This window comes from Cytobacillus sp. NCCP-133 (assembly GCF_026011715.1).
Classification (GTDB): domain Bacteria; phylum Bacillota; class Bacilli; order Bacillales; family Cytobacillaceae; genus Cytobacillus.
The window spans coordinates 1-55,726 of sequence record NZ_BRVM01000019.1; the positions used below are offsets into that span (position 1 = coordinate 1).

Consider the following 55,726-nt stretch of genomic DNA (forward strand, 5'->3'; position numbering starts at 1 on the left):
CAAACTCTCCATATAAGAGTTGATTAAGCTCGGTTTGTCTTTTCAAAAAAGACTAAAGAATTAACGTTGACGTTTTTGTTCGTTCAGTTTTCAAAGATCAATCTGCCGCTTAAGCGACTTTATTAATATATCACTTATAGACTTAAACGTCAACAACTTTTTTGAGTTGTTTTTGTTTGTCGTCATCAGCGACGTTTACTAATATACCAAGATACCATTTATAAGTCAACAGTTATTTATAACTTTATTAAGTGAAATGAGCATATCAACCTTTTTGTTCTCGTTGATTGCGCGGACGCATGTATTTTAAACAATCTGATGGTGTTGCCACACGCTGGAATAATGAAAATAAAATTTGATATCTTTCTTCCATAGCTCTTTTTACAATATGGTCGATTCGATCGTCCATTAAATCGAATGAGATTTCATCCATCTCACGCTTAATAAGATACTCCATTTCTTTTACTTCTTTTTGGTTTATAAGCATACCTTTCATATCCATTGCCCCCTGATTATTTAATATGCTTTATTAGCTTGTCCTCCGCTCTTACTACAAGCACTCAGACAATCCCTAAGCGTTTGCTTGATCTTACTTTGCCAAACACTGTGCGCAGACATTTAGCCAGCACCTGCAAATAAAATCCGCCAAAAGAAAAGTGAATGGTTTTCAAGGATCTTGTTCGATCCCAAAAACCATCATATTGCAAAAGTCTATATTAAGCTTTAACAATATTTTACGTTTTATGTTCCTGTAGTATTTTTCCATTTATGTTTTTTTATGAATTAAAATTTTACTCATGTATAAGACAAGTTGAGCATAGGTATAAGACAAGGAATGTATCGGACGAGGTGAATGAGATTATGAACTTTTTTTATGTGCTAAATGGGAAATCGTTAAAGCAAATATCGTTAGTCGTAATTGCAGCATTTTTTACTGCTTGGTTCCTCTACATGGAGAACATTGTCCATATGCCTGCATTTTCAGCAAAAGACGGCCCAAAGGCAGTTTACAAAGGTGAAAAAGATTTAGCCATCACCTTTAATATTGGATGGGGGGATGTCAAAGCAGAACCAATTCTTGAAATTCTCAAAAAAAAAGGCGTAAAGTCTGCGACATTTTTCCTTGCTGGTTCCTGGGCGGAGCGCCATCCGGATTTAGTGGCCAGAATTGTGAAAGAGGGATACGAAATTGGAATATTGGGCTACGGTTATGAGGATTATACTGAGCTTGAAGAGGATAAAATCAGGCGTGACCTTGCAAAGGCACAAGAAGCTTTTAGAAAGCTAAATATTAAAGATATTAAGCTGGTTCGTGCCCCAACCGGACATTTTGATCAAAAAACCTTAAAGGCTGCCGAAAGAATGGGGTATACGGTTGTTCATTGGAGTGTTGATTCAAAAGATTGGACCAACCCAGGGGTTCAGACAATAGTTAAAAATGTTGCTAGGGCTAAAAATGGAGATATTATTTTGCTTCATGCATCAGATTCGGCCAAACAAACAGCAAAAGCCCTTCCGCTCATTTTAGATGATGTAAAAGCTAAAGGCCTAAAGCTTGTGTCCGTTTCGGAAATGATTGCCAATGCTGACACTAAGACAAATGAAATTAAGTGAAACATTATCAAAAGGGTAGCTCTCCCGCCCTGCTGATGGTTAGCCGAAACAAGCAAGTTTTACAATCTGTTGATTTCCTCTTTAATATGGGATTGCTGCTGCCGTTAACCCAGGATAAAGCAAACAAAAGCCACCCATTATTTGGATGGCTTTTTAGCTATTGCGCTTCTCTGTTTTTGAGAGTCTTTATTTAGTTTATGAAGAATAAGCAGCTGATAGGTGTTGCAAGCTAATAACGGGATCAACATTAAGTAAAGCCAGCTTTTTTCATTGACTCTTAAGACCGGCACCCACTCAATGGCTGTAACTGCAACCATAAAAAAGACAGCCGGAATAAACGCATGCTGATTCGTTTGCTTTACCTTAATTGCTGCAACTACAAGTCCGACTATAAGAAGAAAAAACGCAATGCTAAAGTACGGGAAGAGACTGTCTCCCTCATTAGCGAAAGCTTTATACCGAAAATAAACTAAATCAAACAGTGCAAATAATATAAGCACAATCTGGATTGGGTTCCACAAGCCTTTAAAAATCCCCAAACCAAAACGGTGTACAGTTAAATAAGCAAAAAATCCCATTTGGCTTACAATACTAAAAATTAAGCCGACACCTACAAGCCAGAATAACACTGACAGAATTTCAAGAATATCAAAGTCAGCAAAGATAGGTGCAAATTCATCCCAACGAACAATAAATCCTACAACTCCAGTCGTAAAACCTCCAACCAAGAGAGTGGATATAAAAAGCTTTACCCAATTGCGGCTAGTCAATTTATTTTTCCCCCATAATAAAAAAATTCATACCTTATGATTGTACCAACCAAAGTTTGAAAAATCTAGGCATTGTATTTCCACCGCATAATATTTGCTGATTTTCTTCATTCTAAAGGTAAGGATATCTCTGAAAGGAGCCTCACTATGCTAAAAAAATTCCGTTTGCTCCTGCCATTTGCAATTGTGCTTTTCATTTCAGGCTGCGGACAAGGTGAATCCGGCGGCCAAATGGATTATGAGCAGACTAAAAAAATGGTTGTAGATATATTAAAAACAGACGATGGAAAAAAGGCAATTGAAGAGTTGATGGCAGATGATAAAATGAAAGAAAAACTTGTCATGGACCAAAAAGTTGTAGCTGAGACAATTGAGAAAACACTAACTTCTGAAAAAGGAACTGAGTTTTGGAAAAAGTCTTTTGAAGATCCAAAATTCGCCGAAAGCATGGCAAAAAGCATGCAAAAAGAAAATGAACAGCTTTTGAAAGACTTGATGAAAGATCCTGAATATCGGGGTATGATGATCGAAGTCCTAAAAGATCCAGAACTTGAAAAAGAAGTAACCAATGTCCTTAAAAGCAAGGAATATCGTGAACACCTAAAGAAAGTAATGACTGAAACCTTCGAAAGCCCACTTTTTAAAGCGAAAATTCAAGACATCCTTCTTAAAGCTGCAGAAGATGTTAAAAGCGGCGAACAGCAAGGAGGAGGAGAAGGCGGCGATGACAGCGGTGGCGGCGGCCAAGGTCAAGACCAAGGCGGTGACGGCGGTGGCGGTGGCGGTGGCGCTTAATATTAAATGAAAATGAAAACCTCTTCCAGTTCGGAAGAGGTTTCTTTATTACTTGCTTTCAACAGCTTGTATTACTTTACGTGCAATATCCGTATATATTTGTCCAAGTTTATGCTCTTCCTCATAAATAGATGGTGCAAAATCTTCTTCATTCCAATCAGGCTGCTGAAGCGGCAGCTGTCCTAGCACTTCTGTTCTTAGTTCATCAGCCAGCTTTTCACCGCCGCCTTGGCCAAAGACATGCTCTCTCTCGCCTGTTAGTTTGCTTTCAAAATATGCCATGTTTTCAATAACACCTAAAATTTCATGTTCTGTACGAAGTGCCATTGCTCCTGCACGAGCGGCAACAAATGCTGCAGTCGGATGTGGAGTTGTGACCACGATCTCTTTAGAGGAAGGCAGCATTGTATGTACATCCAACGCAACATCGCCAGTTCCTGGAGGCAAATCAAGAAGCAAATAATCCAATTCGCCCCACTCCACTTCATTAAAGAAGCTGTTCAGCATTTTGCCTAGCATAGGTCCTCTCCAGATAATAGGTGCATTATCTTCAACAAAAAACCCCATCGAAATGACTTTGACACCAAAGCGTTCTACTGGCAGGATTCTTTCTCCCCTGACAACAGGACGCTTTGTAATCCCCATCATATCCGGAACACTGAATCCATAGATATCAGCATCAATTAAGCCAACCTTTTTGCCTAGCCTTGCAAGCGATACAGCAAGGTTTACAGAAACAGTAGATTTCCCAACTCCGCCTTTTCCACTTGCAATCGCAATAAACTCAGTTTTATTCCCAGGAGAAAGGAGACCTTTATCTTCTCCCACAGATGCCTCTTTGTATTGTGAAAGCACTTCTTCAGGAAGCTCACTGAAGCGAATGCCGACTGTTTCTGCTCCAGCTTCTTTTAAAAGGTTCACAATTTGAGTCTGTAGCTGAAGCTGTTCAGCTGTCCCTGTTTTAGCAACTTGAATCTTTACGCTGACATGGTTCTTTTCTTCTTTAATTTTAATTTCTTCAATGGCATTTAGTTCGCCCAAAGTTTTATATAAAAATGGTTCCTGTAATCCGCTTAAAACTTCACTAACTCTCTGTTCCGTTAACATCTTTGCACCCGCCTTTTGTATTCATTTCCATTTCAGTATAACATATTGAATATTCTTTACTGTTAATTCTATCACATCCCATTTTTTATCACTTTTCCCCCGTTTCTCAACCTTATATCAGAGTGTTAAATTCATCTGAAGCTTCCGCAAAAAAGATGCCTTGTCAGCATCTTTTTACTCCCATGTCTCTGTTAGTTCTTTCTCATTCGTATAATAGCGCAAGATTCCGTTATAAATGGACGCAGCAATTTTATCCTGATATTCATCATTTTTCAGGTTGGCTCTTTCTCCCGGATTCGACAAAAATCCAACTTCCACTAAAACGCCTGGTTTCTTGGCATATTTTAAAATAAACACATTGTTTAATGGTTTCGAATTACGCTTGGTATTTTCAAGGTTGCGGCGCAGCTCGTCCTGTATAAATTTAGCAGCCCTTGCATTCTCCTTGATACCCGGGGCATAGAAGGTCTGGGCACCCCTCCAGCGTGGAGAAGGAATAGAATTCAAATGAATACTTACATAAAATTCAGCGTCGGAAGTATTGATCATTTCCAGCCGCTTTTTAAGATCCTCCACTTTTCTTCTGCTATAGCCTCTGGTGCCCTCAGATGCAAGATCCCTGTCATTCTCTCTTGTCATAATGACAAGAGCCCCCTGCTCCTGAAGATAATCCCTTACCTTTAAAGAGACATCAAGGGCGATATCTTTCTCAAGAGTACCTTGATCACCAGCACCCCCATCCGGTCCTCCATGACCCGGATCAAGCAAGATAATCTTACCTGTTAAAGGCAGGTTCCACGATTCCCAGGAATCATCATTAGAAAAATCATACTGCAAAATGAGAAAAAGGACGATAAGCCCGATCGCAAAACCGCCTATTTTAAATTTTTTCTTCATTTGTCCCATTCAGTCCCTCCTGCTTATCCTCATTTCAATATATGGGACAAGAAGGGATTCTAGAACTTAGAAATAAGGACAGCTCAGCCTTACGCAGGTTTAACAGAAGGGATCAATGGAGACGGAGTTTCCGTCTTCTTTCCCCTTTATTAAACCCCTCTGACCACCAGCTGTTTACATATTGCTCACACCTATAATAAAGGGATTCACTCATGATGGCCTCCGAACCATGGCCCCAGTATAAAAAAAAGTTATATAATGTATCGACCAAATGCTTATGTTCCTTTTCGCATCTTGGTTTGACTTGTTCCATGGATTCGCCATAGTATCCAAAACGGCTAAAGGTAGCGCCAAGCAAATACGCTTCTATCGCTACATCATAACAGGCCTCTTCAATTCCGGAATTCATCATGAGCCCTGTAACAAACCTGGATGACCCAAAGAATTGCTGAACTCTTTCTTTTAGAACTTTTATTGAAATTTCCCGAAGGACTGATTTTTCATATTTAATTTGCTTTTCTCTTTTTTTCTCTTTGAACGTCGTTATGACAGTCACTTCTTTTTCACCCCTTGAAGATAGTCTTTATCTGCCGCAGGGTAGAAATACAAAAAGCATTCACGATTCGGCTGCCAATTTTTTATGTAAAAAGAAGCCCTAGCCTTAAGCTAGAGCTACTCTTTTCCTTATCGGATTTGTCCCTCTCCGGACATAAGATATTTACGGGTAGTAAGCGCTGGAAGCCCCATTGGTCCTCTCGCATGAAGCTTTTGAGTTGAAATTCCAATTTCAGCGCCAAAGCCTAACGCTCCTCCATCTGTAAACCTTGTCGATGCATTATGGTAAAGTGCTGCAGCGTCCACTAACTTCATAAACTTCTTTGCAGTCTCTGTGTTTTCAGTGATAATTGTTTCAGAATGCTTTGTGCCATATTCATCAATATGATCAATCGCATCTTCAATGCTGCCGACCGTTTTAACAGCCAAATCTAAGCTAAGATATTCATTCGCCCAATCATTTTCATCCGCTGGCTGTACATCAGGAAGGGCAGCCGCTGCTGACTCATCGCCATGGACAGCAACGCCATGCTTTTTAAGGGCTTCTGCTAGCAGCTCCTTATGCTCGTTAAGCCAAGCTTCGTGTACAATTAGCGTTTCTGCAGCATTGCAGACAGCAGGACGGTCTGTTTTTGCATTGATAAGGATATTGATTGCCTTCTCTGTGTCTGCTTCCTTATCAACGTAAATATGGCAATTTCCCACGCCCGTTTCCAGCACAGGAACTGTTGCATTTTCAACGACCGCCTTAATTAAAGACGCTCCTCCCCGAGGGATCAATACATCGATATGCTCTTTCATGGTGAATAGCTGCTGTGTAGCTTCTCTGTCTACCGTATCGATGAATTGAACTGCATCCTTTGGTATCTTTGTTTTTTCCAGTGCTTTATGAATAATCTCCACAATTGCTTTATTTGAATATAGAGCAGAAGATCCGCCTTTCAGCACAATAGCATTTCCTGATTTTAAGGCAAGGCCGGCTGCATCCGCAGTTACATTCGGGCGCGCTTCGTAAATCATGCCTATAACGCCCAGCGGTACTCTTACCTCTTCTACTTTCAAACCATTATCTAGCGTCCACCCGGACATAACATCCCCAATTGGGTCTTGAAGTTCTGCAACATTGCGAAGTCCTTCTGCAAAATCAAATATCCGATCTTTATTTAGAGCAAGACGATCCATAAAGGCCGGCTCAAACCCTTTTTCTTCTCCATTTTTCAAATCATTTAGATTTGCTGCAATAATCGATTCGTATCCCGCTTCCAAAGCATCCGCTATAGTGTGGAGTGCTTCATTCTTCTCTTCTGTAGTCAATATACTTAATGTTTTGGCAGCCTTTTTTGCCTTTTTTGCCTGTTCTTCTACTATATTTGTCTTTACTGCTGCTGCAGTAGTCATTGAATCCCTCCTATTGTATCTACATTAAACAAGTGCCGGCAGCTTAAAATCCCGTGAACAAACAATCGTTTCTTGTGCAATGGCCGGTTCAAGTTCGTTTTCATCTGCTACAGCTTCATTTAACTGTTCATCGGAGTAATTGATCCTGCCGAGCCCAATTTCTATTCCATTTTCATCAAAGATGCGGACAACCGCACCGTCCTTAAATCGACCTTTAACATCCTGTATATCAGAACGATATACATTTTCATTTTTATCAATAATGGCAGTTTTGGCATTAGAGTTAATTGTCACTTTGCCTTCTGGACCTGAATGGAAAGCGATCCACTGCCTTTGATTATCGAGGTTGAATGCATCAGGCTCCTGTTCAAAATAAGTTCCTTTTGCCGTACCTTCTACAGCATCCATTAAGATATTCTCGGTTCCCGCCTTTCCTAAAAAAGAATCAATTCCTGCTGCCATCGCAATTTTCACAGCCTGGATTTTGGATTTCATGCCGCCTGTTCCAACAGCACTTCCTGATCCTCCAGCAGCCGCCTCTATTTCCGGTGTAATGGAATGAACGTTTTCCAAAAGCATTGCATTTGGATTATCATTCGGATTGCTGTCATAAAGGCCATCAATATCCGATAAAATGATAAGGAAATCGGCATCAATCAAGCCCGCAACTTTGGCAGCAAGTGTATCATTGTCCCCAAATCTTAACCGGTCGACTGTTACCGTATCATTTTCATTGATAATTGGAATGATTCCGCGCTCCAATAATACATTCATCGTGTTATGCATATTTCCATAACGTTTTTCATCAGAGAAGTCACTTCTTGTAATTAAAATCTGTGAAGCCACGTATCCGTGAGACAAAAAGAGTTCTGAATAAGATTCCATTAATAGTCCCTGGCCAATTGAAGCTGCAGCCTGTTTTTCTGAAAGGGATGATGGCCGGTCAATGCACCCGAGTTTGCGATAGCCCGCTGCAACTGCTCCTGATGAAACGACAGCTGTTTCATACCCAGCATCCTTCAATGCCACAATTTGATCCGCAAGATTTTCAAGCTTCCTGCGGCTGATCTCGCCATGCATGCTTGTTAATGAGCTGCTTCCAATCTTAATAACAACTCTTTTTATCTGTTTTTCTTTTCTAAACATCTAATACCTCCTGTGATTTTTTGCTGCCTTTTATCGTTAGGAAGTGACAAGAGCACCTTCCAATTCCTCGCTTATTTCCTTCGAACGTTTCGCCGCATGCTCGACTGCCTGCGAAATGGCTTCTCCACCCTTGTATTTTCTAAGCGCCTCCAGCCCAGATGCCGTAGTGCCGTTTGGTGAAGTTACTTTCTCCCTTAGTGAAGTCGGTGCCTCTTCCTTTTCCAGTACCATCTTGGCCGCGCCAAAAATAGTTTGGGCAACGATCTTTCGAACCGTTTCTTGATCCATGCCTTTTTCTACTCCCACCCGCTCCATGTTTTCCATCAAATAATAGAAGTAGGCAGGGCCGCTCCCCGCTAATCCAGTAAATACATCCATCTGGTCTTCATCGATGATATATACCTCACCCATGCATTCAAGCAGTTCCTTAACCAATTCAACATTGGCCATGCTCGTATTCTTGCCAGCCACGACAGCCGTAGCCGACTCCTGAATCATGCTCGAAGTGTTTGGCATAACGCGGACAACCTGCTGTCCTGTATTCAAATGCTCTTCCATAAACTCGGTTGTTATGCCTGCTAAAACAGAAAGGATCACCTGGTTGGGCTTCATTTTGTCTTTAATAGAACGCAGAGCCTCTTCTGCTCCCTTTGGCTTCATGGCTAAAATGAATAAATCGATTTTTTCAAATGGCAGCTCGCTCTGCGGCATCGTATTCACATCGTATTTAGCTCGAATTTCATCAAGTCTGAAAGCATTGCTCTTGTTAGTGACATAAACCTGATCTGCGGGCATTCTTTCAGCTGTAATCACCCCTGAGATCATTGACTCTGCCATTGAACCGGCCCCTAAAAAAGCAATCATTTTATTTTCTAACATACACATCCTCCTTCGATGATTAATCTGTTCGTAAAACCGTTCATTCTTTCAACGTTATTTATCGTAACATGCCGAGATTCATATTCAAGGATATATCGGCAAGTCAGCAGGATAAGGCCGAGATAGTTAATGAAAACGCTAACATTAATATCTAAGCATCCTCTTAGACTCTCTCAGGCTGAATAATCCTTTCTGAAGCCGATATTTGCAGAAATATAATTTTCCATTTTATGCATAGGGGCTTTACCCGACAAGAACCAACAGGAAGCATATGATAAATCACTGAACAAATACCCAGCAGCTTCCTTTCATGTGTCTCCCCCAATTTCACTCTTCACTGCCTGTAAAGAAGGTGGCTCCATAAAAAGCTCCCCGTTTAACATTAAATGACGAACTCTAATGGATTTATCAGCCGGCTGAAAGGTTGTTCTTTAACCTTTTGGACAAATTGAAAGAAATAGTGAGGCGACTCCCCAGAGACAACAAGCATAAGTCGATCCCTGTAAGAAGGTGTTTATTCCTTCTGGAAGGGAACGGCCTAGACCGAGAGTCACAAGAAACCGAAACTAGACACGCTCATGACCCGAAAACGGGTTGCGCCTGGAGCTAGACAGTTATCTAAGTTCAAAAGGATATAAATTCTGATATTATAAAAAAAGGCTATTTTCGCAAAGGTGTTGCTCACAAATTAATTTTACTAACTGAGTTGATTGGGGCGGAAGGCACTTGATCCTCGAAAATGCTGACGCATTTCCTTCGTGCGTGTTCATTCGAGGAAGCTTATTCAATGTCCTGCGGGAAGAGAGGGGGCGGGAGACCCCACAGGCGTGAAACGCCGAGGAGGCTTCCGTTCCTCCCCGCGGAAAGCAAGTGACTGGAGCGGAAATCAACGGGCAAGCTTTATAGTCCAAAAACAACAATCTATACGAAAAGAGCCTAAAAAAAAGACCCCCAACCAATAGTTGAGAGTCTTTGAAACGCTGATAATTAACGCTTTGAGAACTGAGGTGCACGACGAGCACCTTTAAGACCGTATTTCTTACGTTCTTTCATACGTGCGTCACGAGTTAATAGTCCTGCGCGCTTAAGTGTTGGACGGAATTCTGGATCAGCTTGAAGCAGTGCACGAGCGATACCGTGGCGGATTGCGCCAGCTTGACCAGTGTATCCACCGCCGTTTACATTTACAAGAATGTCGTAGCTGTTAAGTGTTTCAGTAGCTACAAGCGGCTGTTTTACAACTTCACGCAAAGCTGCAAAAGGAATGTAATCTGTGATTTCACGACCATTGATGATGATTTTACCGTCGCCTGGAACTAAACGAACACGTGCAACGGAGCTCTTACGACGACCAGTACCAATATATTGAACCTGTGCCAAGTTAATAACCTCCCTAAAAATTATCCACGAAGTTCGTAAACTTCAGGTTGTTGTGCTTGGTGCTTATGTTCGCTACCAGCATATACGTGTAATTTTTTGAACATTTGACGACCAAGAGAGTTCTTTGGAAGCATGCCTTTGATTGCAAGCTCAAGCATTCTCTCAGGGTAGTTTGTACGCATTTCAAGAGCAGTTCTTGTCTTTAGACCACCTGGGTGCATGCTATGACGGTAGTAGATCTTGTCAGTAAGCTTTTTCCCAGTAAGTTCGATTTTTGAAGCGTTAATAAGAATTACATGATCACCAGTATCAACATGTGGTGTATAAGTTGGTTTATGTTTACCACGTAGGATTGATGCTACTTCACTAGCAAGACGACCAAGAGTTTTGCCTTCAGCATCAATCACGTACCATTTACGTTCGATATTGTTTGAATTCGCCATAAACGTTGTACGCATCAGTTTCCCTCCTAATAAATCCATCATAATCATTTTGGTTTAATATATTCGACACAATAAGTTCCGGGGCTTATCGTGGTTTTAATAATAATACCATATGCTATATTATAACTTTGACAGTCCAATGTCAAGGGAATGTTACACCTGGTTTAGTTGTTTTAAGATCTTTTTTATAAAGAATCTGGCTTTACAACGCGTCCCGGTGGTTCCTCGCTGTTTTTTTACCAAAATTTTAATAAAAAACTTTCCACAAATATAAGCCTTGCGGAGGTGCTGTTTTCCCTGCTGCGGATCTATTTTTCTCCTTAATTACAAAGGGCATGGAATAAGGGTCTCTTTCTCCGATGCCAACTTCAAGGAGTGTACCGGCTAGAATCCGGACCATGTTGTATAAAAATCCAGTTCCTTTAAAACAGAAGATGAGCATATCTTCTTCTTCAAGAACATTTATCCCCTGAATTTCTCTTACCTTATCTTCGACTTCTGTTTTTGCTGAACAAAAACTGGTGAAATCATGTGTCCCTATTAAATCTGCTGTTGCTCTTTTTATAGACTCTAAATTTACGGAAAAGGGATATTGATAAGCATAATGCCGCTTAAACGGATCTCTCCTGGGCGATAAATGGACAAAATATCGATATTCCTTCCCTTTGGCATCAAAGCGAACATGGAAGTCACTTGCAGCTCTTTCTGTGCCTATGATTGCCACATCACCCGGCAGCATGGAATTTAAGGCAAGCTCCCATTTTTCAAGAGGAATATTGAGAGGCGAATCGAAATGAATCGCCTGACCCCTTGCATGGACACCCGCATCCGTTCTGCCGGAAGCTATAACCTTTATGTCTTCTCCTTTGTGAAGCTTCTTTAAAGCCCGCTCCAGCTCTCCTTGAACAGTCCGCTTATAGGGCTGGATCTGATAGCCGGCAAAATGGGTGCCATCATACGTAACAGTACATTTAAACCTTTGCATCACTCAGCTCCATCATATCCTCAGCAAAACTAATACCAGTGTCAATGCGGCAAGGACGGCAATCATTCCAGTATCCTTTAGGCCCCAGCTTAGCTGCCTGTATTTCGTTCTTCCTTCTCCACCCCGGTAACCGCGTGCTTCCATCGCTACAGCAAGTTCCTCAGCCCGTTTAAAAGAACTGACAAACAAAGGGATGAGCAGCGGGATAATCGCTTTAACCCGCTCTTTAATTGGCCCGCTTGTAAAATCGACTCCCCTTGCCGTCTGCGCTTTCATGATCTTATCTGTTTCCTGCATCAGAGTAGGGATAAACCTGAGAGAAATAGACATCATCAGAGCCAGCTCATGAACTGGGAATTTAACTTTATTCAAGGGGGCAAGCAAGCTTTCAAGTCCATCTGTTATTTCAATCGGAGTTGTTGTCAATGTCAAAATGGAAGTCATCAGGATGAGCAGGAAGAAGCGCAAAGAAATAAAAACCCCTTGTCTAAAGCCTTCCTCATAAATGGTTAACCAGCCAAATTGAAAAATGACTTCTCCTTCTTTCGTCAAGAACAAGTGCAGAAATAAAGTAAAAACAACAAGGAGAAGGACAGGCTTCAACCCTGTATATATAAATCTAAATGGTACTTTTGACAAGCCAATCATAAAAAGAGTATAAATCGTTAACAAGCCATAACTTAGCATATTATTTGCAAGGAATACGATGCAAACAAATAAAAAGATAAGAATTAGCTTTGAGCGGGGATCCATCCGGTGAATGACAGAGTCAGCAGGAACATAGCGTCCAAAAATCATCTTGTCCATCATTTCACAGCACCCCTTTTCACTATAGAAGCAACCTCTTCAGCCAGCTCCTCCATTGTTAAGCATGTTTTAGAGAAACGGGTATTGAATGATCTTTCTATTTTCTGCTGAAAACGAACAACCTCCGGAACATCTAAGCCAAGCTTGAGCAGTCCCTCTGGTGAAGAAAAGATTTCTTTAGGGGTTCCCTTCTCATACACTTCTCCATTATGCATAATGACGATCTGGTCAGCAAAACGGGAGGCATCCTCCATGCTATGCGTTACCAGCACAGTTGAAAGTCCCCTCGTTTGATGCAAAGCATAGAACATATCCATAATCTCTTTTCTGCCGCGGGGATCAAGGCCTGCAGTCGGCTCGTCCAAAACAATAACATCTGGTTCCATAGCAAGCACGCCAGCAATCGCAACACGCCTCATTTGACCGCCTGATAAATCAAACGGTGATTTGTTCAAGATTTCTTCTGGAAGTCCCACTTGCTGGATTACAGTTTTTGCTCTTTTTTTGGCTTCCTCCTCAGAGATCCCAAAATTCATCGGTCCGAAACATATATCCTTCTCTACCGTTTCCTCAAACAGCTGATGCTCCGGAAACTGGAATACGATTCCTACCTTTTGCCGGACTTCCTTCAGCTTTTTCTGCTTTTTCTCTGAGGTAATAACCCGTTCCCCAATAACCACCATACCCTCAGTGGGCTTCAGCAGTGCATTCAAATGCTGGAGCACGGTAGACTTTCCTGATCCTGTATGGCCAATAATCGCCAGAAAGGTACCGGATGGTATATCGATGGACACATCTTTAATGGCGAGGCGTTCAAATGGTGTTTTAACTTGGTAACGGTATTCTACATTTTGGAGTGAGATGTCCATAATTCTTCCACCAACTCTTCTTCAGATAAATAATGACGGGATAGGGACAATCCTTTTTCTCTTAACATTTTGCTGAGCTTAACAGGAAAAGGGATATCTAAACCAAGCTTAACTAGCTCTTCATCCATTTGAAAGATTTTTTTTGGTATTCCCTCACGGTAAAGCTGTCCTTTGTTCATGACAAGAATTCGGTCCGCCTTTGCTGCTTCCTCTAAGTCATGAGTGATCGAGATAACCGTCATATTATAATCTTGCTTTAGCTCTCTAACTGTTTCCAATACCTCTTCACGCCCTCTTGGATCCAGCATGGAGGTTGACTCATCAAGAATGATAATATCCGGCCTTAGGGCAATGACGCCGGCTATAGCCACCCTTTGCTTCTGACCTCCGGAAAGATGGTGCGGCTCTTGATCAAGAAATTGTGCCATTTTGACTTTCTCTAATGATTGAGTAACTCTATGAACCATGTCATTTCTCTCAATTCCATGGTTTTCTAAACCAAAAGCCACATCATCCTGGACCGTCGTTCCAACAAACTGGTTATCCGGGTTTTGAAAGACCATGCCAATTTTCTTTCTAATCTCCCATACTGATTCTTCTGTCAAGTGTATTCCGCCTACACTAATATTCCCTTCTAAAGGAAAATGCAAGCCATTCAATAATTTTGCAAGTGTAGACTTTCCTGAGCCGTTATGACCTACAATCGCAAGCCATTCCCCTTTAACAATATCAAAAGAGACATTGCGCAGCGCATAACCAGTTTCAGCACCATATTTAAAAGAAACATTTTCTATTGCAACCAGCGGCTCTTTCATTCTAAGTCCTCCCCTCAACTCTGCTTCTCTCTTTATACTCTGCTTCAAGACTTTATGTTTGATTTTATGCCTAATAAAAAACCCGCCATGTTTGGCGAGCTTTAATAGTTTGATAATAGGTTATTTAACTGGATAGCAAGCGTTGAATGATACCTTTCTCCCACACTTGTATGACACAAGAAAATTGGGATTCTGCTATCTAAGCTTATCGGATGCCTATTATGCCTCCCTATTAAAAGCCCATACTGATGCAGTATGGTGGTTTATCTTGCTATTTAAAGACGTTTACTACAGATGTGTAAATAGACAATAATATCAGGTCGCATTATCAAACGAATTGAACACACATATTTTTTAAAAAAGCCTGCACCTCTTTCCGTGACAGACATTCTGTCTGGCGGAAATCATTCATTACGGAAGAGGTGCATGAGCTAGACGAGACAGTGTACCAGGATAGAGGATTAAAATAAACAAACACATCCTGCAACCTGCTAAAAAAATGCACACGCTCATCGTAACGCTCGTTTTTGGCTCGGTTCTAGATTACTAACAAATTAAGGAAACCACCATTTTTATAGAAAAAGGGCATAGAACAAGTTCTGTTTAAACTGTCCCGCGCCCTTCTCTTAAAGATTATACTAACTCGATGATAACCATTGGCGCACCGTCTCCACGACGAGGTCCAAGTTTCATAATACGAGTGTATCCGCCTTGGCGCTCTTCATAACGAGTTGCGATGTCACTGAATAATTTTTGAACTGCATCTTGGTTCGTTTCAGCGTCTGCTACCTCATTGCGAACAAAAGCAGCTGCTTGACGACGAGCATGCAAGTCGCCGCGCTTTCCAAGAGTGATCATTTTCTCAACAACTGAACGAAGCTCTTTCGCACGAGCTTCAGTTGTTTCGATGCGCTCATTGATGATTAGATCTGTTGCTAAGTCACGCAGCATAGCTTTACGTTGTGAGCTAGTGCGTCCTAACTTTCTGTATCCCATGAAAGTTTCCCTCCTTTGTTGAAGTCATTCAATCTACTGAAAGCGAACTAACAATTAATTAGTATTGAAAAATCAATCGTCTTTGCGTAAGCCCAGTCCAAGATCTTCTAATTTATGTTTTACTTCCTCAAGTGACTTTCTTCCCAAATTACGAACCTTCATCATATCTTCTTCAGTCTTATTGGCTAATTCCTGAACAGTGTTGATGCCAGCACGTTTCAAGCAATTGTAAGAACGTACAGATAAATCCAGTTCTTCAATCGTCATCTCAAGTACTTTCTCTTTTTGATCTTCTTCTTTTTCAACCATGATTTCGGCATTTTGAGCTTCATCAGTCAAACCGACAAAGATATTCAAATGCTCAGTTAAGATCTTCGCTCCAAGTGCAACCGCATCTTGAGGACCGGTACTTCCGTCAGTCCAAACATCGAATGTTAACTTATCATAGTTAGTCATTTGACCTACACGAGTATTCTCTACCTGATAAGAAACACGAGCTACTGGAGTGTAGATGGAATCGATCGGAATCACACCAATTGGCTGATCTTCTCTTTTGTTTTGGTCAGCTGGTGTATAGCCGCGTCCGCGCTTAGCAGTTAAACGCATGCGCAGATGAGCATTCGAACCTAGAGTAGCAATATGAAGATCCGGATTCAGGATTTCAACATCACTATCATGAGTTACGTCAGCTGCTTTTACTACACCTTCACCCTGAACATCGATTTCCAATGTTTTTTCTTCATCAGAGTAGATTTTAAGTGCTAGTTTTTTAATGTTTAAAATGATAGATGTTACATCTTCTACGACGCCTTCAATTGTTGAGAACTCATGAAGTACCCCATCAATTTGGATCGATGTGACAGCGGCACCTGGGAGTGAGGATAAAAGGATACGACGTAAGGAGTTACCCAAAGTTGTACCATATCCACGCTCAAGTGGCTCGACGACGAACTTGCCGTACTTGGCATCATCGCTGATCTCAACCGTTTCGATTTTTGGTTTTTCTATTTCGATCATCAAAATATACCCTCCTTCAAAACGTCGAAACCCCGGTTAGCAATCTCTAACCGAAATTCCCCCATGTATACGTTCCCGTTTTGTGCACAACAACTGGAATAATTGTTCTGTATAACCAAAAATTAGTATCATAACCCATTATAGACAAGGATACGAATTCTATACAGAAAAATTATACACGGCGGCGTTTTGGCGGACGGCATCCGTTATGAGGAACAGGAGTTACGTCTCTGATTGCAGTAACCTCTAGGCCAGCAGCTTGAAGAGCACGGATAGCTGCTTCACGTCCTGCACCAGGTCCTTTAACAGTTACTTCAAGGGATTTCATACCGTGTTCCTGAGAAGTTTTAGCTGCAGTTTCAGCTGCCATTTGCGCTGCGAATGGAGTAGATTTACGAGAACCTCTGAATCCAAGAGCTCCAGCGCTTGACCAAGAAACAGCATTTCCATGAACATCAGTGATCGTTACAATAGTGTTGTTAAAAGTAGAACGGATATGTGCAATACCTTGTTCAATATTCTTTTTCACACGACGCTTACGTGTATTAGTTTTACGAGCCATTAAAAGTACCTCCTTTACCGATTATTTCTTCTTGTTCGCTACAGTCTTACGTGGACCTTTGCGAGTACGAGCGTTGTTTTTAGTGTTTTGTCCGCGAACCGGTAAACCACGGCGATGACGTAGACCGCGATAGCTTCCGATCTCCATTAGACGCTTGATGTTAAGTGAAACCTCACGGCGAAGGTCACCTTCAACTTTTAGTTTGTCAATGATGTCACGGATTTTGTTTAGTTCATCCTCTGTAAGATCACGAACACGAGTGTCTTCAGAAACACCTGCTTCAGCCAAAACCTTTTGAGCTGTAGATTTACCAATACCAAAGATATAAGTTAATGAGATTACTACACGTTTTTCACGTGGAATATCTACACCAGCAATACGTGCCATTCGTTGCGCACCTCCTTCAAATTAGCCTTGTTTTTGTTTATGTTTAGGGTTTTCACAGATAACCATTACTTTTCCACGTCTGCGGATAACTTTACACTTTTCGCAGATTGGTTTAACTGATGGTCTTACTTTCATTATCCTAACCTCCTTAATAGTACGGAGTGCAATGATTATTTAAAACGATATGTGATTCTACCGCGTGTTAAATCATATGGAGATAGCTCAACTGTTACTTTATCTCCAGGTAAAATACGGATGAAGTGCATACGGATTTTACCGGATACATGAGCTAGCACTGTATGACCATTTTCTAATTCTACCTTAAACATTGCATTTGGCAAAGTATCAACAACTGTGCCTTCTATTTCAATTACATCGTCTTTCGCCATTGAACGATTCTCCCTTCTTTCTATCATATACGAATTCATTCACATACTTTGCAAGAGCAAAGCGCAACTTTCCGTTTGTTACACGGCCGGTCTCCTTGAGACTGCTCTGAACTTCTGGAGAGATATAATTAAGCAATTGCAGATGCTGAATGTTTTTTTTCTTTGGGCGATCGAATTTCTTCTTGTCGCCGTCAGCCAGTAAAACAAACTTTTCATCAAACAACCTTATAATTATAGCATATTGATCAGCATCGCGCCCGCGTTTGATCAAAACAATTTGACCAGGCTGCGGATTCGAATCAGAATCAACCAATGGAATCACCTGCACCTTAGGCTTTTGTTAATATTTCATAACCGGTTTCAGTGATCGCTATTGTATGCTCAAAGTGTGCACACATTTTACCGTCAATTGTTACAACAGTCCAATTATCGGCTAATGTTTTTACATATCGACTTCCTGCATTCACCATCGGTTCAATAGCAAGTACCATACCCGGCTTTAAACGAGGCCCTCTGTTAGGGGGACCATAATGAGGAATTTGTGGGTCCTCATGTAAGTCTTGCCCTACACCATGGCCAACATACTCGCGTACAATAGAAAAGCCATTAGATTCCGCATACGTTTGGATAGCATGGGAGATGTTCGACAAGCGCTCACCCGGTTTTGCTTCTGCAAGGCCTTTATATAATGAAGCTTCCGTGACATCCATAAGACGCTGGGTTTCATCACCAATTACGCCTACTGCATAAGTCCAGGCTGAGTCACCATGATAACCGTTATATTTAGCACCGATATCAATGCTGATTATATCACCGTTATTTAAAACTCGATCACCAGGAATGCCATGAACAAGTTCGTCGTTAACTGAAGCGCATATGCTTCCGCGGAAACCATTATACCCTTTAAAAGAGGGGGTTGCATCATGTTCATGAATAAACCGATCAGCAATTTCATCAAGTTTACGGGTAGTGATTCCTGGAGAAATGTGTTTTTTCAGTTCCTGGTGTGTAAGTGCTACGATCCTGCCGGCCTCACGCATTATCTCAAGCTCACGCGGGGTTTTGCAAATGATCATTGTAAGCCCCCGAGCAATGCATCAAGATCAGAAAATACCTTATTAATATCTTGCTGACCATCAATATTGCGCAGATACCCTTTCGTTTCGTAGAAATCAAGCAACGGTTTTGTTTGTTTAATATTAACCTCAAGTCTATTCTGAACAGTACCCTCATTATCATCAGCACGCTGATACAGCTCACCGCCGCAGCGATCGCACTCTCCGTCTTTGGTTGGCGGATTGAATACTAAGTGATAAGTAGCTCCGCAGTCTTTGCAGATACGGCGTCCTGTAAGACGTTCCATTAGAATGCTCTGATCAACATCAATATTAATAACATAATCAATTTTCTTATTCAGATCAGTAAGGATGTCTTCAAGGGCGTCAGCTTGGGCAACCGTTCGTGGGAAGCCATCCAGCAAAAAGCCATTTTCACAATCATCCTTGCTTAAACGTTCACGGACAATACCGATTGTTACTTCGTCAGGAACAAGTTCGCCTTTATCCATGAATGATTTTGCTTTAAGGCCTAGTTCCGTTTCGTATTTAATAGCCGCTCGGAACATATCTCCAGTAGAGATATGAGGGATGCCGTATTTTTGGACGATCTTTTCGGCTTGTGTACCTTTACCGGCACCAGGGAGCCCCATTAATACTAAATTCACGTCAATTCCCCCCTAGTCTCTAGATGGTTTTAGGGAACATGCCAGTCCCCTCCAACCAAATTATTTTATGAAACCTTTATAATGACGCTTAACTAGCTGTGCTTCAAGCTGTTTCATCGTTTCAAGCGCAACACCGACAACGATTAGCAAGCTTGTGCCGCCGATCTGAGCAGATTCAGGCAATCCAGCAATATTGATAAAGAATACCGGCAGAATTGAAATAACTGTTAGAAACAGCGCACCAACGATAGTTAAACGGTATAAGACGCGCGTCAAATATTCCTGAGTGTTGTTTCCTGGACGAATGCCCGGGATATAACCACCTTGCTTCTTCAAGTTTTCCGCAACTTGTTCCGGATTCACTTGAATGAAAGCATAGAAATAAGTAAAAGCAATGATTAACGCACTATAAATGACCATTCCGATTGGGGTCGTATAGTCAAATATTCTCTGGATCCATAGGGTTACATCATTTTGTTCAAAGAAACCTGCAATGGTTCTTGGTGTGATGATGAATGAAATCGCAAAGATTACTGGAATTACTCCAGCTGCATTGACTTTTAACGGAAGATGAGTTGATTGTCCGCCAGCAGAGCTGTTTCCTGCTGTAGCACGCTTTGCATATTGAATAGGAATTTTTCTTAATGCCTGTTGGATAAAGATAGTTCCCACAACAATAGCAATGACTGCGATTAAGATAAGCACAATTGTCACAATGCGAAGGAATAGCTGTTCACCCGCATTTTCAAATTGCTGAGCATAGATCTGGTTAACCGTTGAAGGAATACCAGCTACGATACCAGCAAAGATAATGATGGATATACCATTGCCAACACCTTTGGATGTAATCTGCTCACCAAGCCACATTAGAAATGCAGTTCCGGCTGTCAGCACAACAGCAATCAATAGATATGATGTGATTCCCGGATTTTCAATCAGCATTCCGCCTGCTAGATTATTAAACCCATAAGACATACCAAGAGCCTGGATAAAACCAAGCACGATAGTAAAGTAACGTGTAAACTGAGCTACCTTTCGGCGTCCAACTTCCCCCTGCTTTGACCATTCCGTAAATTTTGGTACAACATCCATCTGCAAAAGCTGCACAATGATGGATGCCGTAATGTACGGCATGATACCCATTGCAAGGATCGAGAAGTTTAGGAGCGCCCCGCCGCCGAATGTATTCAGAACACCAAATACATTTAGTTCATCCTGGGCTTTTAACAGATCTGCATTTACGCCCGGTACAGGGATAAATGTACCGATGCGAAATACAATCAGCATTAAAAGGGTGAAAACAATTTTTCGTCTTATATCACCCACACGCATAAAATTGGAGATTGTCTGAAACATTAAATCACCTCAGTTTGACCGCCGGCAGCTTCAATAGCTTCCTTTGCAGCAGAGGAGAATTTATGAGCTTTAACTGTAAGCTTTTTCTCAACTTTGCCTTTTGCAAGAATCTTGATTCCTGCTTTTTCGTTGCTAACTATACCAGTTTCGATAAGAAGCTCAGGTGAGACGACTGCTCCATCTTCGAAACGGTTTAAAGCATCAAGGTTCACAATCGCATATTCTTTACGGTTGATGTTAGTGAAACCGCGCTTAGGCAAGCGTTGGAACAAAGGTGTTTGACCACCCTCGAATCCAGGACGGACACCGCCGCCAGAACGAGCGTTTTGACCTTTATGACCCTTACCAGCAGTCTTACCGTTACCAGAACCGATTCCACGGCCCTTACGTTTGCGTTCCCCTCGAGAACCTACTGCAGGCTTTAATTCATGAAGTTTCATATTGGCACCTCCTTATTTGTAGAAGAATAGAATTATTTTTCTTTTACCACAACAAGGTGAGCAACTTTGTTGATCATTCCGCGGATAGCAGGATTATCTTGATGCTCAACTGTTTGGTGCATTTTGCGTAAGCCAAGAGCCTTAACTGTTTCGCGCTGGTCCCCTGGGCGACCAATCACGCTGCGAGTGAGGGTTATTTCTAGTTTATTCGCCATTTGATATCCCTCCTTATCCTAACAGTTCTTCTACTGATTTACCACGTAATTTCGCTACGTCCTCAGCACGTTTTAAGTGTGTTAAACCGTCCATTGTTGCGCGAACCATGTTGATTGGCGTGTTAGTACCTAGAGATTTAGATAAGATATCACCAACACCAGCTAATTCTAAAACCGCACGAACTGGACCACCGGCAATAATACCCGTACCTGCTGAAGCAGGTTTTAGCAGAATTTCACCCGCACCGAAGCGGCCAATGATTTCATGTGGAATAGTTGTTCCAGCCATAGGCACTTCGATTAAGTTTTTCTTAGCATCCTCAATAGCCTTGCGGATTGCTTCAGGAACTTCCTGTGCTTTACCTGTACCAAAGCCAACGTGACCGTTTTTGTCACCTACTACTACAAGAGCAGAGAAACGAAAACGACGTCCACCTTTAACAACCTTTGCTACACGATTAACCGTAACTACGCGCTCTTCAAGTTCAAGTTTGTTTGGATCAATACGACGCATCTTTTTATGTCCCTCCTTTGTCTATTAAAATTCTAAACCATTTTCACGTGCTGCATCAGCTAATGACTTTACACGTCCATGATATAGATAGCCACCACGGTCGAAAACGACAGCTTTAACGCCTTTTTCAACTGCGCGTTTTGCAACTAATTCGCCGACCTTAACTGCTGCATCAACGTTGCCAGTTGCATCAAGGTTTACTTCTTTATCTTGTGTGGAAGCACTTGCTATAGTAACTCCGTTAACATCATCAATAAGTTGAGCATAAATGTGTTTGTTTGAACGGTACACATTTAAACGAGGACGAGCCGCAGTTCCAGAAAGTTTCGCACGCACACGGGCATGTCTTTTCTTACGAACTGCATTTTTATCAGCCTTCGTAATCATTTCGGTCACTCCTTTCGTTTACCTAAGCGGCATTACTTACCAGTTTTACCTTCCTTACGACGAACATATTCGCCTTCATAGCGGATACCTTTACCTTTGTAAGGCTCTGGAGGACGGACTTCACGGATGTTGGCAGCTAATGCACCAACACGCTCTTTGTTAGTACCTTTAACAATAATCTTAGTGTTAGATGGCACTTCGACTTCAATACCCTCTTCAGGCTCGATTTCAACTGGATGAGAGTAACCAACGTTTAAAACAAGCTTTTTGCCTTGTTTTTGAGCACGGTAACCGACACCTATAAGCTCTAGCCCTCTTTCAAATCCTTTTGACACACCTTCAACCATGTTAGCTAGAAGTGCGCGGGTTGTACCGTGCAAAGCGCGGTGTTCTTTTGCTTCAGATGGACGGGAAACGTTAATTACGTTCTCTTCCACCTTGATTTCGATATCCGGGTTAAATGAACGAGTTAGTTCACCTTTAGGACCCTTTACAGTAACAGTGTTGTTGTCCATAGTGACTGTAACACCAGATGGAATTTCGATTGGTTTTTTACCTATACGAGACATTTAATTGCACCTCCATTCATGAAAAACTCTATTACCAAACGTATGCTAAAACTTCTCCGCCGGCTTGTTTAGCACGGGCTTCTTTATCAGTAAGAACTCCTTGAGAAGTAGAAACTAGTGCGATTCCAAGACCGTTAAGTACGCGAGGTACTTCATCAGCCTTTGCGTATACACGAAGACCAGGCTTACTGATACGTTTAAGACCAGTGATAACGCGTTCGTTGTTTGAACCGTATTTTAAGAAAATGCGGATGATGCCTTGCTTGTTATCCTCGATAAGCTCAACATCACGTACAAAACCTTCACGCTTTAAGATCTCTGCAATTTCTTTCTTGATGTTAGAAGCAGGAACTTCTAATTTTTCGTGACGAACCATGTTCGCATTACGGATGCGAGTTAGCAAGTCTGCAATTGGATCTGTCATGACCATTGTTTTTACCTCCTTCCCATACTTGGGGTTTACCAGCTAGCTTTTTTCACGCCAGGAATTTGTCCTTTATATGCTAATTCACGGAAACAAATACGACAAAGCTTAAATTTACGGTATACAGAATGTGGACGTCCGCAACGTTCGCAGCGTGTGTATTCTTGTACCTTATGTTTAGGCGTGCGTTTTTGCTTCGCAATCATTGACTTTTTAGCCACGTTTTCGCCTCCCTCTATTTAGCGATTACTTTTGGAATGGCATTCCAAATTGAGTTAAAAGTTCACGAGCTTCTTCATCACTGTTAGCTGTAGTTACGATAACGATATCCATACCACGAACTTTGCTTACTTTATCGTAATCAATCTCAGGGAAGATCAACTGTTCTTTGACACCTAGAGTATAGTTACCACGGCCGTCAAATGAATTCTTGGAAATACCGCGGAAGTCACGTACACGTGGAAGAGATACAGATACTAACTTATCAAAGAATTCGTACATGCGCTCTCCACGAAGAGTAACTTTTGCACCGATCGGCATACCTTCACGAAGGCGGAAACCAGCAATTGATTTCTTAGCACGAGTGATAACCGGTTTTTGACCAGTGATCAACATTAATTCCTCAACAGCTTTATCTAGTGCTTTTGCGTTTTGAACAGCATCACCAACACCCATGTTGATAACGATTTTATCAAGCTTAGGTACTTGCATTACTGATTTATAGTTAAACTTGCTCATTAGAGCAGGAGTAATTTCTTTTACTTGTTTTTCTTTTAGGCGGTTCATTCATTGTACCTCCCTTCTTCTTTAAACTATTTATCTAGAACTTCACCGGATTTTTTTGCAACACGTACTTTTTTGCCATCAACCGTTTTATAGCCTAGTCGAGTTGGTTCACCAGACTTAGGATCGACAGGCATAACGTTTGATACATGAACAGGTGCCTCTTGGCTGATGATACCGCCCTGCGGATTCATCTGTGAAGGCTTAGAGTGTTTCTTTACAATGTTAACTCCTTCAACAAGCACTCGGCTTTGTTTAGGGAACGCTGCAAGAATTACGCCCGTTTTGCCTTTATCCTTACCAGAGATGACCATAACTTTGTCACCTTTTTTCACATGCATCTGTGCGCACCTCCTTAAAGGCAATTTGATTTGTTTTATAATACTTCTGGAGCTAAAGATACAATTTTCATGAAGTTGTTGTCGCGTAGTTCACGAGCAACAGGTCCGAAGATACGAGTTCCGCGCGGGCCTTTGTCATCACGAATAATTACACATGCATTTTCATCAAAACGAATGTAAGTACCGTCATTACGGCGTACACCGCTCTTTGTTCGAACTACTACCGCTTTAACAACGTCACCTTTTTTAACAACGCCACCTGGTGTTGCCTGTTTCACTGTACAAACGATAACATCACCAATGTTTGCAGTTTTGCGGCCAGAGCCACCCAGAACTTTAATTGTAAGTACCTCACGAGCACCAGAGTTGTCAGCAACTTTTAAACGTGATTCTTGTTGAATCATGTGTGTAACCTCCCTTCGGGATAAAGCTTATTCCGTACAATTAGATAATTACTGCTTTTTCTACCACTTCTACAAGACGGAAGCGTTTAGTCGCAGATAGTGGACGAGTTTCCATAATACGAACGATATCGCCGATTTTTGCTTCATTTTGCTCATCATGAGCCTTAAACTTTTTAGAGTACTTAACGCGCTTACCGTATAGTGGATGCTTTTTGTATGTTTCGACAAGAACTGTAACTGTTTTATCCATTTTGTCAGAAACTACGCGTCCAGTGTATACTTTGCGTTGGTTGCGTTCACTCATTGTGCGAACCTCCTCTCAATATCACTTGCTAAAGCCGATTTCTCTTTCACGAATAACAGTTTTCATGCGGGCAATCGCTTTGCGTACTTCACGGATTCGAGCTGTGTTTTCAAGTTGTCCAGTCGCCAATTGAAAGCGAAGGTTGAAAAGCTCTTCTTTTAATGATTTTACTTTTTGTTCTATTTCGGCAGTGGTTAGGTCACGAATTTCATTAGCTTTCATTTGATTCACCACCAATTTCTTCTCGTTTTACAAACTTGCACTTAACAGGAAGTTTGTGTGCTGCAAGGCGTAATGCTTCACGAGCGATCTCTTCAGATACACCAGCAATTTCAAACATTACTTTACCAGGCTTAACTACCGCTACCCATCCTTCTGGAGCACCTTTACCGGAACCCATGCGGACTTCAAGAGGCTTTGCAGTGTAAGGTTTATGCGGGAAAATTTGAATCCATACTTTACCGCCACGTTTCATGTAACGAGTCATTGCAATACGTGCAGATTCAATTTGACGGTTCGTGATCCAAGAAGCCTCAAGAGCTTGAAGACCGTATTCACCGAAGTTGATTTCGGTGCCGCCTTTAGATTGACCACGCATTTTTCCGCGGTGTACACGACGATATTTTACGCGTTTTGGCAATAACATATTATTTGCCTCCTTCCCCAGTTTTCTTCTTAGTAGGAAGGACCTCTCCACGATAGATCCATACTTTTACGCCCAATTTACCGTAAGTTGTATCAGCTTCAGCTGTAGCATAATCGATATCAGCACGAAGAGTATGAAGTGGAACTGTTCCTTCGCTGTATGATTCTGAACGAGCGATATCAGCACCGCCTAAACGACCAGATACCATTGTTTTGATACCTTTAGCGCCAGCGCGCATTGCACGTTGAATTGTTTGCTTTTGAGCACGACGGAAAGATACGCGGTTTTCTAATTGACGAGCAATGTTTTCCGCTACCAATTTCGCATCGATATCAGCTCTTTTAATTTCAAGAATGTTGATATGAACACGTTTGCCAGTTAATGAGTTAAGAGATTTACGAAGTGCTTCAACCTCAGTACCACCTTTTCCGATAACCATACCTGGTTTCGCAGTGTGGATTGTGATGTTCAGGCGGTTAGCAGCACGTTCGATTTCTACTTTAGAAACTGAAGCATCGCTTAGACGCTTTGTGATGTACTCACGAACCTTAAGGTCTTCGTGTAAAAGATCAGCATAGTCTTTGCCCGCGTACCATTTGGACTCCCAATCACGGATGACTCCGATACGCAAACCGACTGGATTTACTTTTTGACCCACTGATTATCCCTCCTTCTTTTCTGATAAAACGATAGTAATATGACTAGTGCGTTTGTTAATTTGGCTTGCACGGCCCATCGCGCGAGGACGGAAACGTTTTAATGTTGGTCCTTCGTCTACGAACGCTTGAGCAACCACTAAACTATTAACGTCCATTTCGTAGTTGTGCTCAGCGTTAGCTAGTGCAGATTTTAATACTTTTTCTACGATTGGAGAAGCAGCTTTAGGTGTAAGGTTTAAAATCGCCACTGCTTCGCCTACTTGCTTTCCTCGAATTAAATCTACGACTAAACGAGCTTTACGAGGAGCAATACGAACTGTTCTTGCAACAGCTTTAGCTTGCATTAGAATGCCCTCCTCTCATTAACGTCTTGTTTTCTTGTCATCATTGCCATGGCCTTTGTACGCACGAGTTGGAGCGAATTCTCCAAGCTTGTGGCCTACCATGTCTTCAGTGATGTATACAGGCACATGTTTACGACCATCATAAACTGCGATTGTGTGTCCGATGAATTGTGGGAAGATCGTAGAACGGCGAGACCAAGTTTTAGTAACTTGTTTGCTTTCTGTTTCGTTTAGCTTTTCGATCTTTGTCATTAAATGTTCATCAACAAAAGGTCCTTTTTTTAAGCTGCGACCCATGATTGAACCTCCCTTCGTGATTGCTCTACGGCTCTTTGCGTGAACCGTAGTACAATCCCGTTATTTTTTACGACGACGTACGATAAATTTATCCGATTTGTTGTTCTTCTTGCGTGTCTTGTAACCAAGTGTTGGCTTGCCCCAAGGAGTCATAGGAGACTTACGTCCGATCGGCGCACGTCCTTCACCACCACCGTGAGGGTGATCGTTAGGGTTCATTACAGATCCACGGACAGTTGGGCGTTTGCCTAACCAGCGTGAACGTCCTGCTTTACCAATGTTAATAAGCTCGTGCTGCTCGTTGCCAACCTGACCTACAGTTGCGCGGCACTCAGCAAGAATCATGCGAACTTCACCAGAGTTTAAACGAACTAGTACGTATTTGCCCTCTTTACCAAGAACCTGTGCAGAAGTACCTGCAGAACGTACTAATTGTCCACCCTTACCAGGTTTTAATTCGATGTTGTGGATTACAGTACCCACTGGAATATTGATAAGTGGAAGTGCATTACCCACTTTGATATCAGCTTCTGGTCCAGTCATTACTTCCATGCCCACTTGTAAATTCTTAGGTGCAAGAATGTAACGCTTTTCTCCATCCACATAGTTAATTAGTGCAATATTTGCAGAGCGGTTTGGATCATACTCGATTGTGGCAACGCGTCCTGGAATGCCATCTTTGTTACGTTTGAAATCGATGATACGATATTGACGTTTATGACCGCCGCCTTGATGACGAACTGTCAACTTACCTTGGTTGTTACGGCCGCCTTTTCTCTTTAATGGAGCAAGTAAAGACTTTTCCGGTTGATTAGTCGTGATTTCTGCGAAATCAGAAACCGTCATGCCGCGACGACCATTAGAGGTAGGTTTATACTTTTTAATCGCCATTTCGTTTCCCTCCTCTTCTAGTTTTAGTTATTAAGCTTCAAATAGCTCGATTTCCTGGCTGTCAGCTGTTAATTTAACGATCGCTTTACGGCGTTTGTTAGTGTAACCGCCGAATTTGCCCATACGCTTAAATTTGCCTTTGTAATTCATGATGTTAACCTTCTCAACTTTAACGCTAAAGATTTGCTCTACAGCGTCTTTTACTTGAGTTTTGTTAGCTCTAACGTCAACTTCGAACGTATATTTTTTATCAGCCATAATATCAGTAGAACGTTCAGTGATAACGGGGCGCTTAATGATTTCGCGTGCATCCATTATGCAAGCACCTCCTCTACTTTTTCAACCGCTGCTTTTGTCATGATTAGCTTATCATGATTTAAAACATCTAAAACAGTGATTCCAGAAGCAGAAACAACTGTTACTCCAGGGATGTTACGAGCAGATAATGCTACGTTTTCATCTAGTTCAGCTGTAACGATAAGTGCTTTTGAATCAACAGAAAGACCAGTTAATACACCTTTAAAGTCTTTTGTTTTAGGAGTTTCGAAAGCAAGGCCTTCTAATACTAGGATGTTTTCCTCTATTGCTTTAGAAGATAACGCAGATTTGATTGCCAAACGGCGTACCTTTTTAGGTAGTTTGTAGCTGTAGCTGCGTGGTACAGGACCAAATACAGTACCGCCTCCGCGCCATTGTGGTGAACGGATAGAACCCTGACGAGCGCGACCTGTGCCTTTTTGGCGCCATGGCTTGCGTCCTCCGCCCGCTACTTCAGAACGAATTTTAGTTTTATGAGTCCCTTGACGTAATGAAGCTCTTTGCATAACAACTGCTTCGAATAATACGTGTTGGTTAGGCTCAACACCAAAGATCGCATCATTAAGTTCGATATCACCAACTTTAGATCCGCTTTGGTTAAACAATGCTACTTTCGGCATTCTGTTTTCCTCCTTTCCGGTTAAATTATTATGCTTTTACCGCACTTTTAATTTTTATTAATGCTTTTCTAGCACCAGGTACATTACCTTTAATCAATAATAAGTTGCGTTCAACATCAACTTTAACGATTTCAAGGTTTTGTACAGTGATTTGCTCTCCACCCATGCGTCCAGGCAATAATTTACCTTTGAATACACGGTTCGGAGCTACAGGACCCATTGAACCAGGGCGACGGTGGTAACGGGAACCGTGAGCCATTGGTCCGCGTGATTGCCCGTGGCGCTTAATTGCTCCCTGGAAGCCTTTACCCTTTGAGATTCCTGTTACATCAACAGTTTCGCCTTCTGCGAATATATCAACTTTGACTTCTTGACCAACTTCATATTGTCCTAAATCAGCTCCGCGGAATTCGCGTACGAAGCGCTTAGGAGCAGTGCTTGCTTTAGCAACATGTCCTTTTTCAGGCTTGTTGGATAGCTTGTCGCGCTTATCTTCAAATCCGACTTGGATTGCTTCATATCCATCAGTTTCAACTGATTTCTTCTGAAGAACAACGTTCGCAGCTGCCTCAACAACTGTTACCGGGATAAGATCACCGTTTTCAGCAAATACTTGAGTCATACCAATCTTTCTTCCTAAGATTCCTTTGGTCATTTCAGTCACACCTCCTAAGTTTTTGTTCTATTTATTATTAAAGTTTGATTTCGATATCTACACCAGACGGCAAGTCTAAACGCATTAATGAATCAACCGTTTGTGGTGTTGGGTTAACGATGTCAATAAGACGTTTATGCGTACGCATCTCGAACTGTTCACGAGAATCTTTGTACTTATGAACCGCACGAAGTATTGTGTAAATTGACTTTTCAGTTGGTAATGGAATCGGACCAGATACAGCCGCACCAGAACGTTTTGCAGTCTCAACAATCTTTTCAGCAGATTGATCAAGGATTCTGTGATCATACGCCTTTAAACGAATACGAATTTTTTGTTTTGCCATTATTTTCCCTCCTTTTTCGCCTATTTTAATATAGACATTCTCCGTGAAAATTTCCCACACACTCGCCATGGCAAAGCGGCCGGGTGTGTCAGCAACCTTTCACATCATCGCAGTCAAAGACCAACATTGTCTATTATACAGAAACTATAAATGAAATGCAACATCAAAATGTTATTTCTTTATGTTTCGCACACTTTTACTATTATAACGACTATCTCTGCTGTTTTCAATAGTGTAGCAAGAAGTCTAAATATTTGATTTAGGCAAATGGTGTTTAAATTAGTGGATTGAGATAGAGGTTATTATTATAGAAGAAACTCGTTTTCCGGGGAGAGCATGATTGATTTGTGCTGCAAACTACGTTCAGTGGCTATTGGCTTTGCAAGTGAGGTTGCCTTTCTTTCCAGTTCATTTCACTGTCTCTTGTTTTTTACTTTGAAGTGGCATTAATTTCTAAAATTTGTTCCATTCACTATTGATTTTATCACTTGATCTACCTTATTCACTTCGATTAGTTCCATTCAATCTAGCCTTCACTACAAGACCGGCTGGATTCACTCCGTTTAATTCTGCGATTCTGTTCTTCTAGTAAGAGTGACACTTTTTATTATGACAAAGGCAAATTTCAAGTTAGATCGGCGAACAGATACTGTAAACATATAAAGAACGGATTTTATCAGCAAAAAAATTCAAAATCAAAACAATAAAAAAACAGATGGGTCGTCACCCATCTGTTTTTATCAGTTGTAATTATTCTTGGATTGTAGAAACTACACCAGCGCCAACAGTGCGTCCACCCTCACGGATAGAGAACTTGGTACCTTCTTCGATAGCGATTGGAGCAATTAGTTCTACAGTCATTTCAATGTTATCTCCAGGCATAACCATTTCTACGCCTTCAGGAAGGTTACAAATACCAGTTACATCAGTAGTACGGAAGTAGAACTGAGGACGATAGTTTGTGAAGAACGGAGTATGACGTCCACCTTCTTCTTTTGATAAAACGTATACTTCACCTTTGAACTTTGTGTGTGGTGTGATTGTACCTGGCTTAGCAAGTACCTGTCCACGTTGGATATCTTCACGGGCAACCCCACGAAGAAGAGCACCAATGTTGTCTCCAGCTTCAGCATAATCAAGAAGCTTACGGAACATTTCAACACCAGTTACTGTAGTAGATTTTGGTTCTTCAGCTAAACCGATGATTTCGATTACGTCACCAACTTTAACTTGTCCACGCTCTACACGTCCAGTAGCAACAGTTCCACGACCAGTGATTGAGAAAACGTCCTCAACTGGCATCATGAATGGCTTGTCTGTGTCACGAGTTGGTGTTGGGATGTACTCATCAACAGCAGCCATAAGTTCTTCAATTTTAGCTTCCCACTCAGCTTCTCCTTCAAGAGCTTTAAGAGCAGAACCTTTAATTACTGGGATATCATCGCCAGGGAATTCGTACTCAGAAAGAAGGTCGCGAACTTCCATTTCTACTAGTTCAAGCAGCTCTTCATCGTCAACCATGTCACACTTGTTCATGAATACAACAAGGAAAGGTACACCAACCTGACGAGAAAGAAGGATGTGCTCACGAGTTTGTGGCATTGGACCGTCAGCAGCAGATACTACTAGGATACCGCCGTCCATTTGTGCAGCACCAGTGATCATGTTTTTAACATAGTCAGCGTGACCTGGGCAGTCAACGTGTGCATAGTGACGGTTTTCAGTTTCATACTCAACGTGCGCAGTGGAGATTGTGATTCCACGCTCGCGCTCTTCCGGAGCCGCGTCGATTTGATCATATGCGCGCGCTTCACCGCCGCCCTTCTTAGAAAGAACTGTTGTGATAGCTGCAGTTAAAGTAGTTTTACCATGGTCAACGTGTCCGATAGTACCGATGTTAACATGGGGTTTTGAACGGTCAAATTTAGCTTTTGCCATTTGAAAATCCTCCTTTAAATTATAAAAGTTAAGTATTTTTTGCTGCGGAGAAGTTGCCCTTTCCACAGCTCTTTTTTTCCTACAATAGTAGTTATACTTTATTAAAAAGGTAAAATCAATTATTCACCTTTATTTTTTTTAATGATTTCTTCAGAAATTGATTTTGGTACTTCTTCATAGTGGTCGAAGTGCATTGAGAATGTACCGCGCCCTTGCGTATTAGAACGCAATGCAGTTGCGTAGCCAAACATTTCTGATAGTGGTACCATTGCACGAACTACTTGTGCATTACCGCGTGCTTCCATACCTTCAACACGTCCACGGCGTGATGTAACATCACCCATAATATCGCCCATGTATTCTTCAGGGATTACAACTTCAACTTTCATAACCGGCTCAAGAATTACTGGATTACATTTTGACGCTGCATTTTTAAGTGCCATTGAGGCAGCAATTTTAAATGCCATTTCAGAAGAGTCAACATCATGGTAAGAACCATCAAATAGTCTAGCTTTGATATCTACTAATGGGAATCCAGCAAGCACTCCTCTTTCGAGAGCATCTTCAAGACCAGCTTGAACTGCAGGGATGTATTCACGTGGAACAACACCACCGACAATGCCGTTTTCGAATTCGAAGCCTTTACCTTCTTCATTTGGAGCAAACTCGATCCATACATGACCGAATTGTCCGCGTCCACCGGATTGACGTGCGAATTTACCTTCGACCTGTGCCGAAGCGCGGAAAGTTTCGCGATATGCAACCTGAGGTGCACCCACGTTTGCTTCCACTTTAAATTCACGTCTCATACGATCAACTAGAATATCAAGGTGAAGTTCACCCATACCTGCGATGATAACCTGTCCAGTTTCCTGGTCAGTATGCGCGCGGAATGTAGGATCTTCCTCTTGAAGTTTTTGAAGAGCAGTAGTCATCTTATCTTGGTCAGCCTTAGATTTCGGCTCGATAGATAGTGAGATAACTGGTTCTGGGAATACCATAGACTCAAGAATAACAAGATTCTTTTCATCACATAGTGTATCTCCAGTACTAGTATCTTTAAGACCAACAGCTGCTGCAATATCTCCAGCGTACACTACAGAAATCTCTTCACGGGAGTTGGCGTGCATTTGCAGGATACGTCCTACACGCTCACGCTTGCCTTTAGTAGAGTTCTGCACATAAGAACCTGAGTTCAATGTACCAGAGTAAACACGGAAGAATGTAAGTTTACCAACATAAGGGTCAGTCATAACTTTAAACGCAAGAGCTGAGAATGGTGCATCATCGCTTGAAGGACGAGTAACCTCTTCTTCCGAGTCTGGCAGTGTACCTTTGATAGATGGTACATCTAACGGAGATGGAAGATATTCGATTACTGCATCTAGCATTTTCTGAACACCTTTATTTTTGAAAGCAGATCCACAGATTACAGGATAGAACTCAACGTTTACTGTACCTTGACGAATAGCCGCTTTTAGCTCTTCGTTAGTGATTTCTTCACCGCCAAGGTATTTCTCCATTAGTTCCTCATCAAGTTCAGCTACCGCTTCAATTAGCTTTTCGCGGTATTCTTCAGCTTGATCCTTGTATTCTTCTGGGATTTCACGCTCTTCGATGTCAGTTCCCAGATCGTTTCCGTAGAATGTAGCTTTCATTTCAATTAGGTCAATGATGCCTTCGAATTGATCTTCAGCACCAATCGGCAATTGAATAGCAGCCGCATTCGCTTGAAGACGATCATGAAGAGTCTTCAATGAATATAGGAAGTCTGCACCGATTTTATCCATTTTGTTTACGAAAACCACACGTGGCACACCGTAAGTAGTAGCCTGGCGCCAAACAGTTTCTGTTTGAGGCTCAACTCCTGATTGTGCATCAAGCACTGCTACCGCACCATCAAGAACACGCAGGGAACGCTCAACTTCTACTGTGAAGTCTACGTGTCCAGGAGTATCAATGATGTTTACACGGTGGCCTTTCCACTGTGCTGTTGTAGCAGCAGATGTGATCGTGATTCCACGTTCCTGCTCCTGCTCCATCCAGTCCATCTGCGAAGCACCTTCATGTGTTTCACCGATCTTGTGGATACGGCCAGTGTAGTAAAGCACACGCTCAGTTGTAGTTGTTTTACCGGCGTCGATGTGAGCCATGATACCGATATTACGAGTATTATTTAAGGAGAACTCTCTAGCCATTGGGTCTTTCTCCTTCCTAGTATGAGTGTTATTTTAATTAATTTGTTTATCTTACCAGCGGTAGTGAGCAAACGCTTTGTTTGCTTCTGCCATTTTGTGTGTATCTTCACGCTTCTTAACAGATGCACCAGTGTTGTTAGCTGCATCCAGGATTTCGTTAGCTAAACGCTCTTCCATTGTTTTCTCACCGCGAAGACGCGCATAGTTTACTAACCAGCGAAGACCAAGAGTAGTACGGCGATCTGGACGCACCTCAACTGGTACTTGGTAGTTTGCTCCACCAACACGGCGTGCTCTTACTTCAAGTACAGGCATGATGTTTTTAAGCGCCTGATCGAATACTTCCATTGGCTCTTTGCCAGTGCGTTCGCTAATGATGTCAAATGCAGAGTATAAAATAGCTTGTGATTTACCTCTCTTACCGTCAACCATCATTTTGTTGATTAAGCGGCTAACTAGCTTTGAGTTGTAAATCGGATCCGGCAATACGTCTCTTTTTGCTACAGGACCTTTACGTGGCATGGATGTTTCCTCCTTTCAGAAATGTTTATCTATTTACTGTAATTATTTTTTAGCTGCTTTTGGACGCTTAGCACCGTATTTTGAACGGCCTTGCATGCGGTTGTTAACCCCGGCAGTATCTAAAGCGCCGCGCACGATGTGGTAACGCACACCCGGTAAGTCTTTTACACGACCTCCGCGGATTAATACTACACTATGCTCTTGCAAGTTGTGTCCGATACCAGGAATGTAAGCATTAACCTCGATACCGTTAGTTAAACGAACACGTGCATACTTACGTAATGCTGAGTTCGGTTTTTTAGGAGTCATTGTACCAACACGAGTACATACACCACGCTTTTGAGGTGAAGCTACGTTTGTTTGAGCTTTCTTAAAGCTGTTGTAGCCTTTGTTAAGAGCTGGTGAATTTGACTTTTCAGATTTAGTTTGACGCGGATTGCGCACTAATTGATTAATAGTAGGCATTTGTTTTTCCTCCCTTCGAATTTGTTTAAGCCCACACATCCAGGTGGTTCATTTTGATGCAAAAACAAAGTTCTTGCAGATCCAATCTGCAAAAACAGTTTTAAATAGATATGGCAACAGCTGCCGCTCCAACTTCTATTCCGCATGCATTGCCGAGTTTTTTCATCGAGTCTACATACGTGATCGGAACATTCAGTTCATTCGCTGTACTAACCACTTTCGCCGACACTCTTGAATCAGCGTCTCTGGCAATTACAACCTCACTGACCATTCCTTGTTTAAGAGCTTTAACTGTTTGCTTTGTTCCTACAATAAAACTTTTTGCCTGCAATACTTTATCATAAGACATTTACTGTATCCTCCAAAGTATCCGGTGAATAGGAGCACCTTTGCTATAATACCATCATCATTGTTTGATGTCAACAAGCAAACTCATTTTTATATAAATTATTCACTTTAAAATGCGGTACTTGCTTTAAAAGAACAAGCACCGCAATACATTATTTATTCTGCTGTTACAGTATCTTCTGCCGCCTCTTCATTTGTAAAAGGCTCTGCCCTTCTGTATCGCTGCATTCCTGTTCCCGCAGGAACAAGCTTACCAATAATCACATTCTCTTTAAGCCCTAACAGCTCATCGCGCTTGCCTTTGATTGCTGCATCGGTAAGAACCCTGGTCGTCTCCTGGAATGAAGCCGCAGATAAGAACGAATCTGTTTCAAGAGATGCTTTCGTAATTCCAAGCAATACCGGACGCCCTGTTGCAGGCATTTTACCAGCAAGAAGTGCTTTTTCATTGGCATCTGTGAATTGATGGATATCAAGCAGCGTGCCCGGAAGCACATCCGTCTCTGCTGCGTCAATTACACGCACTTTGCGAAGCATCTGGCGTACCATTACTTCGATATGCTTATCGCCAATTTCAACACCTTGCATGCGGTATACTTTTTGAACTTCACGCAGCAGGTATTCTTGAACAGCCGTAACATCTCTAACTTTAATTAACTCTTTAGGGTCGATAGAACCTTCTGTTAATTCCTGACCGCGAATAACCTCATCATTGATAGAGACTTTAAGTCGTGCTGTATAGGATACTGTATAAGTTTTTGATTCTACTTCACCTTGTACCACAATTTCATGCTGACGTTCACGGCCTTCATTAATGCCGACCACAACACCATCAATTTCAGAAATTATTGCTTGACCCTTAGGGTTACGAGCTTCAAAGATTTCCTGGATACGAGGTAAACCTTGCGTGATATCATCTCCCGCAACACCGCCGGTATGGAAGGTACGCATTGTTAACTGTGTACCAGGTTCTCCGATGGACTGGGCAGCTATGATACCTACAGCTTCACCAACTTCAACCTCTTGGCCTGTAGCCAGGTTGCGGCCGTAACACTTCTTACAAACACCATGGCGAGTGTTACATGTAAATGCAGAACGGATCCATACCTTCTCAATACCTGCAGTAACAATCTCGATGGCAATGTCTTCAGTAATCAAATCGTTTTCAGCAACAATCACTTCGTTCGTTTCAGGGTGTTTGATATTTCTTCTTGCATGACGTCCGATTAGGCGTTCTTCAAGTGATTCGATTACTTCTGTTCCATCTTTAAGGGAAGCGATTAATAAACCACGATCTGTTCCGCAATCGTCATCACGGACGATGACATCCTGCGCAACGTCTACAAGACGACGAGTCAGGTAACCTGAGTCAGCAGTTTTAAGTGCCGTATCTGCAAGACCTTTACGGGCACCATGAGTAGAAATAAAGTACTCGAGTACTGTTAATCCTTCACGGAAACTTGATTTAATTGGCAATTCAATGATACGTCCTGCCGGGTTGGCCATCAGTCCGCGCATACCAGCTAACTGAGTGAAGTTCGATGCGTTACCACGGGCACCTGAGTCACTCATCATGAAAATAGGATTTGATTTATCCAGTGACTTCATCAGCTTGGACTGGATATTATCCTTCGCTGCACTCCAGATTGAAATAACACGATCATAACGCTCATCTTCTGTAATAAGACCGCGTCTGAACTGCTTCAATACATTATCAACCTTGCCTTGTGCTTCCTGGATGATTTCCTGCTTCTCCCCTAATACCACGATATCGGCTACGCCGACAGTGATACCGGCTTTTGTTGAGTACCTGAACCCAAGGTTTTTCATGCGGTCAAGCATTTTGGATGTTTCAGAAATTTTAAAACGCTTAAATACTTCCGCGATAATATTCCCCAGTATACCTTTTTTAAATGGGTCAACCAGAGTGCTATCCTTGAAGTATTCCGCAACATCTGTTGTTGGGTCTACAAAATACTTTTCAGGAGTCTCAATCTCAAGGTTTTCTTTTGTCGGTTCATTGATATAAGGGAATGTCTCAGGCAAGATCTCGTTGAAAATAAGCTTACCAACCGTAGTTAATAAAAGCTTTTTATTTTGTTCCTCTGAAAAGGTCTGATTATTTAAAGATCCAGCATGTACAGCTACTCTTGAATGCAAGTGAACGTAGCCGTTTTGATAAGCAAGCAGCGCTTCGCTTGTATCGTTGAAAATCATGCCTTCTCCGACAGCGCCATCTCTTTCGAGGGTCAGGTAGTAGTTACCTAATACCATGTCCTGTGAAGGAGTAACAACCGGTTTTCCGTCTTTCGGGTTCAGGATATTCTGCGCAGCAAGCATTAAAAGACGGGCTTCAGCTTGTGCTTCTGCTGATAAAGGTACGTGAACAGCCATTTGGTCACCATCGAAGTCTGCATTATAAGCAGTACATACAAGCGGATGAAGACGAATGGCGCGTCCTTCTACCAATGTAGGTTCGAACGCCTGAATACCGAGTCTATGAAGAGTCGGAGCGCGGTTAAGCAATACTGGATGTTCTTTAATAACACTTTCAAGAACGTCCCAAACTTCCGGCTGCACTCTTTCAATCTTACGTTTTGCAGACTTTATGTTATGCGCTAAGCCTTTTTCCACCAATTCCTTCATAACAAACGGCTTAAATAATTCTAATGCCATTTCTTTCGGAAGTCCGCACTGGTACATTTTTAAGTTTGGCCCTACTACGATAACCGAACGGCCAGAGTAATCAACACGCTTACCAAGTAAGTTTTGGCGGAATCGGCCTTGTTTGCCTTTTAGCATGTGAGACAAAGACTTAAGCGGACGGTTTCCCGGTCCTGTTACAGGTCTACCGCGTCGGCCATTATCGATTAGCGCATCTACAGCTTCTTGAAGCATGCGCTTTTCATTTTGAACGATAATGCTTGGTGCACCAAGGTCCAATAGACGCTTTAGGCGGTTATTCCGGTTGATTACACGGCGGTATAAGTCATTTAAGTCAGAAGTTGCAAATCGCCCGCCATCAAGCTGTACCATCGGACGAAGCTCCGGAGGAATAACCGGAAGAACATCTAAAACCATCCATGAAGGTTCATTTCCAGAACCGCGGAAAGCCTCTAGAACTTCAAGGCGTTTAATTGCGCGAGTACGGCGCTGCCCTTGTGCCGTTTTAAGTTCCTCTTTAAGTGTGTCTACTTCTTTGTTAAGATCGATATCAGAAAGAAGCTTCTTAATGGATTCAGCACCCATGGATGCCTGGAACTTATTACCGTATTTTTCGCGATATGCACGGTATTCTTTTTCAGAAAGCAGCTGCTTCTTTTCAAGAGCCGTATCGCCTGGATCCGTTACAACATAGGATGCAAAATAAATAACTTCTTCAAGCGCACGCGGTGACATATCAAGTACAAGTCCCATGCGGCTTGGAATGCCTTTAAAGTACCAAATGTGGGATACAGGAGCTGCAAGTTCAATGTGGCCCATTCTTTCACGGCGCACTTTTGCACGTGTTACTTCAACACCGCATCGATCACAAACAACACCTTTGTATCTGACGCGCTTGTATTTTCCACAGTGACATTCCCAGTCCTTTGTTGGGCCGAAAATGCGTTCGCAGAACAAGCCGTCTTTTTCAGGCTTTAATGTACGATAGTTAATCGTTTCAGGTTTCTTGACCTCACCATGTGACCAAGAACGAATCTTATCCGGTGAAGCAAGACCTATCTTCATATACTCGAAATTGTTTACATCTAGCAAGGGGCCTACCTCCCTTTTGATCTCCGGGTTTTTCCCTTATTGCTCAATCCATCAGCATGATTGCCAATACACATTCCTCAGCAGCTTCGCCGGTGAGGCGAAGCGCAAAGAAATAAAGGAAATTTGAATTCCACTTTTTTATGAGAGTTATTCTTTCGTAACTGCTTGCTCTTCGTTTTTCGTTTCTGGTGCAATTGTCAATGATTCCGCCTGCTGCACCTCTTCGTCGTCCTCAAGGTCGCGCATTTCAATTTCCTCTTCATCGCCTGAAAGGATCTTAACATCCATTCCCAAACTTTGAAGTTCTTTGATTAGTACCTTGAATGATTCTGGCACTCCCGGTTCAGGAACATTTTCACCTTTGACGATTGATTCATAAGTCTTAACACGTCCAACAACGTCATCGGACTTAACCGTTAAGATTTCCTGAAGTGTATAGGCAGCACCATATGCTTCAAGTGCCCAAACCTCCATCTCACCGAAACGCTGTCCGCCAAACTGAGCTTTACCGCCCAATGGCTGCTGCGTAACTAGAGAGTATGGTCCTGTTGAACGGGCATGCAGCTTGTCATCAACCATGTGTGCCAATTTGATCATATACATAACCCCGACAGATACACGGTTGTCGAACGGCTCACCTGAACGTCCATCATAAAGGACAGTCTTTGCATCACGCGCCATGCCTGCTTCTTCGATCGTGGCCCACACATCTTCCTCACGGGCACCATCAAATACTGGAGATGCTACGTGAATGCCAAGCGCTCTGGCAGCCATACCAAGATGAAGCTCAAGCACCTGTCCGATGTTCATACGCGATGGAACCCCTAATGGATTTAACATGATGTCTACTGGAGTGCCATCCGGCAGATAAGGCATATCTTCTTCTGGTAAAATTCGGGAAATAACACCTTTGTTACCGTGACGACCAGCCATCTTGTCCCCTTCAGAGATTTTACGCTTCTGAACGATATATACACGTACAAGCTGGTTAACACCTGGAGGAAGCTCGTCTCCATCTTCTCTGTTAAACACTTTAACATCCAGTACAATACCGCCGCCTCCGTGTGGCACACGCAGGGAAGTATCACGGACTTCACGTGCCTTTTCACCAAAGATTGCGTGCAATAGTCTTTCTTCAGCAGTTAGTTCAGTTACCCCTTTAGGAGTTACTTTACCAACAAGAAGGTCACCATCTTTTACTTCCGCACCCGTACGGATAATTCCGCGTTCGTCAAGGTTGCGAAGTGCTTCTTCCCCAACATTAGGGATATCTCTTGTAATTTCTTCAGGTCCGAGCTTTGTATCGCGTGATTCTGATTCATATTCTTCAATATGGATGGATGTGTAAACATCGTCTTTTACAAGGCGCTCACTCATAATGATCGCGTCCTCGTAGTTATATCCATCCCATGTCATGAACGCTACAAGAACGTTGCGTCCAAGTGCTAATTCACCAAGTTCCATGGAAGGTCCGTCAGCAAGGATTTCACCTTTTGTTACACGGTTGCCGACAGCAACGATTGGGCGCTGGTTGTAGCAAGTTCCCTGGTTGGAACGAATGAACTTTAGCATTCTGTATTTATCAAGATCACCTTTAACTTCCTGCCCATCTACATTTTGAATGCGCCGAACCCAAACTTCGCGCGCTTCTACATGCTCAACAATTCCTTCGTGCTTACAGATAACTGCAGCACCCGAGTCTTTACCAGATACATATTCCATACCAGTACCTACTCTTGGCGCTTCAGGCTGCAGCAAAGGCACAGCCTGACGCTGCATGTTCGCTCCCATCAGGGCGCGGTTGGAGTCATCGTTCTCCAAGAAAGGAATGCATGCTGTCGCTGCAGAAACCACCTGTTTAGGCGATACATCCATATAGTCAACACGATCACGTTTAACAACTGTGTTTTCACCTTTGAAACGGGCAACTACTTCTTCCTCAAGGAATGAACCATCTTCGCCAAGAAGCGCATTCGCCTGAGCAACTACATAGTTATCCTCTTCATCAGCTGTAAGATAGTCGATGCGGGATGTCACTTTTCCTGTCTCAGGGTCAATGCGGCGATATGGCGTTTCAATGAATCCAAAGCGGTTCACCTTCGCGAATGAAGATAGGGAGTTAATCAAACCGATGTTTGGCCCCTCAGGCGTTTCAATCGGACACATACGGCCATAGTGTGAGTAGTGAACGTCACGCACTTCAAAACCGGCCCGTTCACGAGTCAAACCTCCAGGCCCTAACGCTGAAAGACGACGCTTATGCGTTAATTCAGCAAGCGGATTTGTCTGATCCATGAACTGTGACAACTGAGAGCTTCCAAAGAACTCTTTCATTGACGCAATAACAGGACGGATATTAATCAGCTGCTGAGGTGTTATTGTATTTGTATCCTGGATGGACATTCTCTCGCGGACAACACGCTCCATACGGGATAAACCGATACGGAACTGGTTTTGCAATAGTTCTCCCACCGAACGAAGACGTCTGTTTCCAAGATGGTCAATATCATCTGTATCTCCTACAGAATGCAGAAGGTTAAAGAAGTAGCTGATTGAAGCAATGATGTCTGAAGGTGAAATGTTTTTCACAGCTTCTTCAACATAGGCATTGCCGATTACATTGATGGCTTTCTCGCCATCTTCATTAGGCGCGTAAATCTTGATAGATTGAACCAATACATTATCATCTACTACTCCGCCTAAAAGGCTTACTGTTTTAAAACCGATATCCTTCTCTAGGTTAGGGATAATTCGGTCTAATGTGCGGCGGTCAAGTGTAACGCCTTTTTCCGCAATGATTTCGCCAGTCTCTGGATCCACAAGCGTCTCAGCCAGCTTCTGACCGAACAGGCGGTTTTTAATATGAAGCTTCTTATTGATTTTATAACGTCCAACATTCGCCAGGTCATAGCGCTTTGGATCGAAAAATCTTGAGACAAGCAAGCTTTTCGCATTTTCGACTGTTGGAGGCTCACCCGGACGAAGTCGTTCATAAATTTCAAGCAAAGCCTTCTCCGTGCTTTCGGTATTATCTTTTTCAAGCGTGTTGCGAATGTACTCGTTATCTCCAATCAAATCGATGATCTCTTGATCAGAGCCGAACCCAAGTGCACGCAAAAGAACCGTAACGGGCAGTTTCCGAGTACGATCTATTCTGACGTATACGACGTCTTTGGCATCTGTTTCATACTCAAGCCAAGCGCCGCGGTTCGGGATTACGGTTGCGGTATATCCTTTTTTCCCGTTTTTATCAAGCTTTCCACTAAAATATACGCTCGGAGAACGCACAAGCTGGGATACAATGACACGTTCCGCTCCATTAATAACGAACGTACCTGTCTCTGTCATAAGCGGGAAGTCACCCATAAAGACATCCTGGTCTTTAACTTCGCCTGTTTCTTTGTTTACAAGACGCACTTTCACACGTAAAGGTGCAGAATATGTAACATCTCGTTCTTTCGATTCCTCAACGGAATATTTTGGTTCGCCAAGGCTGTAATCAATAAATTCAAGCGACAAATTACCAGTAAAGTCTTCAATCGGAGAAATATCATGGAACATTTCTCGTAAACCCTCATCAAGAAACCATTGATAAGAAGAGGTTTGGATTTCGATTAGATTTGGTAATTCTAAAACTTCACTGATTCGTGCGTAACTTCTACGTTGGCGGTGTCGTCCATACTGAACTAGTTGACCTGTCAACTGATTCACCCCTCAAATCAAGCGTTATTGTTGCTAATAGCAATTTATATTATCTTATAAGAAAAACTAAAGAGCGCCTGCCCGCAAAAAGCGGGACCATAAGTCAAACATCCATTCTTACAAGACAAAAAGAAAAAGGGTTTTCACTTCAAAAACCACATTTTCACAATACGAGTATTATTTTATTAGCTTTTCCATCAAAACCAAATTTATACATCTATTAGTTAATTTTAGTTATAAATAGAAATATAATATGTTGGCATTTTACAATACTATCATAGCAAAAAAGTCAAGTCAATCTTTTTTTCCTTTCAAAATAAAATAGCCTTTCTTCTTCTCTACCGTCTCAACTTCACCAAATAGCTCTGTCAGTCTACCAATGGCAGAAGGTGCTCCCTGCTTCTTCTGGATGACCACCCAAAGCTCCCCTCCAGGTAAAAGCGCTTCAAAACCTTGTTCAAATATATCATGGACCACCTTTTTGCCTGCCCTGATCGGAGGATTGGTTAGGATAGCGGCAAATTTATTTCCTTTTGTATTTTCAAGACGGTCACTCTCATAAATTTGAACATTTTTAATGCCATTCAACTCAGCATTTTCTTTAGCCAAGCCAAGCGCTCTTTCGTTTACATCCACCATATGCACAGTTCGTTCCGGCATATATTTCGCTGCTGTCAGACCAATAGGCCCATACCCGCAGCCGACATCGAGTATATTTCCATCAACATCCGGCTCTTTAAAGGCTTCAACTAATAAGCGAGAGCCAAAATCGACTTCATTCTTCGAAAAGACACCATTGTCCGTTTTAAACCGGAATGGCTGACTTTTCAAAGTATAGCTCCAGGTTTTCGGATTGCTTTCTACTTTTTGCGTTTGGGAATAGTAGTGTTCGGACATGAAATCACCTCCACAGGAGATACAATTGAAGATTTTGGAGAATCACTATAAAGTGTTTTCGAACGAATTATAAAGGAAAGCATTTTAAAAAGCAAAAGCGAAATGCAGAAGCGCCTCGATCAGCCCCCATAGCATAAGCCATATCGGGCATAGGCGCTGTCCCCTGAAGTGATTCAGCTTATGACCTCGACGGACTAAACAGTCATCGAAGTTGAAGACTTAACCTTTTAGGGCTTCGTCAAAATATAAAAAGCCCGCCTAAGCAGCGGGCTTTTCATCAATTATATTACTTAACTTCAACGCCAGCTCCAACTTCTTCAAGCTTAGCTTTAACTTCTTCAGCTTCTTCTTTAGAAACGCCTTCTTTAATAGCTTTTGGAGTGTTGTCAACAAGTTCTTTCGCTTCTTTAAGTCCAAGACCCGTGATTTCACGTACCACTTTGATAACTTTGATTTTTTGGTCGCCTGCAGATGCAAGAACAACGTCAAATTCAGTTTTTTCAGCAGCAGCGTCTCCACCAGCAGCTCCGCCCATTACAGCTACAGGAGCAGCAGCAGTTACACCAAATTCTTCTTCAATTGCTTTTACTAGGTCGTTTAGTTCTAAAACAGTCATATTTTTAACTGCTTCAATGATTTGTTCTTTAGTCATGATAATGTTTCCTCCTTATATTTGGTTTGAATCTATTAATTTATCGCTAAAATTAACTTACGCGCCTTGTTCTTCTTTTTGATCTGCAACAGCTTTTGCAGCAAGAGCAAGATTGCGGATAGGTGCTTGTAACACGCTGAGTAGCATAGATAGCAAGCCTTCGCGAGATGGTAGTTCAGCAAGAGCTTTGATATCTTCTACTGAAGCGACATTTCCTTCGATTACACCTGCTTTAATTTCAAGTGCTTCGTGCTTTTTCGCAAAATCATTTAAGATTTTCGCTGGGGCAACTACATCTTCTGTGCTGAACGCGATTGCGTTTGGTCCAGTTAAAGCTTCGTTTAAACCGGAAATTTCAGCAGCCTCAGCAGCACGGCGAGTCATTGAATTCTTGTATACTTTGAATTCTACGCCAGCTTCACGAAGCTGTTTGCGAAGTTCAGTAACCTCAGCAACAGTAAGACCACGGTAGTCAACAACAACTGTTGATAAACTAGATTTAAATTTATCAGCAATTCCTTCTACGATTTGTTTCTTTTGTTCAATAACGCTGCTCATCCTTACACCTCCTGTAGAATTTCTACATTTATACCGTCCAATAAAAAACCTCCATGACTTTGCAGACATGGAGGAAGTATACAATAGCAAGAAAAGCAATTCTATCGTAATACCTCGGCAGGGAATTAAGCTTTGCAGCACCTGCTGTCTACGGCACAAATGTTATTATATTTTAACAACAAAACACATATTACTATATGCATTCAACATTGTCAATTGGTATTATTTAACTGCAATAGATGAGGGATCTACTTTTACGCCAGGTCCCATAGTAGAAGTAACGGAAACATTCTTCATGTAAGTTCCTTTAGCAGCAGCAGGCTTCACTTTCATCATTGTATCGAAAATAGTGTTGAAGTTTTCCACAAGCTTTTCGTCTTCGAAAGATACTTTCCCGATCGGCACATGGATGTTACCAGCTTTGTCAACGCGGTATTCAACTTTACCTGCTTTGATTTCGTTTACTGCTTTTTGAACGTCAAAAGTAACGGTGCCAGTCTTAGGGTTTGGCATTAAGCCTTTTGGTCCTAACACACGGCCAAGTTTACCAACTTCACCCATCATGTCAGGTGTAGCAACGATTACATCAAAATCGAACCAGCCTTGGTTGATTTTGTTGATGTATTCAGAATCACCTACAAAATCTGCTCCAGCAGCTTCTGCTTCCTTCACTTTTTCACCCTTAGCGAATACAAGAACACGCTGAGTTTTACCAGTTCCATTCGGAAGCACAACCGCTCCACGGATTTGCTGGTCAGCTTTCTTAGGGTCAACTCCTAGACGGAATGCCACTTCAACAGTTGCGTCAAATTTTGCAAAATTTGTTTTCTTCGCAAGATCAATTGCTTCTGTAATTGGGTAAGCTTTTGAAGAATCAACAAGCTTTGCAGCTTCTGCGTACTTCTTACCTTTTTTAGCCATTTTTTATTTCCTCCTTGATTGTGGTTTTAGCGGAATAACCTCCCACGACTAAAAGCGGAGGCGCCTTCGGAACATGCAAAACCCGCTTGTTCCTGCGAAGTTTATCCAAGGAAGCTTTCCTAGGTGTTCAGCTCTGATAAGCATAAGACGAACTCACAAAAAGGTGTTTTTTTCCTTTCTGTGAGGATTGGCTTATGATCTCGAGGGGCCAGGCGCCGCAGCTAGACAAAACAAAGGTTGCGAGTGAAACCAAATTCAGCGTCGCAACCTCAATCATAAACAGAAATGCGCAAACACTTCTGAGGCTGGACAGATGCCCAACATTCAAAGTGCACACATTATAATTTCACATACATGGATTAGTCTTCAATAACGATACCCATGCTGCGCGCAGTACCTTCAACCATACGCATTGCAGCTTCTACGCTTGCAGCGTTTAGGTCAGGCATCTTTGTTTCAGCAATCTCGCGTACCTTGTCACGCTTGACTGTTGCTACTTTATTACGGTTTGGTTCACCAGAACCAGACTCGATTCCAGCCGCCTTCTTAAGAAGAACTGCAGCAGGAGGAGTTTTCGTAATAAATGTAAATGAACGGTCTTCAAAAACCGTGATTTCAACAGGAATGATTAAGCCAGCTTGTTCAGCTGTACGAGCGTTAAATTCCTTACAGAATCCCATGATGTTTACACCTGCTTGACCAAGTGCCGGTCCTACTGGTGGTGCAGGGTTCGCTTTACCTGCAGGGATTTGCAGCTTTACAAGTTTGATTACTTTTTTAGCCACGAGACACACCTCCTTAAAGTCCGTGATGTGGTAATAGGGAAATTCCCTCCCACTCAACTTATAGTCTTTATATTAAGATAAAGAACTTTTAACAATTGTCCAGCCTCTTTGCAAGAGACATACTGACCTTTGAAATATTATCACTTTTCAAAGGCAATTTCAAGTTTTTTTACAAAGATATATAAAAGCACCCAAATTGAGTAAGCAATTATAGCTGATGAATCAAGCTTTTCTGTGTATTTCTATAATTTCTCTATCTGGGTGAAATCAAGTTCCACCGGAGTATCACGGCCGAACATGTTAACGAGCACTTTGATCTTCGCTTTATCTTTATCGATATCTTCAATAGTGCCTGTAAAGTTTGCAAACGGGCCTTCTTTAACTTGTACCGTTTCACCAATTTCAAAGTTGATGTCAAAACGCGCTTCCTCGACACCCATATGCTTTAAGATATTAGTAACTTCTTCTGGCAATAGCGGGGTAGGTTTTGATCCAGACCCAGCAGAGCCGACAAACCCTGTTACCCCAGGAGTATTTCTTACTACATACCAGGAATCATCAGTCATGACAATTTCCACAATAACATAGCCAGGGAATACCTTTCGTTTCACTACTTTCTTTTTGCCGTTTTTCAATTCTGTTTCTTCTTCTTCCGGAACGACTACACGGAAGATTTTATCTTGCATACCCATAGACTCGACACGCTTCTCCAGGTTTGCTTTGACTTTATTTTCATAGCCAGAGTACGTATGAACAACATACCAATTCTTTTCCATTCAAGAGGACTTGTTCGTCCTTCCCTCCCTGTATTAAACAATTTATTTGCATTACAACTTTTTTGACCAAATGAAAAAACCCGTCTCCGGGCTTTGCAAATGTTACCTGTGTTATTCTCCATTATACCATGGAAACTCAGGGGTTATTCAAGAATAATACGAATCAATTCAGAAATACCCAGGTCAAGCACTGCAAAAAACACAGCAAAGAATGTAACTGTCGCTAAAACGGTTACAGTATAGTTTGTTAATTCTTTGCGCTTAGGCCAGCTGACCTTTCTCATTTCTCGCCCAACTTCACGGAAAAAATTCACGGTGCGTTGCATTTCGTAACCCCCAACTTTCAAGAGATATCTTTTAACAGTAAAGCGCAAACGGCTATATTAACAGACTATTGCTAGTCAAATAATCAGTCAATCAGCTTTCTGGCTATTAAAGAGCAAAACTTCTAATCTATATCTAAAATTACTTTGTTTCTTTATGGATCGTATGTGTACTGCATGCACTGCAAAATTTCTTCAGTTCAAGCCTGCCTGAATCATTCTTGCTTGCCGTTGAGTAGTTTCTCGAACCGCAATCAGAACATGCAAGTATCGCCTTTTTAGTCATTTTCCCACCTACTAATGTCCACTTTACGCCCTTAAAACTTTAACACGCTCCCTAAAACATGTCAATAACTGCAAAAAGGGCAAGTTCTTGGGAAGTTTTGTCTATAAAGAAAACTCACGCACTTCCAAATATCTTTCCAGCTTCCTTTTCACACGCTGCAAGGCATTGTCTATTGATTTCACATGGCGGTTGAGCTCTTCAGAAATTTCCTGATAGGACTGCCCGTCCAAATAAAGAGCAAGCACCTTTCGTTCCAGGTCACTCAGCAGCTCAGACATTTTTATTTCAATGTGGTCAAACTCTTCCTGGTTAATGATAAGCTCTTCAGGATCCATAACCTTAGCTCCTGAAATGACATCCATTAAAGTCCGGTCAGATTCTTCATCATAAATAGGCTTATCTAAAGAAACATAAGAATTCAGCGGAATATGCTTTTGCCGTGTCGCCGTCTTTATAGCGGTAATAATCTGCCTTGTAATGCACAGCTCAGCAAACGCTTTAAAGGAGGAAAGCTTGTCCTCTTTAAAATCGCGGATGGCTTTATACAGGCCAATCATTCCCTCTTGTACAATATCTTCTTTGTCTGCACCAATCAAAAAATAGGATCTTGCTTTCGCCCGCACGAAATTGCGATATTTATGAATCAGATAATCTAATGCTTCACTTTCTCCTTTATGCACCAGATCAACTAACTCTTCGTCCTCAAGCTGGATAAAGTCTAATAGATTTTCGTCGATTGTCTTGAAGTCAGCACTCACTAGGATCCCCCCGACCGTACAAGCATGGTTAGAAATATTATACAGCAGGGCTTTTTCAAGCGTCAACCGCTCATTGTCCCCCTCTGCGCCACTTTTCAAAAATTTCTGCCACTTCATTGCTAAGGTGGATTTTGGAAACGGGTTTTTTTTGCTGAATTTTTTTTACTTTTTTTTCGATGCTGCTTTCGATCAGATTCATTTCGTTAAGCAGCTCCCTGGCTGACTTCCTTAGAGCGCCTTGGCCAAAAATGACCCATTGCTCTGTATAATCGGAAGTAGCAACATGAATTTGCGTTTTAATATTGCTTAAATCAATCGCCAATTTTTCAATGCGCTCATCCGCGGTTTCATTATTTCTGGTAAAAATTACCTCTACTTTTGAATTCTTAATTTTTTTTTCAGTACCCTTTACGTAGTGGGCATCAAAAACGACTATGACCTTATAACCGGAATATCCCTGGTACTCGGCCATTTTTTCGACAAGGCGGTCCCTGGCAGAAGATAAATCTTTGTCCTTGAGTTCCTTTAATTCCGGCCAAGCACCAATTATGTTGTACCCGTCAACAATTAGGATGTCCATTATTATCCCTCAAGAGGAAGCCGTTTCCGATAAACCTCATACATAAGAAGAGCAGCCGCAACAGATGCATTCAAAGAAGTAACATGCCCTGACATAGGCAATCGGATAAGAAAATCACATTTATCCCTGATCAGGCGGCCCATTCCTTTTCCTTCACTGCCGATCACAAGCCCTATTGGCATCGCCCCATCGAATTGGCGGTAGTCTTGTTTTCCTTTCGCATCCGTTCCCGCAATCCAAACGCCTCTCTCTTTCAACTCATCAATGGTTCTAGCCATGTTCGTAACTCGGACAACAGGAATATACTCAATAGCACCCGTTGATGCCTTGGCCACCGTTGCAGTCAGGCCTACAGCCCTCCGCTTGGGAATAATAATCCCGTGTGCCCCGACAGCATCCGCTGTCCGCATGATGGATCCGAGATTATGTGGATCTTCTATTTCATCCAGCAGCAAAAAGAATGGATCCTCATTTTTCTTTTCCGCTGCAGCAAAGAGATCATCTATTTCTGCATATTGATATGCAGCCACCTGAGCAACCACTCCCTGATGGTTTCCTTCTGCCATCTGATCAATTTTTTTCTTGGGAACGAACTGAACCAGCACACCTGCCGATTTTGCCAGCCCAATTACCTGTTGCATCTGCCCACTTTGCGAACCTTCTGCGATAAAGATCTTATTAATATCCCTTTCTGACTTTAATGCTTCAATAACGGGATTTTTCCCAATGATAAAATCCTGGCTCACTTTACCGCTCCTCCTTTCTTTTCCTCAACTAATCTTATGGATTCAAGGATCAGCTCTTCCATTCGCTCTTGGCTTTTGGACAAAAATAGATAGCCAATCAGGGATTCAAAAGCCGTGCTGTATCTGTACGTTTGCACATCCGTATTTTTCGGTACCGAACCGGATTTTGCATTTCGTCCCCTCCGGACTACTGCCCGTTCTTCTTCCGTCAGACGTTCAGAGTCAATTAATTCATGGATGATCATGGACTGGGCTTTCGCAGAAACATACCAGGTTGCCTCTTTATGAAGAAGGTGGGGCCTAACCCGTCCATTTTGAAGCAGATGGTGGCGTATATAGGTTTCAAAAACCGCATCCCCCATATACGCCAAAGCGAGACTATTCAATTGTTTTTCATCTATTTTATTTTCATAGTGAAGCATTGTTTAGCCTCTTTTCCATCTGATTCCCTGCGGTGTATCTTCAAGGATAATATTCATTTCTTTCAGCTGATCACGGATCTTGTCTGCCAGTTCAAAATTGCGTTCTTTTCTGGCCTGCTGACGCTGTTCAATCAGCAGTTCAATTTCATCATCCAGAAGGTCAGCATTTGCTTCTTCAAGGGAAAGTCCCAATACATCAAACAGTATTTCGAATTCTTTTGTAAATGCATCGATCACTTCAACAGCTGTGTTTTTTTCCATTAGGTAATAATTCGAGAGTTTGGACAGCTCAAATAAAATAGATACGGCATTCGCTGTGTTGAAATCATCATCCATATCGTGAATGAACTGCTCATGAAGAACCGTTATTTTATCCAGCCACTCCTGATTATTATCAGTCAGATTCACACTAGCTTCTTTGCGGTGCTTTAAATTATGATAAGACGTTTTAATGCGTTCCAGCCCTGAACGGGTATTTTCCAGAAGCTCATCACTGTAGTTGATTGGATGTCTGTAATGTACAGATATCATGAAAAATCTTAAAACCTCAGGATCATGTTTTTGGATAATATCATGAACCAATACAAAGTTCCCAAGTGATTTAGACATTTTTTCATTGTCTATATTAATATAACCATTATGCATCCAATATCGGGCAAAGGGTTTTCCTGTCAGTGCTTCTGACTGGGCGATTTCATTTTCATGATGCGGGAAGGCAAGATCCTGTCCGCCTGCATGGATATCAATTGTGTCCCCCAGGAATTTCTTTGCCATCGCAGAGCATTCAATATGCCAGCCTGGCCTTCCTTTTCCCCAAGGGCTATCCCATGATATTTCTCCTTCCTTCGCGGCTTTCCAAAGAACAAAATCAAGGGAATCCTGTTTCTTATCACCTACCGCAATACGGGCGCCGACACGCAATTCATCAATAGACTGATGGGACAGCTTTCCGTACTCATCAAATTTGCGGGTATGGTAATAGACATCCCCCTCAGATTCATACGCGAAGCCTTTATCAATCAATGTCTGAATAAACTCAATAATGATACCCATGCTTTCTGTCACTCTTGGATGGACATCAGCCCGCCTGCAGCCCAATGCTGAAACATCCTCGAAATAAGCATTAATAAAGCGTTCCGCAATGCTTGGAACATCTGTTCCAAGTTCATTGGCTACGCGGATCAGCTTGTCGTCAACATCTGTGAAATTGGAAACATACTGAACATTATAGCCGCGGAACTCAAGATATCTTCGTACAGTATCAAACACAATTGGCGGGCGCGCATTTCCTATATGAATATAGTTATATACGGTTGGTCCGCACACATACATTTTCACTTTTCCCTCTTCTAATGGGATAAACTCTTCTTTTTGCCGTGTTAGTGTATTATAGATCTGAATGGCCATAAACCTGACTCCTTTCTTTCCTCAGCGACTCAACTTCATCTCTTATTTCTTGCATCTCTTTCTCCATTTCCTTAAAACGGTCAAAAATTGGATCTGGAAGATCACAATGATTTAAATCCTTTCCAACTTTCACTCCATCACGGATTTTCACTCTGCCTGGAATGCCGACTACAGTTGAGTTCGGCGGAACCTCATGAAGGACAACGGAGCCTGCGCCTATTTTAGAGTTTTCCCCAATTGTAATGGAACCCAGAACCTTCGCACCTGTCGCAATAAGTGCATTGTCTTTAATAGTAGGATGCCGCTTGCCTTTTTCCTTCCCGGTCCCACCTAGCGTCACTCCCTGAAAAACGGTTACGTTATCGCCAATCTCACATGTTTCCCCTATCACAACCCCCATTCCATGATCGATAAAAAAACGTCTGCCAATCTTTGCTCCCGGATGAATTTCAATTCCTGTGAAAAAGCGGCTGATCTGAGAAACAACTCTTGCAAGAAAATAAAATTTCCGCTTAAAAAGTGCGTGGGCAATGCGGTGTGACCAAATAGCGTGAAGTCCAGAATACGTTAATATTACTTCCAAATAACTTCTTGCTGCTGGATCCTGTTCAAATACCACTTCGATATCTTCCTTCATTCTTACAAACATTGTTCATTTCCCCTCCTGACATAAGTCTTCATTTTTTATTTTTGTCTATCTAATTGCTATTCCCCTATAATATTTTCCAGGAAATAAGGTGTATCCCTTTTCATATATAAAAAAGCGCCTCTGCCACAATAGGACAGAGACGCTTTATGCGCGGTTCCACTCTGTTTAGACTAGTAAAGTCTCAACTTTAACCTGTTAACGGAAGGAGTTCCGCCCAAATCTACTTGGAGGCAGCAAGCTGCCGGCATCCGTTCGAATTGAGGCTCAGAGGCGCACTTCAGAAAAAAGAGAGGCTTAAACCACTTTCAGCCGCTGATGGTTCTCTCTAAAAAGCATCTTTTTTCTTACTTTTCCTCTTCAACACTTTTTTATATAGAATAATTTACTTAATACTATATTACATTTTCTCCAAGATGTTAACCAATAATGCTCATTAAGCGTGTTTTTACTTTTTCCTTTCCTAAAAGCTCGATTGCCTGCGGCAGATCAGGCCCATGTGTTTGGCCGGTAGTTGCAGAACGGATTGGCATAAAGAGCTTTTTGCCTTTATGACCTGTTGATTTTTGCACAGCTTTCATGGCCGCCTTAATTTCGTCTGCTTTGAATTCTGCAAGTGTTTCAATTTCCTGCAGGAATGCAGACAGCACTTCAGGAACTTGCTCTTCAGAAAGAACTTCCCTGGCTTCTTCATCTACCGTCATTTCTTCTGTGAAGAAAAGTTCTGACAATTCAACAATTTCAGCGCCAAAGCTCATCTTTTCCTGATATAGTGTGATTAAGCTGCGGACCCACTCATTATTTTCCTGCTGCCAGTTTTCTCTGATCTTCCCTGCCTTCACCAGGTGAGGGGCAGAAATGGAAACCAGACGATCCTGATCAAGTTTTTTCATGTACTGATTATTCATCCATTCCAGCTTTTGCTTATCGAAAAGGGCAGGAGATTTTGAAAGTCTGCTCTCATCGAAAATATCAATAAACTCTTCCTTGGAGAAGATTTCTTCCTCTCCGGCAGGAGACCAGCCCAGCAAAGTAATAAAGTTAAATAGAGCCTCCGGCAAGTAGCCCAATTCTTCATACTGTTCGATGAACTGAATAATCGTCTCGTCTCGCTTGCTTAATTTCTTTCGGCTTTCATTAACAATCAAAGTCATATGGCCAAATTTCGGCATTTCCCAGCCCAATGCTTCATAAATCATCTGCTGCTTAGGCGTATTGGAGATATGGTCATCACCGCGCAGTACATGAGAGATTTTCATTAGGTGGTCGTCCACGGCTACCGCAAAGTTATAAGTAGGCGTTCCGTCTTTTTTGACAATTACATAATCACCAAAGCCATCAGATTCAAATGACACATCACCTTTTACCATGTCTTTGAATGAGAGAACCTTCCCCTTTGGCACTAAAAAGCGAATGCTGGGCTTTCTGCCTTCCGCTTCCAATGCAGCCTTATTCTCAGCTGTTAAGTGGCGGCATTTCCCTGAATAAGCAGGGGTATCTCCCTTAGCAGACTGAGCCTCACGTTCAGCTTCCAATTCTTCTTCCGTACAATAGCATTTATAGGCATGCCCTTTTTCAAGAAGTTCTTTGTAGTATGTTTCATAAATATCATTCCGTTCAGATTGGCGGTATGGTCCGTATGCGCCTTTTTTATCTATGCTTTCGTCCCAATCCATGCCAAGCCATTTTAAGTAATGAAGCTGGCTTTCTTCACCGCCTTCAATATTTCGTTTCTTATCTGTATCTTCAATGCGGATGATGAATTTTCCGCCTTTGCTTCTTGCAAATAAATAGTTGAATAGCGCCGTTCTCGCATTTCCGATATGTAAATGCCCGGTTGGACTCGGAGCGTAGCGGACGCGGATTTCATTTGACATAGTTACTGCCTCCTCAAAATCTTCAATAAAGTTGGGCAATGCATAGGACGTGCTAGTGCAATCATAGTGAAAGACCGTCGCGATTTGGTTTAGTCTGCCTTCTCCCCCTGATTGTTAGTTGAGGCCCGCACGAAGCAAATCACAAAGAAATTCCACAAGACGTTGCTTTTTAATCTTTGTTCTGCTTTTGAGCCTTTTCGGAAAGGTTTGACCAGACTTATCTCTATGGCCTTACTGCCCGTTACACTGCGATAAGCTATATTTTAACACTCTGAAATTCCTTCTGAAAGGTAATTTTATTAGTTAGCTTTCTTTTTTAGCAAAACAGCGGCTTGTGAAGCAATTCCTTCTTCTCTTCCCGTAAAACCAAGCTTCTCCGTAGTGGTTGCTTTCACATTTATATTTTCTTTGTCAGTTTCTAAAAGCTGAGCAATCCGCTCTTGCATTTTTCCGATATGGGGAGCCATTTTGGGCTTTTGGGCAATAATGGTGCAGTCTGCATTCACCAGCTCATATCCTTTTTCTTTAACAATACCCCATACATGCTCCAGCAATTTCGCAGAATCGGCCCCCTTAAATTCAGGATCCATATCTGGAAAATGACGCCCGATATCTCCTTCACCAATCGCACCGAGACAAGCATCGGCTACAGTATGCAGCAAAACATCTGCATCCGAATGACCGAGCAGCCCTTTTTCATAAGGTATCTCAATCCCTCCAATAATCAAAGGGCGCCCTTCAGCAAATTGATGAACATCAAAACCTTGCCCTATCCTAAACATAATAAAATCCCCTTTTGTTTTGTCATTAACATGCTATGTTAACTATTTCTGTTTTTCTCTTTTCTTAATGATTGCTTCTGCAAAATAAAGGTCCTCTGGCGTAGTCAGCTTAATATTATCGTAATTTCCTTCTACAATCACCACTTCTTTGCCTAACCGCTCCACGAGGCTGGCATCATCCGTCCCTAGATACTTTTCTTCTAAAGCCCTGCGGTGTGCTTCAAGCAGAACAGAAATACGAAAAGCCTGTGGCGTTTGAACAGCCCACAGGCCGGAACGTTCAAGTGTTTCTGCAACCAAATTTCCATCTGCTTTTTTAACCGTGTCTTTAAGG

Annotated in this window: 71 protein-coding genes and 2 other annotated features (1 of these 73 cut by a window edge); of the genes, 2 read left to right on the plus strand and 69 right to left on the minus strand. The window is 42.1% G+C overall.

The window, feature by feature from the left end:
* Window positions 1–265: 265 nt before the first annotated feature.
* Window positions 266–496, minus strand: coding sequence for a hypothetical protein (locus tag NCCP133_RS17630; protein ID WP_264806423.1), 231 nt, complete (start codon window positions 494–496; stop codon window positions 266–268).
* 365 nt (window positions 497–861) lie between these two features.
* On the opposite strand from NCCP133_RS17630, the gene pdaB reads away from it, so the two are divergent.
* On the plus strand, window positions 862–1,614 hold the full coding sequence (gene pdaB / locus NCCP133_RS17635; RefSeq protein WP_264806424.1) for a polysaccharide deacetylase family sporulation protein PdaB: 753 nt from the start codon (window positions 862–864) through the stop codon (window positions 1,612–1,614).
* Window positions 1,615–1,751: 137 nt separating this feature from the next.
* On the opposite strand, the gene NCCP133_RS17640 is transcribed toward pdaB, so the two are convergent.
* On the minus strand, window positions 1,752–2,384 hold the full coding sequence (locus NCCP133_RS17640) for a KinB-signaling pathway activation protein (RefSeq protein WP_264806425.1): 633 nt from the start codon (window positions 2,382–2,384) through the stop codon (window positions 1,752–1,754).
* Window positions 2,385–2,531: 147 nt separating this feature from the next.
* Here NCCP133_RS17640 and gerD point away from each other — a divergent pair, with 147 nt between their 5' ends.
* Window positions 2,532–3,179 carry a spore germination lipoprotein GerD gene (gerD, locus tag NCCP133_RS17645; RefSeq protein WP_264806427.1) on the plus strand — a complete coding sequence of 216 codons (648 nt, stop codon included), beginning with the start codon at window positions 2,532–2,534 and terminating at the stop codon, window positions 3,177–3,179.
* 48 nt (window positions 3,180–3,227) lie between these two features.
* Here gerD and NCCP133_RS17650 read toward each other — a convergent pair whose 3' ends face one another.
* The 67 genes from NCCP133_RS17650 to ispD all read right to left on the minus strand — a co-directional run.
* A complete protein-coding gene (locus NCCP133_RS17650; RefSeq protein WP_264806429.1) occupies window positions 3,228–4,286 on the minus strand; it encodes an Mrp/NBP35 family ATP-binding protein in 1,059 nt (352 codons plus the stop codon).
* Between the two features lie 174 nt (window positions 4,287–4,460).
* Entirely contained in the window at window positions 4,461–5,183 is a 723-nt protein-coding gene (gene cwlD / locus NCCP133_RS17655) for an N-acetylmuramoyl-L-alanine amidase CwlD (protein ID WP_264806637.1), read from the minus strand.
* A 112-nt stretch (window positions 5,184–5,295) separates the two neighbouring features.
* Entirely contained in the window at window positions 5,296–5,739 is a 444-nt protein-coding gene (locus tag NCCP133_RS17660; RefSeq protein WP_264806431.1) for a YbaK family protein, read from the minus strand.
* A gap of 128 nt (window positions 5,740–5,867) precedes the next feature.
* Window positions 5,868–7,136: a glutamate-5-semialdehyde dehydrogenase gene (locus NCCP133_RS17665; protein ID WP_264806432.1), complete on the minus strand. Its 1,269-nt coding sequence runs from the start codon at window positions 7,134–7,136 to the stop codon at window positions 5,868–5,870.
* Between the two features lie 24 nt (window positions 7,137–7,160).
* Window positions 7,161–8,282: a glutamate 5-kinase gene (gene proB / locus NCCP133_RS17670; protein ID WP_264806434.1), complete on the minus strand. Its 1,122-nt coding sequence runs from the start codon at window positions 8,280–8,282 to the stop codon at window positions 7,161–7,163.
* Window positions 8,283–8,318: 36 nt separating this feature from the next.
* Window positions 8,319–9,161 (minus strand): pyrroline-5-carboxylate reductase, encoded by an 843-nt coding sequence (gene proC / locus NCCP133_RS17675; RefSeq protein WP_264806436.1) that lies wholly within the window; start codon window positions 9,159–9,161, stop codon window positions 8,319–8,321.
* 987 nt (window positions 9,162–10,148) lie between these two features.
* Window positions 10,149–10,541, minus strand: coding sequence for a 30S ribosomal protein S9 (gene rpsI / locus NCCP133_RS17680; protein ID WP_026583690.1), 393 nt, complete (start codon window positions 10,539–10,541; stop codon window positions 10,149–10,151).
* 20 nt (window positions 10,542–10,561) lie between these two features.
* Window positions 10,562–10,999, minus strand: coding sequence for a 50S ribosomal protein L13 (rplM, locus tag NCCP133_RS17685; RefSeq protein ID WP_009336613.1), 438 nt, complete (start codon window positions 10,997–10,999; stop codon window positions 10,562–10,564).
* Between the two features lie 232 nt (window positions 11,000–11,231).
* Window positions 11,232–11,969, minus strand: a complete 738-nt coding sequence (truA, locus tag NCCP133_RS17690) for a tRNA pseudouridine(38-40) synthase TruA (RefSeq protein ID WP_264806437.1) — start codon at window positions 11,967–11,969, stop codon at window positions 11,232–11,234.
* A 12-nt stretch (window positions 11,970–11,981) separates the two neighbouring features.
* On the minus strand, window positions 11,982–12,779 hold the full coding sequence (locus tag NCCP133_RS17695; protein ID WP_264806438.1) for an energy-coupling factor transporter transmembrane component T family protein: 798 nt from the start codon (window positions 12,777–12,779) through the stop codon (window positions 11,982–11,984).
* A complete protein-coding gene (locus NCCP133_RS17700) occupies window positions 12,776–13,645 on the minus strand; it encodes an energy-coupling factor ABC transporter ATP-binding protein (protein ID WP_264806439.1) in 870 nt (289 codons plus the stop codon). The genes NCCP133_RS17695 and NCCP133_RS17700 overlap by 4 nt, the downstream gene beginning before the upstream one ends.
* Window positions 13,621–14,460 carry an energy-coupling factor ABC transporter ATP-binding protein gene (locus NCCP133_RS17705; RefSeq protein WP_264806440.1) on the minus strand — a complete coding sequence of 280 codons (840 nt, stop codon included), beginning with the start codon at window positions 14,458–14,460 and terminating at the stop codon, window positions 13,621–13,623. Before NCCP133_RS17705 ends, NCCP133_RS17700 begins: the two co-directional genes overlap by 25 nt.
* 633 nt (window positions 14,461–15,093) lie before the next feature.
* The gene (gene rplQ / locus NCCP133_RS17710; RefSeq protein ID WP_264806441.1) at window positions 15,094–15,456 is read right to left on the minus strand and encodes a 50S ribosomal protein L17; all 363 of its coding nucleotides are present in this window, start codon (window positions 15,454–15,456) and stop codon (window positions 15,094–15,096) included.
* A gap of 72 nt (window positions 15,457–15,528) precedes the next feature.
* Window positions 15,529–16,473, minus strand: coding sequence for a DNA-directed RNA polymerase subunit alpha (locus NCCP133_RS17715; protein ID WP_026583683.1), 945 nt, complete (start codon window positions 16,471–16,473; stop codon window positions 15,529–15,531).
* Between the two features lie 172 nt (window positions 16,474–16,645).
* A complete protein-coding gene (rpsK, locus tag NCCP133_RS17720; RefSeq protein WP_264806442.1) occupies window positions 16,646–17,035 on the minus strand; it encodes a 30S ribosomal protein S11 in 390 nt (129 codons plus the stop codon).
* Window positions 17,036–17,056: 21 nt separating this feature from the next.
* On the minus strand, window positions 17,057–17,422 hold the full coding sequence (rpsM, locus tag NCCP133_RS17725) for a 30S ribosomal protein S13 (RefSeq protein ID WP_264806443.1): 366 nt from the start codon (window positions 17,420–17,422) through the stop codon (window positions 17,057–17,059).
* Between the two features lie 21 nt (window positions 17,423–17,443).
* Window positions 17,444–17,557 carry a 50S ribosomal protein L36 gene (rpmJ, locus tag NCCP133_RS17730; RefSeq protein ID WP_000868344.1) on the minus strand — a complete coding sequence of 38 codons (114 nt, stop codon included), beginning with the start codon at window positions 17,555–17,557 and terminating at the stop codon, window positions 17,444–17,446.
* A gap of 35 nt (window positions 17,558–17,592) precedes the next feature.
* Window positions 17,593–17,811 (minus strand): translation initiation factor IF-1, encoded by a 219-nt coding sequence (infA, locus tag NCCP133_RS17735; RefSeq protein ID WP_009336604.1) that lies wholly within the window; start codon window positions 17,809–17,811, stop codon window positions 17,593–17,595.
* On the minus strand, window positions 17,789–18,124 hold the full coding sequence (locus NCCP133_RS17740; RefSeq protein WP_264806588.1) for a KOW domain-containing RNA-binding protein: 336 nt from the start codon (window positions 18,122–18,124) through the stop codon (window positions 17,789–17,791). The genes infA and NCCP133_RS17740 overlap by 23 nt, the downstream gene beginning before the upstream one ends.
* A gap of 16 nt (window positions 18,125–18,140) precedes the next feature.
* Window positions 18,141–18,887, minus strand: coding sequence for a type I methionyl aminopeptidase (map, locus tag NCCP133_RS17745; RefSeq protein ID WP_264806590.1), 747 nt, complete (start codon window positions 18,885–18,887; stop codon window positions 18,141–18,143).
* Entirely contained in the window at window positions 18,884–19,534 is a 651-nt protein-coding gene (locus tag NCCP133_RS17750) for an adenylate kinase (protein WP_264806591.1), read from the minus strand. Before NCCP133_RS17750 ends, map begins: the two co-directional genes overlap by 4 nt.
* 60 nt (window positions 19,535–19,594) lie before the next feature.
* Window positions 19,595–20,890 (minus strand): preprotein translocase subunit SecY, encoded by a 1,296-nt coding sequence (gene secY, locus NCCP133_RS17755; RefSeq protein WP_264806593.1) that lies wholly within the window; start codon window positions 20,888–20,890, stop codon window positions 19,595–19,597.
* Window positions 20,890–21,330, minus strand: coding sequence for a 50S ribosomal protein L15 (gene rplO / locus NCCP133_RS17760; protein ID WP_264806594.1), 441 nt, complete (start codon window positions 21,328–21,330; stop codon window positions 20,890–20,892). Before rplO ends, secY begins: the two co-directional genes overlap by 1 nt.
* A 32-nt stretch (window positions 21,331–21,362) precedes the next feature.
* Window positions 21,363–21,545: a 50S ribosomal protein L30 gene (gene rpmD / locus NCCP133_RS17765; RefSeq protein ID WP_264806595.1), complete on the minus strand. Its 183-nt coding sequence runs from the start codon at window positions 21,543–21,545 to the stop codon at window positions 21,363–21,365.
* Window positions 21,546–21,558: 13 nt separating this feature from the next.
* Window positions 21,559–22,059: a 30S ribosomal protein S5 gene (rpsE, locus tag NCCP133_RS17770; RefSeq protein ID WP_264806596.1), complete on the minus strand. Its 501-nt coding sequence runs from the start codon at window positions 22,057–22,059 to the stop codon at window positions 21,559–21,561.
* Window positions 22,060–22,083: 24 nt separating this feature from the next.
* A complete protein-coding gene (gene rplR, locus NCCP133_RS17775; protein ID WP_264806597.1) occupies window positions 22,084–22,446 on the minus strand; it encodes a 50S ribosomal protein L18 in 363 nt (120 codons plus the stop codon).
* A gap of 32 nt (window positions 22,447–22,478) precedes the next feature.
* Window positions 22,479–23,015, minus strand: coding sequence for a 50S ribosomal protein L6 (rplF, locus tag NCCP133_RS17780; RefSeq protein WP_264806598.1), 537 nt, complete (start codon window positions 23,013–23,015; stop codon window positions 22,479–22,481).
* 31 nt (window positions 23,016–23,046) lie between these two features.
* Complete coding sequence (gene rpsH / locus NCCP133_RS17785) at window positions 23,047–23,445, minus strand: 30S ribosomal protein S8 (protein WP_264806599.1); 399 nt, start codon at window positions 23,443–23,445, stop codon at window positions 23,047–23,049.
* Window positions 23,446–23,474: 29 nt separating this feature from the next.
* Entirely contained in the window at window positions 23,475–23,660 is a 186-nt protein-coding gene (gene rpsN / locus NCCP133_RS17790; protein WP_009336593.1) for a 30S ribosomal protein S14, read from the minus strand.
* Between the two features lie 25 nt (window positions 23,661–23,685).
* Window positions 23,686–24,225: a 50S ribosomal protein L5 gene (rplE, locus tag NCCP133_RS17795; RefSeq protein ID WP_264806600.1), complete on the minus strand. Its 540-nt coding sequence runs from the start codon at window positions 24,223–24,225 to the stop codon at window positions 23,686–23,688.
* Between the two features lie 26 nt (window positions 24,226–24,251).
* A complete protein-coding gene (gene rplX, locus NCCP133_RS17800; RefSeq protein WP_264806601.1) occupies window positions 24,252–24,563 on the minus strand; it encodes a 50S ribosomal protein L24 in 312 nt (103 codons plus the stop codon).
* A gap of 35 nt (window positions 24,564–24,598) precedes the next feature.
* Window positions 24,599–24,967 (minus strand): 50S ribosomal protein L14, encoded by a 369-nt coding sequence (rplN, locus tag NCCP133_RS17805; RefSeq protein ID WP_066441555.1) that lies wholly within the window; start codon window positions 24,965–24,967, stop codon window positions 24,599–24,601.
* A gap of 40 nt (window positions 24,968–25,007) precedes the next feature.
* Entirely contained in the window at window positions 25,008–25,271 is a 264-nt protein-coding gene (rpsQ, locus tag NCCP133_RS17810; RefSeq protein WP_110067551.1) for a 30S ribosomal protein S17, read from the minus strand.
* A 21-nt stretch (window positions 25,272–25,292) separates the two neighbouring features.
* Window positions 25,293–25,493: a 50S ribosomal protein L29 gene (gene rpmC, locus NCCP133_RS17815; protein ID WP_009336588.1), complete on the minus strand. Its 201-nt coding sequence runs from the start codon at window positions 25,491–25,493 to the stop codon at window positions 25,293–25,295.
* On the minus strand, window positions 25,483–25,917 hold the full coding sequence (rplP, locus tag NCCP133_RS17820; RefSeq protein WP_264806602.1) for a 50S ribosomal protein L16: 435 nt from the start codon (window positions 25,915–25,917) through the stop codon (window positions 25,483–25,485). Before rplP ends, rpmC begins: the two co-directional genes overlap by 11 nt.
* Window position 25,918: 1 nt before the next feature.
* Window positions 25,919–26,575 (minus strand): 30S ribosomal protein S3, encoded by a 657-nt coding sequence (rpsC, locus tag NCCP133_RS17825; RefSeq protein WP_035332293.1) that lies wholly within the window; start codon window positions 26,573–26,575, stop codon window positions 25,919–25,921.
* Between the two features lie 3 nt (window positions 26,576–26,578).
* Window positions 26,579–26,920 carry a 50S ribosomal protein L22 gene (gene rplV, locus NCCP133_RS17830; RefSeq protein ID WP_264806603.1) on the minus strand — a complete coding sequence of 114 codons (342 nt, stop codon included), beginning with the start codon at window positions 26,918–26,920 and terminating at the stop codon, window positions 26,579–26,581.
* An 18-nt stretch (window positions 26,921–26,938) separates the two neighbouring features.
* Window positions 26,939–27,217 carry a 30S ribosomal protein S19 gene (rpsS, locus tag NCCP133_RS17835; RefSeq protein WP_009336580.1) on the minus strand — a complete coding sequence of 93 codons (279 nt, stop codon included), beginning with the start codon at window positions 27,215–27,217 and terminating at the stop codon, window positions 26,939–26,941.
* A gap of 60 nt (window positions 27,218–27,277) precedes the next feature.
* Window positions 27,278–28,108, minus strand: a complete 831-nt coding sequence (gene rplB, locus NCCP133_RS17840) for a 50S ribosomal protein L2 (RefSeq protein WP_264806604.1) — start codon at window positions 28,106–28,108, stop codon at window positions 27,278–27,280.
* Between the two features lie 30 nt (window positions 28,109–28,138).
* Window positions 28,139–28,423, minus strand: coding sequence for a 50S ribosomal protein L23 (rplW, locus tag NCCP133_RS17845; protein ID WP_331491082.1), 285 nt, complete (start codon window positions 28,421–28,423; stop codon window positions 28,139–28,141).
* Window positions 28,423–29,046, minus strand: coding sequence for a 50S ribosomal protein L4 (gene rplD / locus NCCP133_RS17850; protein ID WP_264806605.1), 624 nt, complete (start codon window positions 29,044–29,046; stop codon window positions 28,423–28,425). Before rplD ends, rplW begins: the two co-directional genes overlap by 1 nt.
* A gap of 28 nt (window positions 29,047–29,074) precedes the next feature.
* Complete coding sequence (rplC, locus tag NCCP133_RS17855) at window positions 29,075–29,701, minus strand: 50S ribosomal protein L3 (protein ID WP_264806606.1); 627 nt, start codon at window positions 29,699–29,701, stop codon at window positions 29,075–29,077.
* Between the two features lie 37 nt (window positions 29,702–29,738).
* Complete coding sequence (gene rpsJ, locus NCCP133_RS17860) at window positions 29,739–30,047, minus strand: 30S ribosomal protein S10 (RefSeq protein ID WP_009336571.1); 309 nt, start codon at window positions 30,045–30,047, stop codon at window positions 29,739–29,741.
* Between the two features lie 750 nt (window positions 30,048–30,797).
* The gene (gene tuf, locus NCCP133_RS17865) at window positions 30,798–31,985 is read right to left on the minus strand and encodes an elongation factor Tu (RefSeq protein WP_264806607.1); all 1,188 of its coding nucleotides are present in this window, start codon (window positions 31,983–31,985) and stop codon (window positions 30,798–30,800) included.
* 119 nt (window positions 31,986–32,104) lie between these two features.
* The gene (gene fusA, locus NCCP133_RS17870; protein WP_264806608.1) at window positions 32,105–34,183 is read right to left on the minus strand and encodes an elongation factor G; all 2,079 of its coding nucleotides are present in this window, start codon (window positions 34,181–34,183) and stop codon (window positions 32,105–32,107) included.
* 51 nt (window positions 34,184–34,234) lie between these two features.
* Complete coding sequence (gene rpsG / locus NCCP133_RS17875) at window positions 34,235–34,705, minus strand: 30S ribosomal protein S7 (protein ID WP_264806609.1); 471 nt, start codon at window positions 34,703–34,705, stop codon at window positions 34,235–34,237.
* A 42-nt stretch (window positions 34,706–34,747) separates the two neighbouring features.
* Entirely contained in the window at window positions 34,748–35,170 is a 423-nt protein-coding gene (gene rpsL / locus NCCP133_RS17880; protein WP_264806610.1) for a 30S ribosomal protein S12, read from the minus strand.
* 100 nt (window positions 35,171–35,270) lie between these two features.
* Window positions 35,271–35,519 carry a 50S ribosomal protein L7ae-like protein gene (locus tag NCCP133_RS17885; protein ID WP_264806611.1) on the minus strand — a complete coding sequence of 83 codons (249 nt, stop codon included), beginning with the start codon at window positions 35,517–35,519 and terminating at the stop codon, window positions 35,271–35,273.
* A 155-nt stretch (window positions 35,520–35,674) separates the two neighbouring features.
* Window positions 35,675–39,274, minus strand: a complete 3,600-nt coding sequence (gene rpoC, locus NCCP133_RS17890; protein ID WP_264806612.1) for a DNA-directed RNA polymerase subunit beta' — start codon at window positions 39,272–39,274, stop codon at window positions 35,675–35,677.
* A gap of 147 nt (window positions 39,275–39,421) precedes the next feature.
* Window positions 39,422–42,976 (minus strand): DNA-directed RNA polymerase subunit beta, encoded by a 3,555-nt coding sequence (rpoB, locus tag NCCP133_RS17895; RefSeq protein WP_264806613.1) that lies wholly within the window; start codon window positions 42,974–42,976, stop codon window positions 39,422–39,424.
* A 294-nt stretch (window positions 42,977–43,270) separates the two neighbouring features.
* A complete protein-coding gene (locus NCCP133_RS17900; protein WP_264806614.1) occupies window positions 43,271–43,873 on the minus strand; it encodes a class I SAM-dependent methyltransferase in 603 nt (200 codons plus the stop codon).
* A 286-nt stretch (window positions 43,874–44,159) separates the two neighbouring features.
* Complete coding sequence (gene rplL / locus NCCP133_RS17905) at window positions 44,160–44,525, minus strand: 50S ribosomal protein L7/L12 (protein ID WP_264806615.1); 366 nt, start codon at window positions 44,523–44,525, stop codon at window positions 44,160–44,162.
* A 57-nt stretch (window positions 44,526–44,582) separates the two neighbouring features.
* Entirely contained in the window at window positions 44,583–45,083 is a 501-nt protein-coding gene (rplJ, locus tag NCCP133_RS17910) for a 50S ribosomal protein L10 (RefSeq protein ID WP_264806616.1), read from the minus strand.
* A gap of 33 nt (window positions 45,084–45,116) precedes the next feature.
* Window positions 45,117–45,255, minus strand: a sequence feature (ribosomal protein L10 leader region).
* A 50-nt stretch (window positions 45,256–45,305) separates the two neighbouring features.
* Window positions 45,306–46,004 carry a 50S ribosomal protein L1 gene (rplA, locus tag NCCP133_RS17915; RefSeq protein WP_264806617.1) on the minus strand — a complete coding sequence of 233 codons (699 nt, stop codon included), beginning with the start codon at window positions 46,002–46,004 and terminating at the stop codon, window positions 45,306–45,308.
* Window positions 46,005–46,363: 359 nt separating this feature from the next.
* Complete coding sequence (gene rplK, locus NCCP133_RS17920; RefSeq protein WP_009336545.1) at window positions 46,364–46,789, minus strand: 50S ribosomal protein L11; 426 nt, start codon at window positions 46,787–46,789, stop codon at window positions 46,364–46,366.
* Between the two features lie 242 nt (window positions 46,790–47,031).
* Window positions 47,032–47,565, minus strand: coding sequence for a transcription termination/antitermination protein NusG (nusG, locus tag NCCP133_RS17925; protein WP_264806618.1), 534 nt, complete (start codon window positions 47,563–47,565; stop codon window positions 47,032–47,034).
* Between the two features lie 143 nt (window positions 47,566–47,708).
* On the minus strand, window positions 47,709–47,891 hold the full coding sequence (secE, locus tag NCCP133_RS17930; RefSeq protein WP_264806619.1) for a preprotein translocase subunit SecE: 183 nt from the start codon (window positions 47,889–47,891) through the stop codon (window positions 47,709–47,711).
* A gap of 139 nt (window positions 47,892–48,030) precedes the next feature.
* Window positions 48,031–48,174 carry a 50S ribosomal protein L33 gene (rpmG, locus tag NCCP133_RS17935; protein ID WP_264806620.1) on the minus strand — a complete coding sequence of 48 codons (144 nt, stop codon included), beginning with the start codon at window positions 48,172–48,174 and terminating at the stop codon, window positions 48,031–48,033.
* A 101-nt stretch (window positions 48,175–48,275) separates the two neighbouring features.
* Window positions 48,276–48,998 carry an RNA polymerase sporulation sigma factor SigH gene (sigH, locus tag NCCP133_RS17940; RefSeq protein ID WP_331491083.1) on the minus strand — a complete coding sequence of 241 codons (723 nt, stop codon included), beginning with the start codon at window positions 48,996–48,998 and terminating at the stop codon, window positions 48,276–48,278.
* Window positions 48,999–49,002: 4 nt separating this feature from the next.
* Complete coding sequence (locus NCCP133_RS17945) at window positions 49,003–49,512, minus strand: NYN domain-containing protein (RefSeq protein ID WP_264806621.1); 510 nt, start codon at window positions 49,510–49,512, stop codon at window positions 49,003–49,005.
* A gap of 2 nt (window positions 49,513–49,514) precedes the next feature.
* Window positions 49,515–50,258 carry a 23S rRNA (guanosine(2251)-2'-O)-methyltransferase RlmB gene (rlmB, locus tag NCCP133_RS17950; protein ID WP_264806622.1) on the minus strand — a complete coding sequence of 248 codons (744 nt, stop codon included), beginning with the start codon at window positions 50,256–50,258 and terminating at the stop codon, window positions 49,515–49,517.
* Window positions 50,255–50,680 (minus strand): Mini-ribonuclease 3, encoded by a 426-nt coding sequence (locus tag NCCP133_RS17955; protein WP_264806623.1) that lies wholly within the window; start codon window positions 50,678–50,680, stop codon window positions 50,255–50,257. The genes rlmB and NCCP133_RS17955 overlap by 4 nt, the downstream gene beginning before the upstream one ends.
* A gap of 3 nt (window positions 50,681–50,683) precedes the next feature.
* Window positions 50,684–52,087 (minus strand): cysteine--tRNA ligase, encoded by a 1,404-nt coding sequence (gene cysS / locus NCCP133_RS17960; RefSeq protein ID WP_264806624.1) that lies wholly within the window; start codon window positions 52,085–52,087, stop codon window positions 50,684–50,686.
* A complete protein-coding gene (gene cysE / locus NCCP133_RS17965; RefSeq protein ID WP_264806625.1) occupies window positions 52,068–52,736 on the minus strand; it encodes a serine O-acetyltransferase in 669 nt (222 codons plus the stop codon). The genes cysS and cysE overlap by 20 nt, the downstream gene beginning before the upstream one ends.
* A 132-nt stretch (window positions 52,737–52,868) precedes the next feature.
* Window positions 52,869–53,106: a binding site (T-box leader), on the minus strand.
* Between the two features lie 46 nt (window positions 53,107–53,152).
* Window positions 53,153–54,610 carry a glutamate--tRNA ligase gene (gltX, locus tag NCCP133_RS17970; protein ID WP_264806626.1) on the minus strand — a complete coding sequence of 486 codons (1,458 nt, stop codon included), beginning with the start codon at window positions 54,608–54,610 and terminating at the stop codon, window positions 53,153–53,155.
* A 299-nt stretch (window positions 54,611–54,909) separates the two neighbouring features.
* Window positions 54,910–55,392, minus strand: coding sequence for a 2-C-methyl-D-erythritol 2,4-cyclodiphosphate synthase (ispF, locus tag NCCP133_RS17975; protein ID WP_264806627.1), 483 nt, complete (start codon window positions 55,390–55,392; stop codon window positions 54,910–54,912).
* A gap of 42 nt (window positions 55,393–55,434) precedes the next feature.
* On the minus strand, window positions 55,435–55,726 hold the end of the coding sequence (gene ispD / locus NCCP133_RS17980) for a 2-C-methyl-D-erythritol 4-phosphate cytidylyltransferase (RefSeq protein WP_264806628.1). Its footprint extends 398 nt past the window's final position; 292 of the gene's 690 nt are visible here — the last part of the coding sequence; its start codon lies off the right edge, out of view — the gene reads right to left on this strand; it ends in the stop codon at window positions 55,435–55,437.

Coding starts and splice junctions, on each gene's coding strand:
- NCCP133_RS17630 (WP_264806423.1), bottom strand. CDS start 496: ATGAAAGGTATGCTTATAAACCAAAAAGAAGTAAAAGAAATGGAGTAT.
- pdaB (WP_264806424.1), top strand. CDS start 862: ATGAACTTTTTTTATGTGCTAAATGGGAAATCGTTAAAGCAAATATCG.
- gerD (WP_264806427.1), top strand. CDS start 2,532: ATGCTAAAAAAATTCCGTTTGCTCCTGCCATTTGCAATTGTGCTTTTC.
- NCCP133_RS17650 (WP_264806429.1), bottom strand. CDS start 4,286: ATGTTAACGGAACAGAGAGTTAGTGAAGTTTTAAGCGGATTACAGGAA.
- cwlD (WP_264806637.1), bottom strand. CDS start 5,183: ATGAAGAAAAAATTTAAAATAGGCGGTTTTGCGATCGGGCTTATCGTC.
- NCCP133_RS17665 (WP_264806432.1), bottom strand. CDS start 7,136: ATGACTACTGCAGCAGCAGTAAAGACAAATATAGTAGAAGAACAGGCA.
- proB (WP_264806434.1), bottom strand. CDS start 8,282: ATGTTTAGAAAAGAAAAACAGATAAAAAGAGTTGTTATTAAGATTGGA.
- proC (WP_264806436.1), bottom strand. CDS start 9,161: ATGTTAGAAAATAAAATGATTGCTTTTTTAGGGGCCGGTTCAATGGCA.
- rplM (WP_009336613.1), bottom strand. CDS start 10,999: ATGCGTACAACGTTTATGGCGAATTCAAACAATATCGAACGTAAATGG.
- truA (WP_264806437.1), bottom strand. CDS start 11,969: ATGCAAAGGTTTAAATGTACTGTTACGTATGATGGCACCCATTTTGCC.
- NCCP133_RS17695 (WP_264806438.1), bottom strand. CDS start 12,779: ATGATGGACAAGATGATTTTTGGACGCTATGTTCCTGCTGACTCTGTC.
- NCCP133_RS17700 (WP_264806439.1), bottom strand. CDS start 13,645: ATGGACATCTCACTCCAAAATGTAGAATACCGTTACCAAGTTAAAACA.
- NCCP133_RS17705 (WP_264806440.1), bottom strand. CDS start 14,460: ATGAAAGAGCCGCTGGTTGCAATAGAAAATGTTTCTTTTAAATATGGT.
- rplQ (WP_264806441.1), bottom strand. CDS start 15,456: ATGGGATACAGAAAGTTAGGACGCACTAGCTCACAACGTAAAGCTATG.
- NCCP133_RS17715 (WP_026583683.1), bottom strand. CDS start 16,473: ATGATCGAAATAGAAAAACCAAAAATCGAAACGGTTGAGATCAGCGAT.
- rpsK (WP_264806442.1), bottom strand. CDS start 17,035: ATGGCTCGTAAAACTAATACACGTAAGCGTCGTGTGAAAAAGAATATT.
- rpsM (WP_264806443.1), bottom strand. CDS start 17,422: ATGGCACGTATTGCTGGTGTAGATATTCCACGTGAAAAACGTGTAGTA.
- rpmJ (WP_000868344.1), bottom strand. CDS start 17,557: ATGAAAGTAAGACCATCAGTTAAACCAATCTGCGAAAAGTGTAAAGTT.
- infA (WP_009336604.1), bottom strand. CDS start 17,811: ATGGCGAAAGACGATGTAATTGAAATAGAAGGCACAGTTGTTGATACT.
- map (WP_264806590.1), bottom strand. CDS start 18,887: ATGATCATTTGCAAAACCCCGCGTGAGCTTGAGATAATGCGTGAGGCC.
- secY (WP_264806593.1), bottom strand. CDS start 20,890: ATGTTTCAGACAATCTCCAATTTTATGCGTGTGGGTGATATAAGACGA.
- rplO (WP_264806594.1), bottom strand. CDS start 21,330: ATGAAACTTCATGAATTAAAGCCTGCAGTAGGTTCTCGAGGGGAACGC.
- rpmD (WP_264806595.1), bottom strand. CDS start 21,545: ATGGCGAATAAACTAGAAATAACCCTCACTCGCAGCGTGATTGGTCGC.
- rpsE (WP_264806596.1), bottom strand. CDS start 22,059: ATGCGTCGTATTGATCCAAACAAACTTGAACTTGAAGAGCGCGTAGTT.
- rplR (WP_264806597.1), bottom strand. CDS start 22,446: ATGATTACGAAGGCTGATAAAAATGCAGTTCGTAAGAAAAGACATGCC.
- rplF (WP_264806598.1), bottom strand. CDS start 23,015: ATGTCTCGTATAGGTAAAAAACCAATCGAAATTCCATCTGGTGTTACA.
- rpsH (WP_264806599.1), bottom strand. CDS start 23,445: ATGGTCATGACAGATCCAATTGCAGACTTGCTAACTCGCATCCGTAAT.
- rplE (WP_264806600.1), bottom strand. CDS start 24,225: ATGAACCGCCTAAAAGAAAAACAAGTAAAAGAAATTACTCCTGCTCTA.
- rplX (WP_264806601.1), bottom strand. CDS start 24,563: ATGCATGTGAAAAAAGGTGACAAAGTTATGGTCATCTCTGGTAAGGAT.
- rplN (WP_066441555.1), bottom strand. CDS start 24,967: ATGATTCAACAAGAATCACGTTTAAAAGTTGCTGACAACTCTGGTGCT.
- rpsQ (WP_110067551.1), bottom strand. CDS start 25,271: ATGAGTGAACGCAACCAACGCAAAGTATACACTGGACGCGTAGTTTCT.
- rpmC (WP_009336588.1), bottom strand. CDS start 25,493: ATGAAAGCTAATGAAATTCGTGACCTAACCACTGCCGAAATAGAACAA.
- rplP (WP_264806602.1), bottom strand. CDS start 25,917: ATGTTATTGCCAAAACGCGTAAAATATCGTCGTGTACACCGCGGAAAA.
- rplV (WP_264806603.1), bottom strand. CDS start 26,920: ATGCAAGCTAAAGCTGTTGCAAGAACAGTTCGTATTGCTCCTCGTAAA.
- rpsS (WP_009336580.1), bottom strand. CDS start 27,217: ATGGGTCGCAGCTTAAAAAAAGGACCTTTTGTTGATGAACATTTAATG.
- rplB (WP_264806604.1), bottom strand. CDS start 28,108: ATGGCGATTAAAAAGTATAAACCTACCTCTAATGGTCGTCGCGGCATG.
- rplW (WP_331491082.1), bottom strand. CDS start 28,423: ATGGATGCACGCGAAATCATTAAGCGCCCCGTTATCACTGAACGTTCT.
- rplD (WP_264806605.1), bottom strand. CDS start 29,046: ATGCCGAAAGTAGCATTGTTTAACCAAAGCGGATCTAAAGTTGGTGAT.
- rplC (WP_264806606.1), bottom strand. CDS start 29,701: ATGACCAAAGGAATCTTAGGAAGAAAGATTGGTATGACTCAAGTATTT.
- rpsJ (WP_009336571.1), bottom strand. CDS start 30,047: ATGGCAAAACAAAAAATTCGTATTCGTTTAAAGGCGTATGATCACAGA.
- tuf (WP_264806607.1), bottom strand. CDS start 31,985: ATGGCAAAAGCTAAATTTGACCGTTCAAAACCCCATGTTAACATCGGT.
- fusA (WP_264806608.1), bottom strand. CDS start 34,183: ATGGCTAGAGAGTTCTCCTTAAATAATACTCGTAATATCGGTATCATG.
- rpsG (WP_264806609.1), bottom strand. CDS start 34,705: ATGCCACGTAAAGGTCCTGTAGCAAAAAGAGACGTATTGCCGGATCCG.
- rpsL (WP_264806610.1), bottom strand. CDS start 35,170: ATGCCTACTATTAATCAATTAGTGCGCAATCCGCGTCAAACTAAATCT.
- NCCP133_RS17885 (WP_264806611.1), bottom strand. CDS start 35,519: ATGTCTTATGATAAAGTATTGCAGGCAAAAAGTTTTATTGTAGGAACA.
- NCCP133_RS17900 (WP_264806614.1), bottom strand. CDS start 43,873: ATGTCCGAACACTACTATTCCCAAACGCAAAAAGTAGAAAGCAATCCG.
- rplL (WP_264806615.1), bottom strand. CDS start 44,525: ATGACTAAAGAACAAATCATTGAAGCAGTTAAAAATATGACTGTTTTA.
- rplJ (WP_264806616.1), bottom strand. CDS start 45,083: ATGAGCAGCGTTATTGAACAAAAGAAACAAATCGTAGAAGGAATTGCT.
- rplA (WP_264806617.1), bottom strand. CDS start 46,004: ATGGCTAAAAAAGGTAAGAAGTACGCAGAAGCTGCAAAGCTTGTTGAT.
- nusG (WP_264806618.1), bottom strand. CDS start 47,565: ATGGAAAAGAATTGGTATGTTGTTCATACGTACTCTGGCTATGAAAAT.
- secE (WP_264806619.1), bottom strand. CDS start 47,891: ATGCAACGCACCGTGAATTTTTTCCGTGAAGTTGGGCGAGAAATGAGA.
- rpmG (WP_264806620.1), bottom strand. CDS start 48,174: ATGACTAAAAAGGCGATACTTGCATGTTCTGATTGCGGTTCGAGAAAC.
- NCCP133_RS17945 (WP_264806621.1), bottom strand. CDS start 49,512: ATGGACATCCTAATTGTTGACGGGTACAACATAATTGGTGCTTGGCCG.
- NCCP133_RS17955 (WP_264806623.1), bottom strand. CDS start 50,680: ATGCTTCACTATGAAAATAAAATAGATGAAAAACAATTGAATAGTCTC.
- cysS (WP_264806624.1), bottom strand. CDS start 52,087: ATGGCCATTCAGATCTATAATACACTAACACGGCAAAAAGAAGAGTTT.
- cysE (WP_264806625.1), bottom strand. CDS start 52,736: ATGTTTGTAAGAATGAAGGAAGATATCGAAGTGGTATTTGAACAGGAT.
- gltX (WP_264806626.1), bottom strand. CDS start 54,610: ATGTCAAATGAAATCCGCGTCCGCTACGCTCCGAGTCCAACCGGGCAT.
- ispF (WP_264806627.1), bottom strand. CDS start 55,392: ATGTTTAGGATAGGGCAAGGTTTTGATGTTCATCAATTTGCTGAAGGG.